Source organism: Streptomyces longhuiensis, assembly GCF_020616555.1.
GTDB classification, from domain to species: Bacteria; Actinomycetota; Actinomycetes; order Streptomycetales; family Streptomycetaceae; genus Streptomyces; species Streptomyces longhuiensis.
In genome coordinates this window covers 4,847,672-4,903,532 of record NZ_CP085173.1, presented here as the reverse complement: position 1 = coordinate 4,903,532, position 55,861 = coordinate 4,847,672, and the positions used below count along the sequence as shown (strand labels likewise).

Genomic DNA, 55,861 nt, shown 5'->3' with positions numbered 1-55,861 from the left:
AGCCCGCGCTGCGGGGGTCCGCCTGGAGTTCGCGGCGCAGGATCCACCAGTACGCGGGGAACGTGAAGGAGCGGCACGGCGGGCGGACCCTCGTCATCGACCGGAACCTGGTGCACGCGCCGGTGGCCCGCATCCGGTGAGCCGCCCCGGTCCGTGGGAGTGGCAGAGTGGAGGGAAGCCCATGGAACGGCCCTCAGGGATGAACCCTCAGGGGTGCGTACCGCGTCCTCCACCTTCAGGAGGTGGGGATACCACCACTCCTACAACCTGAGGCGGACACCGCTTCGGGACCTGCGGCCGATCCGCGAGGGTAGGGGGCGCTCCTAGCGTGGAGCCATGACCGCAACCATGGCGCCTGTCTGCTCCAGCGCATCGGATGCCGCGACGCGCAGCGCGCCGCGAGCCGCTATGACGCCTCACTCTTCCCTCCCGGTGCCGTACGCGCCGGCCGCCCACTCGACGCCGTACGCGCCGCACAAGTCGTACCCGTCGTTCGCGTCGTACGTGCGGGCGCGCCAGCCCGTACTGCTGCGGACCGCCCGGTCGCTGACCGCGAACCCGTGCGACGCCGAGGACCTGCTCCAGACCGCGCTCACCAAGACGTATGTAGCGTGGGACCGCATCGAGGACCACCGGGCGCTCGACGGTTATGTGCGCCGGGCCCTGCTGAACACGCGTACGTCGCAGTGGCGTAAGCGGAAGGTCGACGAATTCGCCTGCGACGAGCTGCCCGAGCCGGAGACCGTGGCGGCGGCCGATCCGGCGGAGCACCAGGCCCTGCACGACGCGATGTGGCGCGCGATCATGAAGCTGCCCGCCCGGCAGCGCGCGATGGTCGTGCTGCGGTACTACGAGGACCTGAGCGAGGTGCAGACGGCCGAGGTGCTCGGGGTGTCCGTCGGCACGGTGAAGAGCGCGGTCTCGCGGGCCCTCGGCAAGCTCCGTGCGGACCCGGAACTGCGCCCGGCCAAGGGCTGACCGGGAGTACTCGCTGATCGATCATTCCCTGGGCTAGTGACATACCGACTGGTATGCGGTGAGAATCGGCGGAACATTACTGCGCCGTAGCGCCCACCGGGAGGACGCCGTGCTGAGCACGATGCAGGACGTACCACTGCTGATCTCGAGGATCCTGACCCATGGGTCGACGATCCACGGCACTTCCCAGGTGACGACCTGGACCGGTGAGAGCGGGCCGCAGCGCCGGAGCTTCGCCGAGATAGGCGACCGCAGCGCCCAGCTCGCGCACGCTCTGCGCGCCGACCTCGGCATCGTGGACGACGACCGCGTCGCGACCCTGATGTGGAACAACGCGGACCACGTCGAGGCCTACTTCGCGATCCCCTCCATGGGCGCCGTACTGCACACCCTGAACCTGCGGCTCCCCGCAGAGCAGCTGGTGTGGATCGTCAACCACGCCGCCGACCGCGTGATCATCGTCAACGGCTCCCTGCTGCCGCTGCTCGCGCCGCTCCTGCCGTCCCTGACGGGTGTCGAGCACATCGTCGTCTCCGGGCCGGGCGACCGTTCGCTCCTCGACGGAGCACGCCCCCAGGTCCACGAGTACGAGGAGCTCATCGCCGGAAAGCCGGTGACGTACGACTGGCCGCAGCTCGACGAGCGCCAGGCCGCCGCGCTCTGCTACACCTCCGGCACCACCGGCGACCCCAAGGGCGTCGTCTACTCGCACCGTTCGATCTACCTGCACTCCATGCAGGTCAACATGACGCAGTCCATGGGCCTGACCGACGAGGACACCTCGCTCGTCGTGGTGCCGCAGTTCCATGTGAACGCGTGGGGACTGCCGCACGCGACGTTCATGACCGGCGTGAACATGCTGATGCCGGACCGCTTCCTGCAGCCCGCGCCGCTCGCCGAGATGATCGAGAGCGAGCGCCCCACACACGCGGCGGCCGTTCCCACCATCTGGCAGGGCCTGCTCGCGGAGCTCACCGCGAAGCCCCGCGAGGTGAGTTCGCTCGGGCAGGTCACCATCGGCGGCTCGGCCTGTCCGCCCTCGCTCATGAAGGCCTTCGACGAGCTCGGCATGCGGGTCTGTCACGCCTGGGGCATGACGGAGACGTCTCCCCTCGGCACGGTCGCCCGGCCGCCGGCCGCGGCGGTCGGCACCGACGAGGAGTTCGCGTACCGCCTCACCCAGGGCCGGTTCCCGGCCGGCGTCGAGGCGCGGCTGTCGGGTCCGGGCGGCGAACTGCTGGCCTGGGACGGCGAGTCGGCCGGTGAGCTGGAGGTCCGCGGGCCGTGGATCGCCGGCGCGTACTACTCGGGCCCCGACAGCGAACCGCTGCGCCCCTCCGACAAGTTCAGCGAGGACGGCTGGCTCAAGACGGGCGACGTCGGCACGATCAGCCCCGACGGCTTCCTCACCCTCACCGACCGGGCCAAGGACGTCATCAAGTCCGGCGGTGAGTGGATCAGCAGCGTCGACCTGGAGAACGCCCTGATGTCCCACCCGGACGTCGCCGAGGCCGCCGTCGTCGCCGTCCCCGACGAGAAGTGGGGCGAGCGCCCGCTCGCCACCGTGGTCCTGAAGGACGGCGCGAGCGCCGACTTCGGGATCCTGCGCGCGTTCCTCGGCGAGAAGATCGCCAAGTGGCAGCTCCCGGAGCGCTGGACGGTGATCACGGCGGTGCCGAAGACGAGCGTCGGCAAGTTCGACAAGAAGGTGCTGCGCAAGCAGTACGCGGACGGGGAGCTGGACATCACGCGGCTCTGATTCCCACGGCACCACTGCTCCGACCCTCGCGGTACCACTGCTCTGGGCCCACGGCGCCACTGCTCCGAGTCCAGAGCTCGGCGGTGGTTTCACGTGAAACAGGGGCGGCCCGAACGGGCCGCCCCTGTTTGGCAGTTGTGGGTTTCGCAGAGACGGCTTTCTCAGTTGGTGCCGATCTTCGCGAGCAGATCCACGATCCGGCCCTGCACCTCGTCGCTCGTCGACCGTTCCGCCAGGAACAGGACGGTCTCGCCCGCGGCCAGACGCGGCAGGTCGGCATCCTCGACGGCTGCGGTGTAGACGACGAGGGGCGTGCGGTTCAACTGGCCGTTCGCGCGCAGCCAGTCGACGATTCCGGCGCGCCTGCGGCGTACCTGGAGCAGGTCCATCACCACCAGGTTCGGCCGCATCTGGGCGGCCAGCGTCACGGCGTCCGCGTCGGAACTCGCCCGCGCCACCTGCATCCCGCGCCGTTCCAGCGTCGCGGTGAGCGCGAGCGCGATCTCCTCGCGCTCCTCGATGAGCAGGACGCGCGACGGGTGCTGCTCGCTGTCCCGCGGCGCGAGGGCCTTCAGCAGGACGGCGGGATCGGCCCCGTACGCCGCCTCGCGCGTCGCCTGTCCGAGCCCGGCCGTCACCAGCACGGGAACCTCGGCGGCCACGGCGGCCTGGCGCAGCGACTGGAGGGCGGTGCGCGTGATCGGTCCGGTCAGCGGGTCGACGAAGAGCGCGGCGGGGAAGGCCGCGATCTGCGCGTCGACCTCCTCGCGGGAGTGCACGGTCACCGGGCGGTAGCCGCGGTCGCTCAGGGCCTGCTGCGTGGTCGCGTCGGGCGCGGGCCAGACCAGGAGACGGCGCGGGTTGTCGAGCGGCTCCGGGGGCAGCTCGTCGTCCATCGGCTGAGGCTGGGGCCGGATCGCCACCTCTACGGCACCACCGGGCCCGTCCAGCGGCTCGGGTCCCTCGTCGGCGTCCTGGTCGGGGGCGCCGATCGCGTACGAACGTCCGCGGCCCTCTGATGACGACGACAGCAGAGACTGCGGCTGACCGGGCTGGGACTGGCCGGACGGCGTCTGGGGCTGAGCCTTCGGCTGTGCCGACGACGACTGCGACGGGGACTGCGGGTGCGGGCGGGCCCCGGTCTCCGGCTGGGTGCCGGCGGGGTCCGGCCGGGTGGACAGCCTGCGGCGACGGCCGGAGCCGCCGAGCGTGTGCTGCGTCTGCTCCTGCGGGGCCGCCGCGGGCTGCGGGACCTGAGGGGGCAGCGGGACCTGGAGCGACGGGGTGCCGCCGGGCGTCTGAACGGGCTGCTGCCCGGTCTTCGGGCCGGAGGGACCGCCCTGCGCGCCGGACGGCTGCTTCGCCTGCGGACCGGGCTGCTTGCCCGTCGCCGGGCCGGCCTGGTTCGGCTGTGCGGGCGCCTGCGGGTTCGCCTGCTGGTTCGGGAGCGCCTGATTTGGCAGCGGCTGGGCCGTGCCGGGGGCCGACGGCTGCGGTCGCGGCGGGCGCTGCTGCTCGGCGATCTGACGTCCGAAGGGAACGCCCTGCCCCAGCGTTCGTACGCTTATGGCGCGGCCCTGAGTCGAGTTGGGGTCAGTAGACGGGGCCTCCGCGGGGAGGGGCTGCGCGGCGCGGGGCCTGGCACCGTTCTCCGGCGGCAGCGCGGCGCGCGCGCCCGGAACCGTCTGGACAGGGTGGGGCTGCGGCGGAGTGTGGTCGTCGGTGTCGTGCCGCTGCGCGGCGTCGTGCCGCTCGCCGTCAGCACCCGCACCCACAGCCGTACCCGTACCCGTAGTCGTCTCTGCGTCGGCGTCCGTGGCGGTGCCCGGCTCAGGCGTCGTCCGGTCGGCCTCCGCGGGCGGCAGCGCGAATACGGTGCGCGCGGCGCCTGCCTGCTGCTCGGTCTCCCGCTCCGGGGCGCTGCCGAGAGCGCGGCGCGCGCGACGCCCGGCGGGGACGTTCTGCCCGGCCTGGGACGCATCGGACGCCCCCGATGCACCCGAAGCAGCCGATGTGTTCGATGCGCCCGAGCCACCGGCAGGCAGCGCGGCCTGCTCGGGGTTGCGCCGCGCCCGGCGCCCCGAGGACGCTCCGACCGGCACGCCCTGCGGCGGCACGGTCTGACCCAGGGCGGGGGATCCAGCCGCGTGTTCGGCAGCGGTCACCACGGAACCCTCGGTGGCACCGGGACCGGCATCGGCTCCCGCCGGAACGGGGACCTCAGCCGGATTGGGCCTCCCGCGTCGACGCCCCGTACCGGTCCCGACCCCCGCGTCACCCGCAGGCGTTCCGCCGGCCGGAGTCTGCGTGGCCTGCGCCGGCAGCTGCCCCTGGGCGCTCCCGGGCGCACCCGCCGCGGACTCCTCGGCCCGCCGCCTGCGCCGCCCGGTCGGAGCGGCAGCCTCCGAGTCACCGCCGCCCTGCCCGGCCTCGTCGGCGCCCGGCACCGCACCCGCGGCCGCCGCGACACCGCTCTCCAGGAACGAGTCCACCGACGCGCCCGAAGCGCGCCGTGCCCGCCGCCGACCGCCGCGCGTACCCGACGCCTGCTCGGGCAGCCCCGCACCAAGCTCAGCAGCGGCCACGGCCTCCGCACGGGGGGCACCAGCCGCCGAAGCGACCTCGACAGCCGTACCGGGAACAGACGTACCAGGACCGGCCACCCCGGCCACACCCGACGGATCGGCGACCGGAACCGCCCCGGCCCCGCCCCCGATCGGCACCTCGAGCACGTACGCGCTGCCGCTCATCCCGGGCACCTCGTGCGTCTGGAGCACACCGCCGTGCGCCCGCACGATGCCGCGCACGATGGGCTCGTGCACCGGGTCGCCGCCCGTGTAGGGCCCGCGTACCTCGATACGGACGCTCTCGCCGCGCAGCGCCGCCGCCACGACGATCGTCGAGTCCACGTATCCGCCGACGCCGCTCGTGGGAACGACGCCCACGCGCGCGTTGCCGGTGGCGTCGATGCCCGCGACGTCCGCGACGAGGTGGGCGAGCGCGGTGGCCAGACGCGCCGCGTCGACCTCGGCCTCGATGGGCGGGGCGTGCACGGCGAACTGCGCGCGCCCGGGCCCGATCAGCTCGACCGCCCCGTCGACGCCCGCGGCGACGACCGCGTCGAGCATCACGTTCGTACGGGTCAGCTGCACGTCGCCGGAGTCGAGGAGCTGATAGCCGAGCACGTTGTCGACGAGCGTGGTCATGCGGCTGTAGCCGGCCGCGAGGTGGTGCAGGATCTGGTTGGCCTCGGGCCACAGCTGGCCCGCGTCGTCCGCGGCCAGGGTGGTGAGCTGGCCGCGCAGTTCGTCGAGAGGGCCGCGCAGCGACTGGCCGAGGACGGCGAGGAGCTGCTCGTGCCGGGCCGCGAGCGCCTCGTAACGGTCCTTCTCGCGCTCGGCGAGAGCGGCGATCCGGTCCTTCTCGGCGGAGAGTTCCTCGGTGTGCCGCTCGGTGATCGTGGCGAGCTCGGCCGCGTGCTCCTCTTCGGCACGCGCGGTCTGCGCTTCGTGCTCCTCGATGGTGCGGGCGAGCGTCTCCGCGTGCTCCGTGGCGGTGCTCTCCGCCTCCTTGTCGCGCCGGTCGATCTCCTCCGCGTGCGCCACGACGAGCTCGTCGTAGGGCCGCCGGTCGGTGAACGTCATCACGGCGCCGACCAGTTGGTCACCGTCGCGCACGGGCGCCGTCGTCATGTCGACGGGCACCTGCGCGCCGCTCTTCGACCACAGGACCTGCCCGCGCACCCGGTGCTTGCGCCCGGAGCGCAGGGTGTCGGCGAGCGGGGACTCCTCGTACGGGAACGGCTCGCCGCCGGCGCGTGAGTGGAGGACGAGCGCGTGCAGTTCCTGCCCGCCCAGGTCGCTGGCGCGGAAGCCGAGGATCTGCGCGGCGGCCGGGTTGACGAGCACGATCCGGCCGTCGGTGTCGGTGCCGACGACGCCCTCGGCGGCGGCGCGCAGGATCATCTCGGTCTGGCGCTGCGAACGCGCGAGTTCGGCCTCGGTGTCGACGGTCCCCGACAGGTCGCGCACGACGAGCATCAGGAGCTCGGAGGCGCCGCTCCCATAGCTCCCGCTTCCGTACGAGCTGTTGCCGTAGCCGTCGACGGCGTCGCGGCCGTCGGCGAGATTGGCGCTGGTGACCTCGACGGGGAACTCGCTGCCGTCGGTGCGGCGGGCCATCATCCGGGTCGGCTTGGTGCGCCCGCGCTCGTCCGTGGTGTCGGGCCTGCGCATCGATCCGGGGATGAGCCGCGAGTCGAACTCGGGCAGCAGATCGAGCAGTCCGCGCCCCACGAGGGCGGTGCCCGGGGCCTCGAAGGCCTCCAGGGCGATGGTGTTCGCGTTGACGACGGTCCCGTTGGCGTTGACCAGCACCAGCGCGTCCGGGAGCGCGTCGAGTATGGCTGCGAGGCGAGCAGCGCCTCGGGATGGCCTGCTGCTCACGACGACGCTTCCTCCCTGATTACCGCACCTTGCCGACCGCGCGAGCCATCTTCCTACGTGGCTCGGGGCATGTCACGGGAGGGAGTCTACGGGCAGAGGTTGCGGTCGCGGCGCCGGATGAGAGGGAGGTCGCACGCGGAAGATGTGCCCGTGGAATGAAGATGCGTGGGGGCGTGACGCCACCCGGCCCCGTGACGGCGCCGCATGCGCGGGCATATGCCTGGTCACAGGGTGTCCGGAGCCGCGCCGCGCCTTGGCACGTTCCCCACACAATGGCCCGCCCTCGTTCACGGACCGGTCGCGGGCAGCACGGGAACGAGCCCCTGCCACCGCGAGATCTCACAGCCGTTGGTCCTCTTGTAGGTCGCGTCGACGGGCCGCCCGTGCCACGTTCCGGTGACGCGGGCCGTCGCGGGACCTCCGTACTGCATCGTGCACTGGGTGTCCGGCGAGAGCGGCGCGAACGGGTCGCGGCCGTTCGCCGACAGCTCGTCGAGCCGCGCGCACGCGTTCGCGGGTTCCGGATGCGTACCGCCCGAGGGCCCGCACTCCAGCTCGTACGTCCCGTCCCTTCCGTCACCCGTGTCGGTGACGGACACCTGTAGCCGGTCCTGGGTGGCGGGCTTGGCGAACAACTGGGGGAGGCCGAGCGGTCCCGGGTCGGCGTGGGCGGTGGCGGGGACCGCGCAGAGCGCGGCGGCGGATGCGGCGGTGAGGGCGATACGGCGCAGCAACATGAGGTGGGCTCCACGAATGAGTGAGAAGAGAAGACGAGGAACCGCACCGTCCCGAGCGGCTCCACCGCGTCTAACGCCGGGCGGCCCGCGATGTTGCGGTGGGCCCGGGAACACGAGGACGAACGGAAGTGCTTTGTCTCTGGCCTGGACGCCTAGTACCGTGGGGGCCGATTGGTGACACGGCGCGCTGCTGTGTCATCATCTGGACGCACCACTCGCGCTCGCGCGGGGGGTCGTGCTGGAGGCGTCGCCTAGTCCGGTCTATGGCGCCGCACTGCTAATGCGGTTTGGGCCTTAAAGCCCATCGAGGGTTCAAATCCCTCCGCCTCCGCTCCAAGATCCGAAGCCCCGGTCCTGACGGACCGGGGCTTCGGCGTTTCGGACCCGCAAGACGGTGTTTGCCCAGCTCACAAGGGGTGCGGCAATCGGATTTCACATGACGGCGGCAGTCATGTAATGTTCTTCCTGTCGCCGGGAACGGGCCGAAGGGGCCGGGACCGAGACAAAAACAGAACAAGCACTCGTAGCTTAACGGATAGAGCATCTGACTACGGATCAGAAGGTTGCAGGTTCGAATCCTGCCGAGTGCACACAGATGAGAGGCCCCCGGAGAGATCCGGGGGCCTCTTGCGTCATGTCATGACGGGCTCTGGCAATCCGGCGGACAAGGACAGCGTCGGATCGGGCCGTGCCGCCGTCAGTGGGCGAAGTCGTACACGGCCCATTCGGTGAGTGGGACGTAGCCGATTCGTTGGTAAAGGGCGTTGCTGGTGGAGTTGGCCGGGTCGGCGTAGAGCGCGACCTCCTTGGCGCCTGCGGCCAGGGCGGCTCGGCTCACCTCGACCGTCACCGCGCCCGCGTAGCCGCGACCGCGGAGGTGGGCCGGGGTGTAGACGGGGTCCACCCGGATCATGCCGCCGACCAGCGCGGTCATGCCCGCCATGGAGACAGGGGTGCCGTCCGGGGTCTCCCAGAACGTGTAGCGCTTGTCGCCGAAGCGGGTGTCGGCCCAGGTGGCGGCGTCGATGGTGACGTCCTCCCCGACGTCGGCGGCGAACTCGCGGTGCCAGCGGAAGAGTTGCTCGCGGTCCTGTTCGCCCACGCGTCGGCCCCGGCCCGCCGGGACCGGCTCCGGTGCGGTGAGCGTGCCGAGACGGTACAGACGGATCCGCGTGCTGAGGGTGGGCGTCGCGCCCGTGTGCCGCTGCCAGGCATCGGCGAAGGCGGTGGCGGTGTCGTGGGCCGCGCTCACGACGGGCAGGACGAGGCCGAGGCCGGCCAGGCGGGCGGCGAGGGATTCGGCGTCCTCGGGGGTGACGGGGGTGAGGCTCAGGGGGCCGTGCCGGGTGCGGCGGTAGAAGATGGCGCGGACCTCGCCCGCTCGCTCCAGGGAGCCGAAGACGGGGGCATCGGCCCTGTACGCCTCCGCGCCGAGCGTGCGCAGTTTCTCGGTCGTCGTCAGCGGTGTGGTGTGCAGGGCGGGGCGTGAGCGCAGGAAGTCTCCGGCTCGGGCCAGAAAGTCGTCGACGTCTTCGGTGAGGTGCCAGTCATCCGGTCGCATGCTTCATGGTTTCCGATGTGCTCCCGCTCCGGCTAGCGCGTCATGAATCAGACGATGATCCCGATCGGTACGAGTGCGCAGGTCAGGCCGGCGGTCAGCGGTACGGCGGCCAGAGCCTTGAAGACTCTCCGGCGCTGGGCCCGGCAGGCGGTGAAGCCCGTGAAGGAGGCGATCGCGAGACATGGCGGAGCGACGAAGAAGAAGCCCGGCGCTGCCACGGTCGCCACCTCTGATCACGTCCCCGAACAGCGGGAACGTACCGCAGCCCCCGGCGATGTCAGAGCCCGGGAGTAGCGTCCTGAGCATGACGTGGTGGTGCACCGGGGTGCGGTGGCGGGTCGGGGGCGGGCCCGCGCTGGGGTGGTACGGGGAGAGGAAGGGGGAGCGCGAGAGTCCCCTCGCCTTCGGGGACGTGCTGGCTTTCCGGGCCGTGGGCGCGCGCAGATGTCTCGGGGTGTGGCGGGGCGGGCGGCGCACGCCGTGTCCGGCGGGTGCGGTGCTGGCCGGGCGGGGGACGCGCGCACAGTGTGCCGAGTGCGCCGGGATCGACCGGGCGCACTCCGTCGCCGCGGACACGATGGCGGACGACCCGAGGCCGTACCACGTGTATCTCGCCTGGTTCGGGAGCGGGATGGTGAAGGTGGGGATCACCGGGGTGGGGCGCGGTTCCGCCCGGCTGCTCGAACAAGGGGCCGTCGCGTTCACGTGGTTGGGGCGCGGGCCGCTCATGGCGGCGCGGCGGGCGGAGGAGCTGCTGCGCAGCGCGCTCGGGGTTCCGGACCGGATTCCGTACGCGCAGAAGCGGGCCGTACGGGCGGCGCTGCCCCCGGCCGGCGAGCGGGCCGCGGAGTTGGCGACGGCGCATGCCACTGCCGTCGCGCTCGCAGGGTGGCCCGAGTCGCTGGAGCGGCTTCCGTGCGAGGTGGTCGATCACGCGGAGGTCTTCGGGATCGAGGGGGGAACAGGGAGCGTGACCGAGGGCGCGACAGCGGGCGCGGCAGAGGTGGGGCGGCTCGGGGGCGTGGGGGTCGTCGTGAGCGAGCTGGTCGAGGGCGGGGTGGTCGTGGGGACGCTGGTCGCCGCCGCGGGGCCGGATCTGCATCTCGTGGAGCGGGGCGGGCGGCGGCTCGTGGTCGACACCCGGCTGCTCGGCGGTTGGCAGCTCGAGGCGTGGGGGGTGGCGGACGGAGCGGCGGCGGACGTGGTGTCCTCCGTGCCGGTGAAACCGGTGAAAGAGGCGTCCGCGCTGCAGGGTGGGCTGTTCTGAGCGGCATCGGCCGTCCCGTTTCTCCAGCCGGGCGGGGAGGGGCGGCAGGCTTCTTCGACCGGATGGTCAAGTCTCGCTTCCCGTAGGGCAATGGGGGTGGACACCGTCCGTCGCCGGGCCGCATCGTGAGGACATGAGTGATCACGGAGTAGCGCCTGTCGGGCCGGAGAGCAGCGCCGGTCCCGCCCGTACCGTCCGGCCCGTGCCCGTCGTCGAACCGCCTTACTACGCCGCCGTGTTCACCTCAGTGCGCACGCCGGGGGACAACGGATACGGGGCGACCGCCGAGCGGATGTCGGAGCTGGTCAGGGAGATACCCGGGTTCCTGGGGGAGGATTTCGCGGCCTCGGAGAGCGGGCTGAGGATCACCGTCGCCTACTTCCGGCACGAGGAAGGGCTCAAGGAGTGGGCCGCGAACGGGGAGCACCGGGCAGCGCAGCGGCGCGGCCGCGCCGAGTGGTACGAGAGCTACTCGCTCCATGTCGCCAAGGTCGAACGGAGTCACGGATTTGAGCGCGGAGAGTAACGCGGAGAGCGGCGCGACGAACGGCGTGGAGGGTTACGCGGAGAGCGGCGCGGCGGGCGGTGGCGAGGCGGAGCGGGTCGCCCGGTTCAGGGAGCGGCACGGCCTCGCCGGGATCGTCGACGTGCACACGCACTTCATGCCCGAGCGGGTCCTGAAGAAGGTGTGGGAGTACTTCGACGCGGCGGGGCCGCTGACCGGGATGGCGTGGCCCATCGCGTACCGGGAGGAAGAGGAGCAACGGCTCGCGCGGCTGCGGGAGTTCGAGGTGCGTGCCTTCACGTCCATGCTCTATCCGCACAAGGCGGGCATGGCCGAGTGGCTCAACGGGTGGGCCGTCGACTTCGCGCGCCGGACCCCCGGCTGTCTGCACACGTCGACGTTCTTCCCCGAGCCGGGCGTCGACCGGTACGTGCGCGAGGCCGTCGAGGCGGGCACGCGCGTCTTCAAGGCGCATGTGCAGGTCGGGGCGTACGACCCGAACGACGAACTGCTCGACCCCGTGTGGGGGATGCTCGCCGAGGCCCGTATCCCCGTGGTCATGCACTGCGGCTCGGGGCCGGCCCCCGGCAAGCACACCGGGCCCGAGCCGGTCGCCCGGCTGCTCGCCCGGCATCCGCGGCTCCCGGTGATCGTGGCCCACATGGGGATGCCCGAGTACACGGACTTCCTCGACCTGGCCGAGCGGTACGAGGAGGTGCGCCTCGACACGACGATGGCGTTCACCGATTTCAGTGAACGTTTTGCCCCGTTCCCCCGCGGCGAGCTGGCCCGGCTCGCCGATCTCGGCGACCGGATCCTGCTCGGCACCGACTTCCCGAACATTCCGTACCCCTACGTCCACCAGCTGGAGGAGCTGGAGCGGCTCGGTCTCGGGGAGGAGTGGCTGCGGGCCGTCTGCCACGGGAACGGGGCACGGCTGTTCGACCTCGATCCCTTGGGCTGACTCTCGGGCTGACGCCCCCCTGAGAGCCTGCTGTGCGTTTCTCAGGGAATTCACAGGTTGCCGAAAGCCGGTTCTCAGAGCGGGCGCGCAAGGTGTGGAACATGACCGCGACCTCGCCCCAGGGGCGTACCGAACTGCTGAGGCCGGACGGGAGCCCCGTCCGGGTCCTCGTCGTGGACGACGAACAGTCGATCACCGAGCTGCTCTCCATGGCCCTGCGCTACGAGGGCTGGCAGATCCGCAGCGCGGCGGACGGGATGGGCGCGGTGCAGACCGCGCGCGAGTTCCGGCCCGACGCCATCGTGCTCGACATGATGCTGCCCGACATGGACGGCCTGTCCGTGCTCGGCCGGCTGCGGCGCGAGCACCAGGACGTCCCGGTGCTGTTCCTGACCGCGAAGGACGCCGTCGAGGACCGGATCGCCGGGCTCACGGCCGGTGGCGACGACTATGTGACCAAGCCGTTCAGCCTGGAGGAGGTCGTCGCCCGGCTGCGCGGGCTCATCCGCCGCTCGGGAGCGACCGACCGGCGCAGCGAGTCCGTGCTCGTCGTGGGTGACCTGACGCTCGACGAGGACAGTCACGAGGTGTCGCGAGGCGGGGACGGCATCCATCTGACCGCCACCGAGTTCGAGCTGCTGCGCTACCTGATGCGCAACCCGCGCCGGGTCCTGAGCAAGGCGCAGATACTGGACCGCGTCTGGAGTTACGACTTCGGCGGCCAGGCCAACGTCGTGGAGCTGTACATCTCGTACCTGCGCCGCAAGATCGACGCCGGGCGCGAGCCGATGATCCACACGCGGCGCGGCGCCGGATACCTCATCAAGCCCGCTGTGCCCGTCGCGTCATGAGCGGGCGGCGGCAGCCGCGCAGCCTGCGCAAACGGCTGGTCATCACGGCTGTCGCGCTGATCGCCCTGGTGTGCGCGGTCATCGGAACGGTGACCACGATCGCGCTGCACACCTATCTGTACGACCAGCTCGACAAGCAGGTGCGCGGCGCCGTCGTCCAGTCCACGGGCGGTCCCGGTCCGGAGCGACAGGCGCAGAACCTGAGCTTTCTCGGCGGTCCGAGCAGGCCGGGCACCATCGGCGCCCTCGTCGGGTCCGACGGAAGCGTCACCGAGGCCGCGAAGAGTGTCGCCGACCGGGACAAGCCGATCGTCCCGCTGACGGACGCGCAGATCACCGCGCTGGAGAACGTGCCGCAGGACGGGGAGACGCACAGCGTCGGCGTGCCCGGGCTCGGCGACTACCGGATCTCCTCGAAGCCGGGCGGGAACACCATGGTCGGCCTGCCCGAGACCGAGGTGCAGGACACGCTCAGCACCCTCGTCGTCGTCGAGGTCAGCGTCACCGCGGCCGGTCTCGTCGCCGCGTCGCTCGCCGGCGCCGCCATGGTCGGCGTGGCCCTGCGGCCCCTGCGCCGCGTCGCGTCCACCGCGACCCGGGTCTCCGAACTCCCCTTGCACAGCGGCGAAGTGGCCCTCCACGAACGGGTCCCCGACACCGAGGCCGACCCGCGCACCGAGGTCGGCCAGGTCGGCGCCGCCCTCAACCGCATGCTCGACCATGTGAACGGAGCGCTGGAGGCCCGCCAGCAGAGCGAGACACGCGTGCGCCAGTTCGTCGCGGACGCCAGCCATGAGCTGCGTACCCCCCTCGCCTCGATCCGCGGATACGCCGAGCTCACCCGGCGCGGCCGTGAGGAGACCGGGCCCGACACCCGGCACGCGCTCGGCCGTATCGAGTCCGAGGCCCACCGCATGACCGGGCTCGTCGAGGACCTGCTGCTGCTCGCGCGGCTCGACTCCGGCCGCCCCCTGTCGTACGAGGCGACCGACCTGTCGCCGCTGGTCGTGGACGCGCTGAGCGATGCCCGCGTGGCCGGCCAGGACCACGCGTGGCGGCTCGAACTGCCGGACGACCCCGCTCTCGTGCTCGCCGACGGGCCGCGCATCCACCAGGTGCTCGTGAACCTCCTGGCCAACGCCCGTACGCACACGCCGCCGGGCACCACCGTGACCGCGCGCGTGCACCGGCACGGGCCGTGGGTCTGCATGGACGTCCAGGACAACGGCCCCGGCATACCGCCCGAGCTGCTCCCGCACGTCTTCGAGCGGTTCGCCCGCGGCGACACCTCCCGCTCCCGGGCCCACGGCTCGACCGGTCTCGGCCTCGCCATCGTGCAGGCCGTCGCGGCGGCGCACGGCGGCGCGGTGACCGTCGACAGCGTGCCCGGCCGGACCGTGTTCACCGTCCATCTGCCGGCGTGTGGCGAACCTGTCAGGCACTCACAGGCAGGCCACAGTCTCACCACACCGGCCTGACAGGGCAGTTGGCGAATGTCGGTGTCATGCGAACCGACTCTTCTCCGGGCACCGACCCCTCCTTGGGGGTGCTGCCGGCACGGGAGCACCTCCCGGCCGGCGTGGGCGATGCACCGGTTCTGGACGTAGTGATCCCGGTCTTCAACGAGGAGCGGGACCTCGGTCCCTGCGTGCGCAGGCTGCACCGGCACCTCGTCGGGACCTTCCCCTACCGCTTCCGCATCACGATCGCGGACAACGCGTCCACCGACGCGACCCCGGACGTCGCCGCCGCCCTGGCGGCCGCGCTCCCCGAGGTGCGAAACGCCCGCCTGGAGCAGAAGGGCCGCGGGCGGGCCCTGCGCACCGTCTGGTCCGCGTCCGACGCGCCCGTCCTCGCCTACATGGACGTCGACCTGTCCACCGACCTCAACGCGCTGCTCCCGCTGGTCGCCCCGCTCATCTCGGGCCACTCGGACCTGGCGATCGGCTCGCGCCTCGCGCGCAGTTCACGTGTCGTGCGCGGGCCGAAGCGCGAGTTCATCTCCCGCGCCTACAACCTGATCCTGCGCGGCTCTCTCCAGGCGCGCTTCTCCGACGCCCAGTGCGGCTTCAAGGCGATCCGGCGCGATGTGGCGCGGGTCCTGCTGCCGCTCGTCGAGGACAGCGGCTGGTTCTTCGACACCGAGATGCTCGTCCTCGCCGAGCGGGCCGGGCTGCGTATCCACGAGGTGCCGGTCGACTGGGTCGACGACCCGGACTCGACGGTGCACATCGTGCAGACGGCCACCGACGACCTCAAGGGTGTGTGGCGCGTGGGCCGGGCGCTCGCGGTCGGCGCGCTCCCCCTCGACCGGCTCGCCCGCCCCTTCGGCGACGACCCGCGCGACCGCCAGGTCCCGGGCGTACCCCGGGGACTGGCCCGCCAGCTGGTCGGCTTCTGCGTCGTCGGCGCCCTGTCGACCCTCGTCTATCTGCTGCTCTACTCCGGATTCCGTACGTTCACGGGGTCGCAGGTCGCCAACGCGCTGGCCCTGCTCGTGTCGGCCGTCGCCAACACGGCCGCCAACCGGCGCCTCACCTTCGGCGTCCGCGGCCGCGACCGGGCCGTCCGCCACCAGGCGCAGGGCCTCGTCGTGTTCGCGATCGGGCTCGCCCTGACCAGCGGCTCGCTCGCCGCGCTCGGCGCCGCCTCCGCGGACCCGGCGCACTCCACGGAACTCGCGGTGCTCGTCGCCGCCAACCTCGCGGCGACGGTGCTGCGCTTCCTGCTCTTCCGGGCCTGGGTGTTCCCCGAGCCGCCCGCCCCCGCGTCGCTGCCCGTGCCCGGTGCGCCGGACGCCTCCCGACCTACGTACGACCACGAACTGAGGACCGGACGATGACCCTGCCCCACCTCCCCGCCGACGCACCCGCGCTGCCACCGCCCCCGGCCGCACCGGCCGTTCAGGGCCAGGGCCACGGCCGCCCGAAGCAGCCCCCGCTCACCCGGGTCTGGCGCGGCCGGTCCGAGGACCCGCGCTGGGCGCGCCCCGCGTTCCTCGGCCTGCTGCTCGTCGTGGCGCTCGCCTACCTGTGGAACCTGAGCGCCTCCGGTTACGCCAACTCCTTCTACTCCGCGGCCGTGCAGGCCGGGAGCCAGAGCTGGAAGGCGATGTTCTTCGGGTCGCTCGACTCGGCCAACGCCATCACCGTCGACAAGCCCCCGGCGTCGCTGTGGCCGATGGCGCTCTCGGTGCGGATCTTCGGCCTCAGCTCCTGGGCGATCCTCGTCCCGCAGGTCCTGATGGGCGTGGCGACGGCGGGCGTCCTGTACGCGGCCGTGCGGCGCCGGTTCAGCGCGGCGGCCGGGCTGCTCACCGTGGCGGCGTTCGCGCTCACGCCCGTCGCCGCCCTGATGTTCCGCTTCAACAACCCGGACGCCCTGCTGGCGCTCCTGATGACCGTCACGGTCTACTGCGTCCTGCGCGGCATGGAGAACGGCCGGACGAAGTGGCTGGTGTGGGCGGGCGTCGCCGTCGGCCTCGCGTTCCTCGCGAAGACCCTCCAGGCGTTCCTGATCCTGCCGCCGCTGGCCGTCCTGTACGCGGTGTTCGCGCCGGGCAGGCCGCTCAAGCGGATCGGACAGCTGCTGCTCTCCGGGCTCGCGATGGTCGTCGCGGGCGGCTGGTGGGTCGCGGTCGTGGAGCTGTGGCCCGCGTCCTCGCGCCCGTACATCGGCGGCTCCCAGAACAACTCGTTCCTCGAGCTGACCTTCGGCTACAACGGGCTCGGCCGGATCAACGGAGAGGAGACCGGCAGCGTCGGCGGCGGCGGTGGCATGGGCGGCGGCAGCCAGTGGGGCGAGACCGGCATCGACCGGATGTTCAACTCCGAGATCGGCAGCCAGATCTCCTGGCTCCTGCCGGCCGCGCTGGTGCTGCTCGTCGCCGGTGTCGTCGTCACCTGGAAGGCGCGGCGCACCGACACGGCACGCGCCGCGTTCCTCGCGTGGGGCGGCTCGCTGGTGATGACCATGGTCGTCTTCAGCTTCATGGCCGGGATCTTCCACCAGTACTACACGGTGGCCCTCGCCCCCTACGCCGCCGCGCTCGTCGGCATGGGCGCGAGCGTGCTGTGGGAGGAGCGGGCCAGGTTCACGGCGTCCGCCGCGCTCGGCGTCACGGTGGCGGTGACGGCGGTGTGGTCGTACGTCCTGCTGAACCGGACGCCCGACTATGTGCCGTGGCTGCGCTGGGTGATCCTCGTCGGCGGCGTCGCGGCGGGCCTCGGTCTCGCCGTCGCGGGCCGGCTGAACCGTCAACTGGCGCTCGGTGCCGCCGGGGTGGGCCTCGTGGCCGCGCTGGCCGGGCCGACCGCGTACACCATCAGCACGCTCGGCACCGGGCACAGCGGGTCGATCGTGACGGCCGGTCCTGCGGGGGCGAGCACGATGGGCGGCCGGGGCGGCTTCCCCGGTGGCCCCGGCGGCGAAGGCGGGATGCGCGGCGGAATGCAGCCGCCCGGCCAGGGCCAGCAGGGCCGGCAGAACGGCCAGGGTCAGCAGGGCCAGCCGCCCGGCCAGGGCGGGCAGGGCCAGCAGGGGGGCGGCACGGGCCTGCCTCCGACCGGCGGCATGCCCGGCCAGGGCAATGGCCAGGGCCAGAACCAGGGCACAGGCAACGGCAAGCAGCAGGGCGGCACCGGCACGATGCCCGGCGGCGCAGGCATGGGTGAACGCGGTGGCGCGGGCGGCGGCGGAATGGGCGGGCTCCTCAACGGCGCCCAGGTCAGCGCCAAGGCCAAGGCCCTCGTGGAGAAGAACGCGGACGACTACACCTGGGCCGCCGCGGCCATCGGCTCGCAGAACGCGGCGAGCTACCAGCTCTCCACCGGCAAGCCCGTCATGGCGATCGGCGGCTTCAACGGGAGCGACCCGTCCCCGACGCTCGCCCAGTTCAAGAGCTACGTCGAGGACGGGAAGATCCACTACTTCCTCGGTGGCGGCATGGGCGGGATGGGCGGCGGCAGCGGCTCCGCCTCCAAGATCCAGTCCTGGGTCGAGAAGAACTACACGAAGGTCACCGTGGGCAGCGCGACCTTCTACGACCTGACGCAGCCGAAGTCCTAGGTCTGCCCTAACTCCTGTTCAGCGACAGATCGGCGACAACCGGGCGGTGGTCCGAGGCGAGAGTCTCGGCCACCGCCGCGTCGCGTACCCGGACGCCCTCGCCCACCGCGACGTAGTCGATCCGCTTGACCGGATCCGCCGCCGGGAAGGTGTACGCCCCCGGGTCGGCCGGTGTCAGCTCCTTCCACAGCGGGGCGAGTTCGGGGGCGCCCGGCTCCGCGTTGAAGTCGCCGAGCAGGATCTGGCGGTCCTTGGGTGACGTACGTTCCCCGGCCATGATCCTGCGGGTGTCGGCGACCTGCGCGGCCCGTACCGACGGGTCGGGCCGGTAGTCGAGGTGCGTCACGAAGACCTGGACCGGCACCCCACGCACCTTCAGCTCGACCTCCCCGAAGCCGGGGGCGGGCGCCGGGACCGGGTTCGGGTCCTGCGTCGACAGGCGGGTGATCTCGTGGTTGACGGCGCCCCGGACCGGATACCGGGACAGGATCGCGACCCCGTACTCGCGGCGCGGCCCCCCGTCCTCGACCGGGTCGAGGCTGTAGATCGGCGCGAACGACACATGCATCCCGAGCCGGTCGGCCAGTTCCTGGGCCAGATCCCGGTTCTGGCTGCGCGCGTCCCAGTGGACGTCGACCTCCTGGAGCCCGATGACGTCGGCGTGCAGGGCGCGCAGCGCCGCCTCCTGGCGGTCGAGATCGAAGACGTTGTCCATGCCGGAACCGGCGTGGATGTTGTACGTGGCGATGCGCAGCGGGACGGGCGGTGGCCCCCCGGCGGCCCGCGCTTGCGGCGCGACGGCGAGTCCCCCCAACAGTCCGGCGGCGAGCAGAACTTGCGGTGTGCGGCGGTGCTTGGACATCCGACCCCTCACTCGTCAGGTTTCAGGCGGGAGAACGCTAGCGGGTGTCCGGCGCCGAAAAGTGACTTGGCCGCCGCACGCAGACGGCTATACGGTGTACGACGCCACTCGACGTACACCGTATAGGGGAATCTGGACATGACGGCGACGACCGCCGAGAACTCAACGGCCGCCACCGGCGGCGGCCACCCGCAGCGCTGGCTGATCCTCGGTGTCATCTGCCTCGCCCAGCTCACCGTGCTGCTCGACAACACCGTTCTGAACGTGGCGATCCCCTCCCTCACCCGGGAGCTGGACGCCTCGACCTCCGACATCCAGTGGATGATCAACGCGTACTCGCTGGTCCAGTCGGGTCTCCTGCTCACCGCGGGCAGCTCGGCCGACCGCTACGGGCGCAAGAAGATGCTCGCGGCCGGGCTCGTCCTGTTCGGCGCCGGATCGCTGGTCGCCGGACTCGCCCAGTCCACCGGACAGTTGATCGCCGCGCGCGCCGGCATGGGGGTCGGCGGCGCGCTCCTGATGACCACCACGCTCGCCGTCGTCGTGCAGATCTTCGACGACGCGGAGCGCGTCCGGGCGATCGGCCTGTGGGCCACCGTGAACTCCCTCGGCTTCGCCGCGGGCCCGCTCATCGGCGGCGTCATGCTCGACCACTTCTGGTGGGGCGCGATCTTCCTGATCAACATCCCGGTCGCGGTGATCGGCCTGATCGCGGTCCTCGCGCTCGTCCCCGAGTCCAAGAACCCGCTCGGCGACCGGCCCGACCTGGTCGGCGCGCTCCTGTCCACGGTCGGTATGACGGGCGTGGTCTACGCGATCATCTCGGGCCCGCAGCACGGCTGGACGTCCGCGCACGTCGGCTTCTCCGCGCTGGTCGGCCTCGTGGTCCTGGCCGCGTTCGTCGTCTGGGAGCTGCGGATCCCGTACCCGATGCTGGACATGCACTTCTTCCGCAACCAGCAGTTCACCGGGGCCGTCGCCGGCGCGATCCTGGTCGCCTTCGGCATGGGCGGCTCGCTCTTCCTGCTCACCCAGCACCTCCAGTTCGTGCTCGGCTACGGTGCCCTGGAGGCCGGTCTGCGTACGGCGCCCATGGCCCTGACGGTCGTGGTCCTCAACCTCACCGGCGTCGGCGCGCGCATCCTGCCGAAGCTCGGCACCCCCGCGACCATCGCCACCGGCATGTCGTGCCTCGCGGCCGGCCTCGCCGCGATCGCCCTGCTCGGCGGGGACTCGTACGGGGGGATGCTGCTCGGCCTCGTCGTGATGGGCGCGGGCATCTCCGTCGCCATGCCCGCCATGGCGAACGCCATCATGAGCGCGATCCCGCCGGAGAAGGCGGGCGTCGGCGCCGGAGTCAACGGCACGCTCGCCGAGTTCGGCAACGGTCTCGGTGTGGCCGTCCTCGGCGCCGTGCTGAACTCCCGGTTCGCCGCGCTCGTATCCGTCTCCGCGGCCTCGCTCCCGGCGGCGCTCGCCGCGGCGAAGTCGGGGGCGGAGCGGGAGCGGATCGCCGACGCGTTCTCCTCGGGCCTGGAGACCAGCCAGCTGGTCGGCGCGGTCGCCGTGCTCGTGGGCGGCCTCCTCGCCGCGGCGTTGCTCAGGAGGGCGGAGCGGGCAGGCTCAGCGGTGAAGGCCGCGGCGTAGCTGCACTTAGCATCGGTGGTGGCGGACCGGGTCGTTCCGGTCCGCTGCCGGAACCGGGCCGGTACGAGGACTTTGGGAAGGTGCGCCATGGCGAAGGCAGCCGACCGTGCGGGGCGTCCGGCGCGGACGAGCGTCTGGCTGGAGGGCAAGACGCCGCGTACCCGCAGGAGCGAGGCGCCCAGCACGCTCGACCGGGAGCGGATCACCGCGGCCACCGTGAGGCTCCTCGACGCCGAGGGCCTCGCCAAGTTCTCGATGCGGCGCCTCGCGGCCGAGCTCGGCGTGACCGCGATGTCCGTCTACTGGTACGTCGACACCAAGGACGACCTCCTGGAACTGGCCCTCGACCGCGTCTTCGGCGAGATGGAGCTGCCCGAGCCCGCGGCACCGGGCGGCGACTGGCGCGCCCCGCTGAGGCAGCTCGCCGGGGTGTACCGCGCGAGCCTGGTGCGCCACCCCTGGACCTCCCCGCTCACGGGCCACTTCCTCAACATCGGCCCCCACTCACTGGCGTTCTCGCGCCAGGTGCAGCGCATCATCGAGGACACCGGCCTCGACCTGCAGGGCCAGCGGGGCGCGATCGCCGCCGTCTTCCAGTTCGTGTACGGGTACGGGACCATCGAGGGCCACTTCGTACAGCGCTGCGCGGACGCCGGGATGACCCAGGACGAGTACTACCACCACGCGATGGGCGCCTTCGGCGAACTGGCCCCGGAGATGGCCGAGGACTACGAGAACGCGCGGGCGCTGATGGCGGGCACCGAGGGCCACAAGGTGGAGGACATCCGCGAGGCCGACTTCCAGGTGGCGCTCGACCTGCTGGTGGCCGGCATCGACACGATGGTCACGGCCCAGCAGCAGCCCCCGCGCTAGAGCGTGCGCCAGGCCGGGCACTCAGGCCAGGTGCGCCGGGAATCCGCCGCCGGCCGTTACTCGCTCGGGGCGAGAGCCGCGGGGAATCCGCCGGTCGCCACGGGTCCCCACCGTTCGGGCGTGATCCGGATGATGGACTTCCCCTGCTTGAGCATCGCCGCGCGGGCCCCCCTTTTTTTGCGCCCCTCGCGCTGCTTCGCAGGCTTCGGGGCGCTGCGTCGGACTCCGTCCGCCGGCCGTTACTCGCTCGGGGCGAGAGCCGCGGGGAATCCGCCGGTCGCCACGGGTCCCCACCGTTCGGGCGTGATCCGGATGATGGACTTCCCCTGCTTGAGCATCGCCGCGCGGGCCCCCTTTTTTTTGCGCCCCTCGCGCTGCTTCGCAGGCTTCGGGGCGCTGCGTCGGACTCCGTCCGCCGGCTGTTACTCGCTCGGGGCGAGAGCCGCGGGGAATCCGCCGGTCGCCACGGGTCCCCACCGTTCGGGCGTGATCCGGATGATGGACTTCCCCTGCTTGAGCATCGCCGCGCGGTACTCGTCCCAGTCCGGGTGTTCGCCCGAGATGTTGCGGAAGTACTCGACCAGCGGCTCGACCGACTCGGGTGAGTCGATGACCTCCGCGGTGCCGTCGATCTGCACCCACGGGCCGTTCCAGTCGTCGCTCAGGACGACCACGCTCACCCGCGGATTCCGCTTGGCGTTACGGGTCTTGGCGCGTTCGGGATAGGTGGAGACGACGATCCGCCCGGAGTCGTCGACCCCGCAGGTCAGGGGGGAGGCCTGCGGGGTTCCGTCGGCGCGGGCGGTCAGCAGGAGCGCGCGGTGGCGCGGGCGGACGAAGTCGAGCAACTCGTCCAGGGAGACACGGGTGTTGGTCGCGATGCTGGGTGCCATGTGCAGCACCCTACGACGGCCGACGGCGCCCGCGCTCGGACCCCCGCTCACACCTGCGGCAGCGCGTCCCCCTGCACGGCCTGGATGTCGAGCTCCACCTTCAGCGTCGTGCCGATCGCGGAGATGCCCGCCTGGACGACCTGGTTGTAGTTCATCGCGAAGTCCTCGCGCTTCAGCTCGGTCGTCGCCCGGAACGCCGCCCGGGTGCCGCCCCACGGGTCCGCGCCCGTGCCGAGGTAGCTGAGGTCCAGGTCCACGGGCCGTACGACGCCGTGCATCGTCAGCTCGCCGTGCACCGTCCAGCGGTCGGACCCGGCCGGCTCCAGGCCGGTCGAGCGGAACGTGATCTCCGGAAACGTCTCGACGTCCAGGAAGTCGGGCGTCTTCAGGTGCCCGTCCCGCATGCCGTTGCCCGTGTCGATGGAGGACGCCTTGATGACCGCCTCCACCCGAGACTTCTCCACGTCCTGGGCGATCTCGATCCGGCCGCCGAACTCCGTGAACCGGCCGCGCACGCTCGAGATGCCGAGGTGCTGCGCGACCGCGCCCACCGAGGAGTGCACCGGGTCGATCGTCCACGGTCCGGGCGGCGGCAGTTCGGCGCCGCCCTGCCGGGCGAGGACCACCGTGCCGACGTCGGCACGGCCGCTCGCCGTCACCATCGCCGTGGACGCCGTCGGCGCGTAACCGACCGCCGTCACGATCACCACGTACGGGCCCGCGGTCAGGGTCACCGCGTCGTGCACGGCCCCCTCGTCGTCGGCCTCGGCCCGCAGCACCTGCGCACCCGTCATGTCGGTCACCGTCACGACGGCGTGCGGCAGAGCCCATCCGTCCTTGGTACGGATCCGCGCGCTCAGTCCCATGCTTCTCCCTTGCGCCGAATACCGGCGCCGCTCTCGCGGGCGTGGTCGCCCGCCGCTGGGGCCCTCGATCGATGCTGGGGCCCCTTGGTCGATGGCCCGTAAACGGGCCGGACCCCGGTCCGGTGGCGGCCGGCCGTCCCCTGCCGTAGTGCCGCCACCGGTTCCGGGGTCCTTTTCCCACTACCGGGCAGGGGGCGTCTCCGCTCGAAGCGCGTCCCTGCCCGGGGTCGTCACTCGCCGGGGTGGGCGAGCGTGATGTCGTGGCCCTCGGCGCCGCCGCCGTTGACCGTCAGACCGGTGGCCACCGGCGGGTAGCCGGTCGCGATGACCGTGTACTCGCCGCTGTCCAGGTCGGTGAAGGCGTACGCGCCGTCGTGACCGGTCGTCGCCGTGGCGACCACGTTGCCCGCCGCGTCGACGAGCGTGACCCGCGCGTCGTTCAGCGGACCGCCCGCGGCACGCACCACACCGGCGACCTGCGCACCGGAGTGCAGCTCGATCTCGACCCGGGTGACCCCGGTGCCGCCGACCTCGACGGGCAGCGCGAACGGACGGTGTCCTGCCGCGGTGACCGCCACGGTGACCGCACCCGGGACCAGCTCGGCGAAGGTGAACTCGCCCTGCTCGCCGGATAGTCCGGTGGCGAGGACGTCACCGCGGACGTCGGTCACGATGACCATGGCGCCGGGAACCGGCAGCTTGCTGTCCACGGACTTCACGACGCCGCTCAGGCCGCTGGTGCCGCTGAGCAGGATGTCGTACGCGACCGGCTCCTCGCCGACGACGACCGTGGAGGCCTGCGGCTGGTAGCCGTCGGCCGAGGCGATCAGGACGTACGAACCCGCGCCGGGGGCGTCGAGGCCGTAGGCGCCGTCGCCCTGGGAGACCGCGCGGCCCAGCTGGCGCCCGCCGAGCGAGATCAGCGTGACCGCTGCCCGCGGGACCGGGGCGCTCTCGGAGCCGCGGACGAAGCCGCGGACCGGGGTGCCGCCACCGGTGGACGCCGTCGCCGGGACGCTGCCCGCCGTCGTGGCGACCGCCTGGAGACGCTGGGTCGCGCCGTCCGAGGAGGGCTCGGAGACCGCGGCCGCCATGGCCGGAACCAGCTCCTCCGCCTGGGGAGCGCCGGCACCCGCGACCGCGGGCACGTCGGCCTCGGCCTCGGCGGCCGGAACAGCCTGGGAGTTCGACGTACGCAGCGGGATCTCCTTGATGAACAGTGTGGCGATGAGCGCGAGGAGCGCGATCGGAGCGGCGATCAGGAACACGTCCGCGATGCCGTGCCCGTACGAGCTCTCCATGATCGTGCGCAGCGGCGCGGGGAGCTTGTCCAGGTCCGGGATGGCGCCGCCGCCGGTGCCGCCGTGGCCCAGGGCAGCGCCCTTGGGGCCGAGGTCGGCGAGGCCGTCCTTGACGTAGTGCGTGATGCGCGTGGCCATGATCGAACCGAGCGCCGAGACACCCATCGCACCACCGAGGGAGCGGAAGAAGGTGACCGTGGAGCTGGCCGAACCGATGTCCTCCGGAGCGACCTGGTTCTGGGTGCAGAGCACGAGGTTCTGCATCATCATGCCGATGCCGAGACCCATGAGCGCCATGAAGATCGCGACGCGCCAGTACGGGGTGTCGTAGCGGATCGTGCCGAGCAGTCCGAGGCCCGCCGTGATGAGCACGCCGCCGGAGACCAGCCACGCCTTCCACTTGCCGGTCTTGGTGATGATCTGGCCCGCGACGGTCGACGAGATGAACAGGCCGCCGATCATCGGGATCGTCATGACACCGGACATCGTCGGCGACTTGCCGCGCGCCAGCTGGAAGTACTGCGAGAAGAACACGGTGCCCGTGAACATCGCGACACCCACGAAGAGCGAGGCGATCGAGGCGAGCGTGATGGTGCGGTTGCGGAAGAGCCGCAGCGGGATGATCGGCTCCGCGGCCTTGGTCTCCACGAAGATGAAGATCAGCGCGAGGACGACGGCGCCGCCCACCATCGCGCCGGTCTGCCAGGAGAGCCAGTCGTACTTGTCGTCGGCGAAGGTCACCCACAGGAGCAGGGTGCAGACCGCGGCGGTGATGAAGAAGGCACCGGCCCAGTCGACCTTCACGTTGTCCCGCTTGACCACGGGGAGCTTCAGCGTCTTCTGCAGAACGATGAGCGCGATGATCGCGAACGGCACACCGACGTAGAAGCACCAGCGCCAGCCGAGCCACGAGGTGTCGGTGATGACACCGCCGAGCAGCGGGCCGCCGACGGTGGCGACGGCGAAGGTCGCACCGAGGTAGCCGGAGTAACGGCCCCGCTCACGCGGGGAGATCATCGCGGCCATGACGATCTGCGCGAGGGCGGACAGGCCGCCGACGCCGATGCCCTGCACCACGCGGCAGGCGATCAGCATGGTCGGGCTCTGCGAGAGGCCGGCCACGACCGAGCCGCCCACGTAGACGATCAGGGCTATCTGGACGAGCGCCTTCTTGCTGAAGATGTCGGCGAGCTTGCCCCACAGGGGCGTCGTCGCGGTCATCGCGAGCAGCGAGGCGGTGACGACCCAGGTGTAGGCGGACTGGCCGCCGCCCAGGTCGCCGACGATCTCGGGAAGCGCGTTGGTGACGATCGTCGACGACAGGATCGCGACGAACATGCCGAGCAGCAGCCCGGACAGCGCCTCCATGATCTGCTTGTGTGTCATCGGAGAACCGCTGCCGGGGGCTGCGCCTCCATGCTTGGCGTGGCTGCCCCGCACACCTGCCGGTGTGGTTGTTGCCATGGGGTTCCTTTACTTAAGCGGGTGTACGGGTGGTCTCTTCGGTGGCATCCGGAAGTGCCTGCGCGAGTCGCGGCGTGTATCGGCAGTCGCCGAAGCTGTCGCGGAGCCGGCTCATCATCGCGATCAGCTGCCCGACCTCGTCGTCGGACCAGTCGCTCAACCGGTAGGCGAGCAGTTCGGTCGACCGCTCGGAGAGCAGTTCGATCTGCTTCACGCCCTGTTCGGTGAGGCTGAGGATGCGGGAGCGCTTGTCCGCGGGGTCGGGCGACCGGTCGATCCAGCCGCGTTCGGCGACGTGCGCCACGTGGCGGCTGGTCACGGACATGTCTACGGCGAGCAGTTCCGCCAGGCGGCTCATCCGCATCTCGCCGTACTGGCCGAGAAGCATGAGGACCGCGGCCGAACCGGCCGGACAGTCGTGCGGCAGGGACCGCGCGAGGTCTCGTTTGACGGCACCGAAGGCACTGAACTGTCGGGCGAGCTGTTCGTACTGACTCTGCTCGGCCACGGCACCTCCTACGTTCGTTGCTTAGGGCAACCATAGAGACAGTTGGTTGCCGCAGGCAAACGAAAAGGGGTGTACGAGCCTAAAAACCAAGTAAAGGGGAGGGGTTGCACATGTAAAGTCGCAGCTCAGCATGGGTGTGGCGTCGTCCCCGCGTATTCGCTAGGGTCCTTCCCCATGGCACACAACCCCCAGGGCCCGGCCCCCGAAGGCAACTACGACCCCGCGGGGAGCACCCAGATGTTCCGCGCCTTCGTCGACGAACCGGCCTCGCAGTCGCGCCAGCAGGCCGCCCCGGCGAAGTCGGGACCCGGCGCGGGTCTGATCATCGGCATCGTGCTCGCCGTCGTCATCGTGGCCGGCGTGGCCTGGCTGGCCCTCAAGTAGGTCGCTGCGGCTCTCGGCGGAGAGCCGCCCACTTCCTTGCACCGGAGAGCCGCTCGCTTCCCTTTCCCGGAGAGCGGTTCACTTCCATGTGACGGAGACGTCCCGCGTCTCCACGTGCATGCCGAGCGGCACCCGCCAGGCGTCGACACACACCGTCCAGGTCTTCTTCTTCCGCTTCCCCGCGTCGATCGGCACGGGGAGGTCCTGGGTGGACTCGACGGTGGCCCAGTCGATGCCGAGGGCGCCGATGATGTGCGTCCCGAACGTCACCGTGCCCGAACGCACCGCGGCACCACCGGTGTTGACCATGTTCAGGGTCACGTCCTCGCACCACCGCTTGTCCGTGGCCTTGCGCTCCGGGTCCCCGACCTTCAAGGCGGCGGGCCCGCTCGGAGTGCCGGTGCCGGTGCCGGGGGCGGACGGCGTGGTCGTCGCCCCGCCGCCGGAGCCGCCGCCGCTGGAGCCGCTGCCGCCGGACCCGCCCGCGCCGGTGGACGGCTGCCCGGACCCGTCGGGTCCTGAAGCGTCGGGTGTCCCGGAGCCACTGCCCGTACGCGCTCCTGCGCCAGGTCTGGCGCCCGCATCCCCCGAACCGCCGCCGCCACCGGGGGACTTGTCGCCGCCACCGCCACCTTCGCCGCTGCCCGACCCCGTCGTCCCGGAGTCCGACGGGCCCGGCGGATCCGAGTCGGCCCCGTCCAGCGGCACCAGCTCCACATCGCCGGTCGGCGCCACCGTGCGTCCCGGTGTCCGGTCGGGTGTGGCACCGGCCGCGCCGACCGCCACATAGCCGTCCCCACCGCCGGAACTCCCGCACGCCGCAAGGAGACCGCCCAGGCAGACCACGGCCGCCGTCGCGCCCGTGAGGGCGCCTCGGCGGCCGCGTATCGATCCTCGTCGCATCGCGCCAGTGTGTCTGACGGTCCGTCAATTCGGAACCCCGTCAACGGCACCGGCGCCGCGCGCGAAGCCTCAGTCGGCGATCAGGCCTTCCCTGAGCTGCGACAGGGTCCGCGTGAGCAGGCGCGACACGTGCATCTGTGAGATGCCGACCTCCTCGCCGATCTGCGACTGCGTCATGTTCGCGAAGAAGCGCAGCATGATGATGCGGCGCTCGCGCGGCGGGAGCTTGGCGAGCAGCGGCTTGAGCGACTCGCGGTACTCCACGCCCTCCAGGGCCGTGTCCTCGTAGCCGAGGCGGTCCGCGAGGGAGCCCTCGCCGCCGTCGTCCTCGGGCGCCGGGGAGTCGAGGGAGGAGGCGGTGTAGGCGTTGCCCACCGCGAGTCCGTCGACCACGTCGTCCTCGGAGACGCCGAGCACCGCGGCCAGCTCGGGTACGGTCGGCGAGCGGTCCAGCTTCTGGGCCAGCTCGTCGCTCGCCTTGGTCAGCGCGAGCCGCAGCTCCTGGAGCCGGCGCGGCACCCGCACCGACCAGGACGTGTCGCGGAAGAAGCGCTTGATCTCGCCGACGACGGTCGGCATCGCGAACGTCGGGAATTCCACGCCGCGTTCGCAGTCGAACCGGTCGATCGCCTTGATCAGGCCGATCGTGCCGACCTGGACGATGTCCTCCATCGGTTCGTTACGGCTGCGGAAGCGCGCCGCCGCGTACCGGACCAGCGGGAGGTTCAGCTCGATGAGGGTGTCCCGCACGTAGGCACGCTCGGGGCTGTTCTCGTCGAGTGCGGCGAGCCGCAGGAAGAGGGAGCGGGACAGGGTGCGGGTGTCGATGGCTTCGGAAGCCCCGGATACAGGCGAGCTGTGAAGCACGTCGGGCGCGGATGCGCTCTTGCTGAGCGTGAGCACCTTCGAGCTGCCCTGGTCTGCGGACATGCCACCCCCTTGAGGTCGCGGACGGACGCGGCGGGCGCTCCCGTCTGGAAGGAACGCAGCCTCCACCTGAATACCGGAGGCGGGGCTGCGGCAAACGCGGTTCCAGCAGAATGTCACATGTCGGCAACACGCTGTAGTGACATGTCGACATGGATGGGGTGAATCGGTGCAGGAAAAGGGGGGTGTGGCGGGGAACTGACGTATTTCGGCGGGGAAGTGCCGGAAAAGGCACTCCACTCGTTCCGGTTACGCTTCGATCCTGTTTGCGGATCTGAGCCGCGCGAAGCTTCTGGCCAGCAGTCTTGACACATGCATCTGGGAAACGCCCAATTCCGCGCTGATCTGCGACTGCGTCAGATTGCTGTAGTAGCGCAGCAGCAGGATCCGTTGCTCACGCTCGGGCAGCTGAACGAGCAGATGCCGTACGAGATCGCGGTGTTCGACGCCGTCGAGCTCCGGGTCCTCGTAGCCGAGCCGGTCGAGCAGACCAGGCATCCCGTCGCCCTCCTGGGCCGCCTCCAGCGAGGTCGCGTGGTACGAGCGCCCGGCCTCGATGCAGGCCAGGACCTCGTCCTCGGCGATGCGCAGGCGCTCGGCGATCTCGGCGGTGGTGGGGGTGCGGCCGAACGCCGTGGTGAGGTCCTCGGTCGCGCCGGTCACCTGCACCCACAACTCGTGGAGCCGGCGCGGCACGTGGACCGTGCGCACGTTGTCGCGGAAGTAGCGCTTGATCTCGCCGACGACGGTCGGCATCGCGAACGTCGGGAACTGCACGCCCCGCTCGGGGTCGAAGCGGTCGATCGCGTTGATGAGCCCGATCGTGCCGACCTGGACGACGTCCTCCATCGGCTCGTTGCGGCTGCGGAAACGGGCCGCCGCGTACCGCACGAGCGGGAGGTTGGCCTCGATGAGGGCGGCGCGCACCCTGGTGTGCTCGGGAGTCCCCGGCAGCAGGTCCTTGAGCTGGGCGAAGAGGACCTGGGTGAGCGCACGGGTGTCGGCTCCCCGGCTCTTCGCGGGCGGTGCTTGAGGCGCTGTACTGGCCGGCACGGTCAACGCCACCTCTGTCTCCGTCAGCTCGTCCGTCAACTCATCCGTCAAAAGCGGTCATAGCATCACAAGACAGGTGCACTGTGTGCAAGCACCGCATAAGTACGTGTTGAAGGGCAAGTTGGGCCATAAGACACAGAAAGGCCCTTCACCGTTCCGGTGAAGGGCCGCTTTGCCGTGCGATTCGCTCAGAACTCGTAGTCCGCGATCACCCACGTGGCGAACTCGCGCCACTGCGCGACGCCCGCCTGGTGCGCCGGGTGCTCGATGTACCGCTTGAGCGCATCGGTGTCCTCGACCGCCGAGTTGATGGCGAAGTCGTACGCGATGGGGCGGTCGGTGATGTTCCAGTCGCACTCCCAGAACGTCAGCTCCGGGATCTGCCCGCCGAGTGCGCGGAAGGCCTTGACGCCCTCGACGACGCGAGGCTCGTCGCGCTCGACGCCCTCGTTGAGCTTGAAGAGGACCAGATGGCGGATCACGGGCACTCCTTGCAGACGCTTACGAGGTCGCTCAGTTCCCGCCGCCGTTGACGACCCAGGTCATGAAGTCGCCGATGCTCTGAGCAGCGGTAGAGACGCCCTCGAAGCCTATCTGGACGTAGTCCGCGGCCTTGGCCGGGTCGGTGATGATCACGTAGAGGACGAACACGACGACGACGAAGAGACCTATTTTTTTCGTCTGCACCACGCTCTGGCCTCCCCGTGCCCGTGTCCCGTGTGACCCCTGTTGCCGGGCGTGAGTGTATCCCGGACGTCTGTTCAGCCGGTTATCCGGTTTTTCCCGCCAACGGCCCGGCGGGCAGGGCGTTTTGCCCGATCGGTCTGCGTGCGGCTGGACATGGCCGGACATGCAGAACGCCCCTCTTCTCCGGTGACCCGGGGAAGAGGGGCGTTGTCAGCGGTAGCGGAGGGATTTGAACCCTCGGTGAGTTTCCCCACACTCGCTTTCGAGGCGAGCTCCTTCGGCCGCTCGGACACGCTACCGAGAGAGATCCTAGCCCAAGTTGGGCCGTGGTCTGAAATCCATATCCGGGAGACCCCTCACAGACCCGCTCCCAGGGCGTTCCGGGGGCCCGGTCAGCGGTCCCGGAAGAAGGACGTGAGCTCCTGGGCGCACTCGTCCGCGAGCACGCCCCCGATCACTTCGGGGCGGTGGTTGAGGCGCCGGTCGCGGACGACGTCCCACAGGGACCCGGCCGCCCCGGCCTTCTCGTCGCGCGCCCCGTAGACGACCCGGTCGACCCGGGACTGCACGAGGGCACCCGCGCACATCGTGCACGGCTCCAGGGTCACGACGAGCGTGCACCCCGTGAGCCGCCACTCCCCGAGCGCCGCGGCCGCCCGTCGGATCGCGAGCACCTCCGCGTGTGCGGTCGGGTCCCCGGTCGCCTCGCGCTCGTTGTGTCCCGAGGCGAGCACGGTCGTGCCGTCCGGAGCGAGCACGACGGCCCCCACGGGGACGTCACCGCCCTCGGCGGCGAGCCGCGCCTCCCGGACGGCGAGGCGCATGGCCTGCCGCCAGGGGGCGCGTACGGGGTCCGGTGCCTGCTCTGTGGTGCTCACGGGCGGAATGTAGCCGACCGCGGCCGGCACCGGCATCGTCGTGGAGGAATGGACAGATGATGGACGGGCGGGACCTATCGGACCGTTTCGAGGACCTCCGCCGCTCCCAGGACCTCGGCGATCTCGCTGAGGGCGTCGTTGGTGTCGAGGGCGAGGAGCTCCTTCTCGGAGACTCCGAGGTCGGCGAGGATCAGCCGGTCCCCGATCGGGCCCGGGGGCACGGCCTCGGCGGCGGCGCCCGCCGCGTCGTCGTCCCCGTCCTCGTCCTCGTCGGCCGGGTCGGGCTCGCCGTCCTCGGTCCCGTCGAGGTCCAGGGCGTCCAGCTCGTCCTGGTCGGGATCCTTTCCGAGCAGTTCGTCGGTGAGCAGGATCTCGCCGTACGAACTCCGGGCGGCCGCGGCCGCGTCGGAGACGTAGATACGAGGATCCTCCTCGCCGTCCACACGGACGACGCCGAACCAGGCGTCCTCCTGTTCGATGAAGACGAGCACTGTGTCGTCCTCGGCAGCGCCGGCCGAGGCTTCACGGGCCAGGTCGGTCAGATCCGACAGGGCCTCCACGTCGTCGAGCTCTGTATCGCTCGCTTCCCACCCGTCTTCGGTGCGCGCGAGCAGTGCGGCGAAGTACACCGTGACTCTCCCACTGGTCTCAGGTGTGCCGGTTGGAGTTCCCCCCGGCGGACTCGGGAGGCGGGGTGTGCAGTTCCGAGCCCCGCCCAATCGGAATCGTGGCAGAAACCATCGCTTCAGGAGAGGTCTTCCGCCCGCTGTGTTCGCGCGGCGTCACCAGCGGAACGTGCGCATGCGCATCTGCTGCCGCATTCGTGCCGCCCTGGCACGGCGTGGGCGGACCCGGTCACGCAGCTCGCGTGCCTCCCGGAGTTCCCGCAGGAACTGGGCGCGGCGCCGCAGGCGCTCGTCCTCGGTCCCCTCCCGCTCCGGGTCCTGTCCCCGGTCGTTCTGTCCCTCGTCCGGCATAGGCACACCACCCCAGTCCGCGATTTCCACGTTCCCTCCGATGGCGGGTTTGATGCCAGCACGGGGGCGGCCCGGACCCGGTTACTGTTGAGGACATGCGGATCCACGTCGTCGACCACCCGCTGGTGGCGCACAAACTCACCACGCTGCGCGACAAGCGCACCGACTCCCCGACCTTCCGGCGCCTCGCCGACGAGCTGGTCACCCTGCTCGCGTACGAGGCCACCAGGGACGTGCGCACCGAGCAGGTCGACATCGAGACCCCGGTCTCGCGCACGACCGGCGTGAAGCTCTCCTACCCGCGGCCCCTGGTCGTGCCGATCCTGCGGGCCGGTCTCGGCATGCTCGACGGCATGGTGCGGCTGCTGCCGACCGCCGAGGTGGGCTTCCTCGGCATGGTGCGCGACGAGGAGACGCTCCAGGCGTCCACGTACGCGACGCGCATGCCGGACGACCTGTCCGGGCGCCAGGTCTACGTCCTCGACCCGATGCTGGCCACCGGCGGCACGCTCGTCGCGGCGATCCAGGAGCTGATCAAGCGCGGCGCGGACGACGTGACGGCCGTGGTGCTGCTCGCCGCCCCCGAGGGCGTGGAGATCATGGAGCGCGAGCTCGCCGGCACGCCGGTGACGGTCGTGACGGCCTCGGTCGACGAGCGGCTCAACGAGAACGGGTACATCGTCCCGGGCCTCGGCGACGCGGGCGACCGGATGTACGGGGCGGCCGAGTAGCCACCCCGCACGGGACCCTCACGGGATCTCGGCCGTTCGATCCAGCAGTTCGGTTCAGCAGTTCAGCAGTGCTTCTTCGACGTGGCGGACGCCGGTGAGGGCTTGGCCAGCGCGGCCAGGGCCTTGTCGGCGTCCGCCTTCGTCGTGAGCTGCTTGAACGCGGTGCCGATGATCAGGTCGACCTCGGCCGGCTTGGCCCGGGTGTCGGTCTTCAGCTCGGCGCCGGAGAGCTGCGTGCCGAGGACCGGCAGCGCGGCGTCGGTGGCGTCCTTGGCGCCGAGCAGCAGCCCGGGGCCCTTGACCTTCTTGTCGTAGGCCTTCGTCGCGTTGCCCACGTCGCCGATGGTGAAGCCACGTTTCTTCAGTTCGTCCGCCGTCTGCTTGGCGAGACCGCTGCGGGGCGTGGCGTTGAAGACGTTGACCGTGACCTGGCCGGGCTTCGGCAGGATCTTCGGGCTCGCGGAGGGCGACGCGGAGGTCTTCGTCCGGCAGTCGCCGGTGGCGCCCGCGGCCGAGGCCCTGTCGCCGCCGCCGGTGAAGACGTCGATCAGCTGCAGAGTGCCCCAGCCGATCAGGCCGACCGCCACGACGGAGGCGACGACGGCGAGCACGATCCTGCTGCGCCCGCGGCTCCGGCGCATACGCGGATATTTGTCTCCCGTGATGCGGTACTTGCCGCCCATGCCGGGGGGAGTGAGCATGCTCATGGGCGCAGCGTAGTGCGCTGCGGCGGTGATTCCTACTAAATGATCATTGGCCCGCGCCAGGTACTACCCGAACGGGTCAACGCGAGCCCGCGGCCCGCCGCTCAGCCCAGTTCCAGGACGCGGGCGTGCAGCACCTGGCGCTGCTGGAGCGCGGCGCGCACGGCGCGGTGCAGGCCGTCCTCGAGGTAGAGATCGCCCTGCCACTTCACGACGTGCGCGAAGAGGTCGCCGTAGAACGTCGAGTCCTCGGCGAGGAGCGTCTCGAGGTCGAGCTGGCCCTTGGTCGTCACGAGCTGATCGAGGCGGACCGGGCGCGGCGCGACGTCCGCCCACTGCCGGGTGCTTTCCCGGCCGTGGTCGGGGTACGGCCGGCCGTTTCCGATGCGCTTGAAGATCACACGGAAAGCCTACCGGGCCCGGCTCTCCGGGCGCAGCCATGGAGACGGAGTGCGAGCCTGGGAAATGACGTCCTAAACAGGGGCAAACCGGGAACACTCAATCCGGGGACAGGGGCCAGAAATGAGTGACAGTGAGCCGATCCCGGCTGCGCCGGCGAATGCGGGGCCTTCTTCAGGGGTAGACGCGGGCGCCGGGTTGACGCCCGGAACCACCGCTCCCGAAACCGTCTCGACCGCCGCCGCCCTTCCCGCCCCCGCCCTGGAGATCGCCTCCGGGTACGCCTTCACCGGGCCCGCGCTCGATCTCGGCGCCCTCGTGTGGGACGGGCAGTGCCTGCCGGACGCGCAGATCCGGATTCCGCTGGGGATGCTCAACCGGCACGGCCTCGTCGCGGGCGCCACCGGCACCGGCAAGACCAAGACGCTCCAGCTCATCGCCGAGCAGCTGGCCGCGCAGGGCGTCCCCGTCTTCCTCGCCGACATCAAAGGCGATGTCTCCGGCATCTCCGCCCCGGGCGAGCCGGGCCACAGGGTGACGCAGCGGTCGGCCGAGGTCGGTCAGGAGTGGCGGGCGACCGGCTGTCCGAGCGAGTTCTACGCGCTCGGTGGCATCGGCCCCGGCATCCCTCTGCGGGCCACCATCACCGGCTTCGGCCCGGTCCTGCTCTCCAAGTGCCTCCAGCTCAACCAGACGCAGGAGCAGTCGCTCGGCCTGATCTTCCACTACGCGGACCAGAAGGGCCTCGAACTCGTCGACCTCAAGGACCTGCGCGCGGTCGTCACCTTCCTCACCTCCGACGAGGGCAAGCAGGAGCTGAAGACCATCGGTGGGCTCTCCACCACGACGGCGGGGGTGATCCTGCGCGCGCTGACCGCGTTCGAGCAGCAGGGCATGGGCGACTTCTTCGGCGAGCCCGAGTTCGACAGCAGTGAGCTGCTGCGCACGGCCCCGGACGGACGCGGCCTGGTCTCCGTACTCGAACTGCCCGCCGTGCAGGACAAGCCGCACCTTTTCTCGACGTTCCTGATGTGGCTGCTCGCGGATCTCTTCCAGGACCTTCCCGAGGTCGGCGATGTGGAGAAGCCGAAGCTGGTCTTCTTCTTCGACGAGGCGCATCTGCTCTTCAGCGGCGCGTCCAAGGCGTTCCTGGAGGCGATCACGCAGACGGTGCGGCTGATCCGGTCCAAGGGCGTGGGCGTGTTCTTCGTGACGCAGACGCCGAAGGACGTGCCGTCCGACGTCCTCGCCCAGCTCGGCAACCGCGTCCAGCACGCGCTGCGCGCCTTCACACCCGACGACCAGAAGGCGCTGAAGGCGACGGTCAGAACGTTCCCCCACTCGGCTTACGACCTGGAGGAGTTGCTGACCTCGCTCGGTACGGGCGAGGCCGTGGTCACCGTGCTGAGCGAGAAGGGCGCGCCGACGCCGGTCGCCGCGACCCGGCTGCGGGCGCCCGAGTCGCTGATGGGGCCCATCGACGCGGCCGCGCTCGACCGGGCGGTGAAGGAGTCGGTCCTCTACCCGCGCTACGCGAACGCCGTCGACCGTGAGTCCGCGTACGAGAAGCTGACGGCCCAGGAGGCCGAGACGCGGGCGCGCAAGGACGCCGAGGCCCAGGCCGCTCAGGCGGCGAAGGCCGAGAAGGCGGCGGCGCGGGGGGCCGGGGGACGCGGGAAGTCCAAGGAGGACGAGTCGGTCGTGGAACAGGTGGTGGGCAGCGGGATCTTCAAGTCGCTCGCCCGGTCGGTCGGTACGCAGCTGGGGCGGGAGATCTCGCGCTCGCTCTTCGGGACGCGGCGGAGGTAGGGGCCTCACGCCTCACGGATGGTCCCGGACCCGCGGGTGCGGGGCCGGGACCATCGCCGTGAGAGGTCAGGCGCGGTCCTGGGGGTCCGTGTCCTGGGCCTTGTCGTCGGTCGGTTGCTCGGGGTTCGGGGTCTCGTGCGGGGGATGCACGGCGTGTCCGTCGCGTACCGCTTCGGCGCGCAGGAGGGCGCGCAGGACCGCGTAAGGGTCGATGGGCATGAAGATGTCGTCCTTGTCGTGCGTGGGGGGTGAGCAGGCTCGGTCCGCCGGGAGGGCGGAGCCGTGCTGTCAGCAGCGCAGGACGACGCAGCGCAGGACGTTCAGGGAGTTGAGGGTGGCGCGGGGCGCGCGGGGGCGCGCGGGTGGCGCGGAAGGGCGCGCGCGGGGCACGGGGGTGGCGCGTTCGGCGGGGAGTCGCGTCGCGTGCGCCGTCGGCAGGCGCAGCGCGGTGTCGGGGGCGTCCTGGTGGAGCTCGCCGGGTTCGGTGGGGGTGGACGCGGCGTGCGCGGGCGCGGCCGCGGCGCACGGGACGGCGGACGCGGACGCCATGCCGAGGAGCGCGACGAGGACGAGCAGCGCCCGGGCCCACGCGGGCCGGCGCGCGGTGCGGCGGCCCGCGCCCGTGGGGGAGGCGTGCGTGCTCATCGACGTCAATGTCCCCCGGCGGCGCCCCGGAAACGATCAATGCAGACGAGATCCGCCCTCATGGGCTACGGGACGCGGCGTGTGCTGACGCGTCGCGGGTCCTACTTCCCTGCGGCCTTGGCCGCCTTCGCCGCCGCCTTCATCTCCTGCTTGTGCGCCCGCACCTTCGTGAGCGAGTCGGGTCCCGTGATGTCCGCGACCGACCGGAAGGACTTCGCCTCGCCGTACGCGCCCGCGGCCTCGCGCCAGCCCTTGGGGCGCACCCCGAGCTGCTTGCCGAGCAGGGCCAGGAAGATCTGGGCCTTCTGCGTGCCGAACCCGGGCAGGTCGTTGAGGCGCTTGAGCAGTTCCCTGCCGTCCTTGACGCCTTCCCAGACGGCGCTCGCGTCCCCGTCGTAGTGCTCGACGAGGTACTGGCACAGCTGCTGGATCCGCTTGGCCATGGAGCCGGGGTAGCGGTGCACGGCCGGCTTCGTGGACAGCAGCTCGGCGAAGGCCTCGGGGTCGTACGAGGCGATCTCGTGCGCGTCGAGATCGTCGGCGCCGAGGCGCTGGGCGATCGTGTGCGGGCCCGCGAACGCCCACTCCATGGGGACCTGCTGGTCGAGCAGCATGCCGACGAGCGCGGCCAGCGGGCTCCGGCCGAGGAGTGCGTCGGCGTCCGGCTCCTGGGCGAGGTGAAGAGTGACGTCCATGTGTCGATGATCGCGCGGCGTGGGCCCCGGCGCACCCCTTTCCGACTTAGGTTAGGCTGCCCTAATCTGGAAGGTACGTGAAGGTGGGGCGGGGAGAGCGTGAGCGTCGAGGTCTACCGGGACGAGTGGGGCATACCCCACCTCCGTGCCGACAGCGTGCGGGAGCTGGCCCACGCCCAGGGGCGCAACGCCGCCGCCGACCGGGCCTGGCAGATCGAGGTCGAGCGGCACCGCTCACAGGGCACGTCCGCCGCCTTCCTCGGCCAGGAGGCCGCCGGCTGGGACCGGTTCGCCCGGCAGGCCCGTATCGACGACACGGCCCGGCGCTGCTACCACGCGCTCGACGAGGAGACGCGCGGCTGGCTCGACGCGTACGTGGCCGGGGTCGACGCCGGACTGCGGGAAGTCGGCGGCGCCGCGCCGGAGTTCGTCCGCGCCGGCCTCGAACCGGGCCGCTGGCAGCCCTGGACGCCCCTCGGTGTCTGGCTCTCCACGCACATCCTCTTCGCCGGTTTCCCCGGCAAGCTGTGGCGCGACGAGGTCGTACGCCGCATCGGTCCCGGAGCCGTCGGCCTCTTCGCCACGGACGGCCCCGGCACCTCCGGCAGCAACGGCTGGCTCGTCACCGGCGACCGCACCGCCACCGGCGGCCCCCTGATCGCGGGCGACCCGCACCGCTACATCGAGGACCCGGGCGTCTACCAGCAGATACGGCTCGCCTGCCCGGAGTACGACGTCGTGGGCCTCGCCGTCCCCGGCGTGCCCGGCATCGGCCACTTCGGCCACACCGGCACCGTGGCCTGGGCGATCACCAACGCGATGGCGGACTACCAGGACCTGTACCGGGAGCGGCTGCGGCGGCTCCCGGACGGCGGCGTGGAGGCGCTCGGGCCCGACGGGTGGCGGCCCGCGTTCCGCAGCGTGGAGACCTTCGAGGTGGCGGGCGCGCGGCCGCAGGAGGTCGAGGTCGTCGAGACCGAGCGCGGGACGGTCGTCATCGGCGGTCCCGACGAGGGCGAGGGCATCGCGCTGCGCCAGCCGCCGCGCGTACGCGAGGACTTGGGGTTCGCCGCGCTGCCCGCCCTGCTCCGCGCGCGCACCGTCGCCGACGTGGACCGGGCCTTCGACCGCTGGGCCGAGCCCGTCAACGTCGTCCAGGCCGCCGACACCGAGGGCGGTCTCCTGCACCGGGTCGCGGGCGCCGTGCCCGAGCGCGACCCCGAGAACCTGCTGCGCGTCGTCCCCGCCCACGAGCCCCGGCACGCCTGGCGCGGCCTGCGCGAGCTGCCCCGCGAGCCGGTCGGCACCGTCGCGGTCATGGCGAACCAGCGGGGCCTGGCCGCGCCCCTCGGCATCGAGTTCGCGCCGCCGCACCGGGCGGACCGCATACGGGAGCTGCTCGACGCGCGGGACGTGTGGACGGCGCCCGGCATGGCCGCCGTCCACACCGACACCCGCCTCGCCTCCGCCCGTCCGCTGCTCGACCTCGTGGCCCGCCTCGACGGCCTCGGCCCCGATGCCGGGGCGCTGAGGAAGAGACTGCTCGCCTGGGACCGGCACATGGACGCGGGCAGCGTGGACGCCGCCGCGTACGCGCGAGTGCGGTCGGCGGTCGTACGCAAGCTGGCCGCGCACCCGGCGTTCGCGCCGCTCACGGGGATGGGGGAGGCGTACCCGGAGGTCTTCCGGCCGTGGCTGGCCCTCGCGCCGCGCATCGCGTACGCGCTGGAGACCTTGCTGACGACCGATCAATTCCCGGATGTCGACCGGGAGACGGTCGTCCGCGAGGCGGTCGAGGAAGTCGCCGGTGCCGCGGCGACCGGGGAGACCTGGGGCGACCGGCACCGGCTCGCCGCCTGGCGGGCGCTGCCCGACGGCGACGAGGTCTCTCCGGGCCTGCCCGGCGACCACGACTGCGTCCTGTCCACGTCGAGCGTCCCCGGCGTCACCGACCTCAGCGCCCGCGGCCCGGCCGCCCGCTACGTGTGGGACGTCGCCGACCGTGCGAACAGCCGGTGGGTCGTTCCGCTCGGCGCCTCCGGAATCCCCGGCTCCCCGCACCGCCGCGACCAGCTCCCCCTGTGGCTGCGGGGCGGCCTGGCCCCCGTGATCACCGACTGGAACCGCCTCACCAAGGAGACCCCGATGCGCGAGAGCGCCGTGTACGAGCAGACCGTCGAAGGGTTCGGCACCGTCCGCGTCGGCCCGGTCGACCCCGCCGCCGACCTCGACGTGATCCATGGCTGGGTGCGCGAGGAACGCGCCCGGTTCTGGGGCATGGAGGGCGCGAGCCGCGAGCAGGTGCGCGAGACGTACGAGCACCTCGACTCGCTCACCACACACCACGCCCACCTCGTCCGCCTCGACGGCGAACCCGTCGCGCTCTTCCAGACGTACGAGCCCGAGGCCGACCGGGTCAGCGAGTGCTACGAGGTCGAGGACGGCGACATCGGCGTGCACTTCCTGATCGCCCCGGCCGCCGGCGGAGCCGTCCGCGGCTTCACCGGAGCGCTCATGACCGTCCTCGTCGCGTACGCGCTCGAAGGGCACGGCAAGCGGCGGATCGTGGTCGAGCCCGACGCGCGCAACACGAAGGCGGTCGCGCTCCTGGAGCGCGCGGGCTTCGAACTCGGCCCCGAGATCGTGCTCCCGGAGATCGACCTGCCGGAGGTGTTCCTCCCGGAGAAGCGGGCCCGGATCGCGTTCCTCGAGCGCTGACGGTCCGGTCCGCAGGCTCAGCCCCGTACGAGCAGGATCACCGAGGCGGTGACGCCGACCACGACGATCACCGCGCGAAGGACCGCCGGGGGCAGCCTGCGGCCGAACTTCGCGCCGGTCAGGCCGCCCAGCGTGGAGCCGACGGCGATCACCGCGGCCGCCACCCAGTCGACGTCGGCGACGGCGATGAAGATGACCGCCGCGACCCCGTTCACGATCGAGGCCAGGACGTTCTTCGCCGCGTTGAGGCGCTGGAGGTCGTCCTGGAGGAAGCTGCCGAACATGCCCATGAGCAGCACGCCCTGCGCGGCGCCGAAGTAGCCGCCGTAGACGCCCGTCCCCAGCACCCCCAGCCACATGGGCACGCCGCCGTCGGTGCGCGTCGCCGTGGCCTGGCGCTCCTTCGACCAGCGGCTGAGCCGGGGCTGGAGCACGACGAGGACACAGGCGGCCAGGATGAGGACGGGCACCACCGAGGTGAACGCGTCGGCGGGCAGCTTCAGCAGCAGGAGCGCGCCCGTGAGCCCGCCGATCAGCGAGGCCGCACCGAAGCGGATCAGCCGCTTCCGCTGCCCCTTCAGCTCGCGCCGATAGCCGTACGCGGCGCTGAGCACGCCCGGTACGAGGCCGATGTTGTTCGACACGTTGGCGAGCACCGGCGGATAGCCGAACGCGAGGAGCGTAGGGAAGGTGATGAGCGTTCCGGAGCCGACCACCGCGTTGATCGCGCCGGCGGCGACACCGGCCGCTCCGACGGCCACTGCTTCAAGTGCATCCACGTCCGAGATCGTTTCGGAGCCCAAGACCCAAGTCAATCCTCGCCATTACTTGGCAAGACCCAAGCTCTGGCTTGGAAGGGCCCGCATGGCTACGTTGGCGCCGTGACCCTCGACGATCTCCGTGTCTACGTCGCCGTGTGCGCGGCGGGCAGCCTCAGCGCCGTCGCCCGCGACCTCTCCTGCACACAGTCGGCGGTGAGTCAGCACATCCGCCGCCTCGAACGGGAGGTGGGCGTCAGCCTCCTCGAACGGCACGCGCGCGGTGTCCTGCCGACCCCGGCGGGGCGCATCCTGCAGACCGCGGCCGCCGAGGGCATCGGCGGCATCGACGTCGCGCTGCGCCGCCTGCGCGACCTGGCCCGCGGCGAGAGCGGCGCGGTGCGCGTCACCACGGGCGCGACGACCGTGCGCCACTTCATGTCCGAGGCCATCGTCGGCTTCCGGCGCCGCCACCCCCAGGCGAGCCTGGAGTTCCAGACGGTCAGCTCCAGCCACAGCGCCTACGAGGCGCTCGCCGCGCACGACCTCGACCTCGCGTGGGTCACCATCGGAGCGCCGGAACGCGGCGTCGAGCAGCGCCCCGTCGTCGAACTCCCCTGGGTCCTCGCGGTGCGCCCCGACGATCCGCTGGCCGGCCGGACCCGGATCGGCCCCGACGACCTGGCCGCCGCCCACCTCATCAGGCCGCCCGAACAGTCCACGTCGCGCTCCCATCTCGACCGGCACCTCAGCGGGCTCGGGATCACCGGGTCGGCCGGGTCCGACGCGGGCGTCGCCGACTGGGCCACCGCCGTGCACCTCGCCGAACTGGGCCTCGGCCACGCCCTCGTCCCCGAACTGCCCGGCTGGCGCGACCCGGACCGCGCCGGCGGCCCGGTCCTCGTCCCCGTACCGGACCTGCCGCCCCTCGCCGTCGGCTGGGCGGTCCGGCGCTGGGCCACGCTCACCCCGCTGGCGAGGGCCTTCGCCGACCTGGTCGCGGAGCACTGCGGGAGGTAGGGGGGCTCCGCGCGCCTGTGGCGAGGGGCCGGTCCCCGGGAGACGCTGGAAGCATGACCACGACGTACGACCTGAACGCTCTCGCCGACAAGCACGTCGCCGCAGCCCGGACCTCCCCCCACGGCCGCAGCGCGCATCTCCTGCTCCGCGAGGAGACCCTCCGCCAGAGCGTGATCGCCCTGACGGCGGGCGAGGTCCTGGAGGAGCACAACGCGCCGCCCGCCGCGACGCTCCAGATCCTGCGGGGCGAGGTCGTGCTGACGGCGGACTCGGGCGATGTGACGCTCACGGAGGGGCGGCTCCACGCACTGCCGCAGGAACGGCACGGCCTGCGCGCGGTCACGGACGCGGCGGTGCTGCTGACGGCGGTCAACGACTGAGGGGCGCCCGCAGCCCCCGGACGGTTCGGCCGGCGCCGAACCGTTCCACGCCTAGCGTGGGCCGCATGGACTTCAAAGCCCTGCACCACGACGCCGACGGCCCTCTCCTCCTCCCCAATGCCTGGGACCACGCCTCCGCCGCCGCGCTCGCCGGGCAGGGGTTCGCCGCGATCGGTACGACGAGCCTCGGCGTGGCCGCCGCGGCCGGGCTCCCCGACGGCCACGCCGCCACCCGCGAGGAGACCCTGCGCCTGGCCCGCCGCCTGGGCGGGGGAGCGTTCCTGCTGTCCGTGGACGCGGAGGGCGGCTTCAGCGACGACCCGGCCGAGGTCGCCGGCCTCGCCCGTGAGCTGGCGCAGGCGGGTGCGGTGGGGATCAACCTGGAGGACGGCAGGGCCGACGGCACCCTCACCCCGGCCCCCGTCCACGCGGCGAAGGTCGCCGCGGTCAAGGCGGCCGTACCGGACCTGTTCGTCAACGCCCGCACGGACACGTACTGGCTCCCGGACCCGCGGATCGCGCCGGAGCCGGAGACCCGGCACCGGCTCGACGCCTACCGGCAGGCGGGCGCCGACGGCGTCTTCGTACCCGGCCTGACCGACCCGGCCGCGATCCGAGAACTCGTGGCGTACCTGCGCCCGTCCGGCATCCCCCTCAACATCCTCTACTCCCCCACAGGCCCCACCGTCCCCGAGCTCGCCGCCCTGGGCGTCCGCCGGGTCAGCCTCGGTTCGCTCCTGTTCCGCGTGGCACTCGGCGCCGCGGTCGCGGCGGCGCTCGACGTCCGGGCGGGCCGGTACGTCGCAGCCCCCGCGGCGCCGACGTACGGCGAGGTCCAGGAGCTGAGCGGCGGTGGGGACGCCGCGGAAATATGATGAATCCGGGGTTTTCCGTATCCGGAGCGGTCCATGACGCAGCGTCGTCCCAGCCAGTCCGAGAGCGCCGACGACCTGCTGACCAGGCTCGGCCGCCTTGCCGCACAGGCACGCGCCGGGGCGGAACTCCAGCACGCGCGGGTCGAACTGGCTGAAGCCCTCCAGCGCGAGCTGCTCCCCGCCTCCCTGCCCGCCCTGCCCGGACTGCGGACCGCCGCCGGATACTCGCCGGCCCGCCACGGACTGGACATCGGCGGGGACTGGTACGACGCCTTCGCCACCCCCGACGGCGCCCTCGGGTTCTCCATCGGGGACGTACAGGGCCACGACGTCGAGGCCGCCGCCTTCATGGGGCAGATCCGTATCGCCCTGCGTGCGGTGGCCGCCTTCGCCCCGGACCCCGGCGAGGCGCTCGCCCAGGCCAACGACCTGCTGCTGTCGATGCACCGCGATCTCTTCGCGACCTGCAGCTTTCTCCGCTTCGACCCGACGACCTGGGTGCTGGAGTCCGCCCGCGCGGGCCACGTCCCCGCCATCTGGGCCACGGTCGACGGCCGGTACGGCATCGCGGAGGACGAAGGCGGGCTGCCGCTGGGCATGCTGCCCGGGGCCGGTTACCCGGTCACCCGGCACCGCCTCTCGACGGCGGGCGCGTACGTCTTGGTCACCGACGGCGTGGTCGAAGGTCCCTCGTTCCCGATCGAGGCGGGCCTGGAGCGGGTGGCCCGGGTCGTCGCGGCCGGGGCGGGCGCCGAACCCGCGGACCTGGCCGCCGCGGTGATGAAGGTCGCCGACTGCACCGGCCACCAGGACGACTCCGCGGTCCTCGTCCTGCGCCACGACCCCCCACCGGACCCGCCACCGGCGGTCCTGCCCGGGTGACAGCAGGCCCCCGGCGGCGCGTGTCACGCTCCGCCACCGGAAGGTGGTGATTATGTGATCCAGTGGTGCGCACCGAGGAACTCCGACGCCTCTCCGAGGCCCTGCTGAGGGTCCTCGCCGTCGCCGCCGCCTACTACGCGACCGGACGGCTCGGCCTGTGGCAGCGGATCGTCCTCGAAGGCGCGGTCGTCACCCCGCTCTGGCTCCCGACGGGAGTCGCCGTCACCTGCCTGCTCTGGATGGGCCTGCGGATCTGGCCGGGCATCGCGCTCGGCGCCTTCCTGCTCATCCAGTCGATCGGCTCCTTCAGCCTGTCCGACCTCGGGATCGTCGCCGCGAACACCCTCGCTCCGGTGTGCGCCTACCTGCTGCTGCGCAAGGTCGGCTTCCGTATCGCGCTGGACCGGCTCCGGGACGGGGTCGCCCTGGTCTTCCTGGGCGCACTGCTGCCGATACTGCTCAGCGCCACCGTCGGTGCGTGCGTGCTGGCGCTGAGCGGCAAGCTGGCGTGGAGCGCGTTCTGGCCGGTGTGGGCGGCGTGGTGGGCCGGCGACGCGATGGGCGTACTCGTCGGCACCCCGCTGCTGATCGCGCTGAGCAGAGTCCGGCTCCCGTTGAACACCCACCGGTGGCCGGAGGTCGCGGCCCTGGTGGCCGCCGCCGTCGTCATCACACCCCTGGCCACGAGAAGCCCGCTGGCCCTTCTCTTCCTCGTCTTCCCGCTGCTCATGTGGGCTGCGCTGCGCTTCCAGCTCGCGGGGGCGGCGCCGTGCGTGCTGTTCGTGTCCGTACTGGGGATCTCGGCGGCCACCGACCACGTCGGCCCGTTCGCCAGCCACACCCTCTTCGAGGTCATGGTCAACCTCCAGGCACTCAACGGCTCGGCCGCGCTCAGCGCGCTCCTGCTCGCGGCGATGGTCACCGAGCAGAAGAGCGTCCGCCAGAAGATCGAGCAGGCGGTCAGCGACCTGACGGAAGTGGTGGAACACCTGGCGGCGCCACGGCGGGAGGAATGACGCAACCGGTCGGCCCGGGGCGACCGGGGTCGGCCGGGGTCAGCGGGGGTCGGCCGGGCCGGAGCGGTCTTCGGGGACCCGCCGGTGGTGCCTGCGGCTCCGTCTGCCGACTCCCGGCATGGGATCGCTGAAGGTGTGCGAGGCGATGCGCGCGTCGTGCCGGGCGTTGATCCGGTGGATGAGGCGCATGCCCAAGAGGGTCAGGAGAACGATGGCGCCGATGAGGATGATCGCCTCCATGGCCGTCACCTCCCGCTTTCCAGTGCTTCAACCGTAACTCCGGCCGCCGCCGGTCGTGGCCCGTGGCGACGCGCGTGGGCGCGGCTCCCGGGGTTACCGTGAAGCTACGACGGCATCGCGCCGGTCGACGCCCGCCCCGTCATCGGTACGGCCACACGGTGGGTGTCGGCCGTACGACCGAGGCGGGCGAACCACGATGGCTGAAACCGACACCCCCCACCAGCCCCCACTGCTTCTGCCGGACGCGGCCCAACAAGAGGCGAAACCCGCAACGGCCCCGCTGCGGCTGGAGACCACCCAGTCCCGCGAAGCGCTCCTCGACGGCGCATGGTGGCCCCGGTCCCACAACATCGAGGCCGAGCTGCCCACCCTGGTCACGGAGTTGACCTCACGTCTCGGCCCCATCGCACGGGTCGGACTCGACTCCGCCGCCTGGGAGGAACTCCCGACCCGGCTGATCATCGACGACCGAGTCGTACATCTCGACGCCCACGAGGTCGGCGACGGCACCGCCCTCGTCACCCGCGGCGACGGGGACTACTTCGTCCTGCTGGTCGTGCCTCCCGAGTCGGACCCCGCCGCGGCCCGCGCCGCGATGGCCCGCGCGGTCCGCGACGACAACATCACCGAGGCCGCACAACTCCTCGTCGCCGACCCCGACGAACCCTGACCGGGAAACGCCGTGCGCGCCCCGGTCAGGGGTGACGGGTCCCAAGGACGCAGAACTCGTTCCCCTCCGGGTCGGCGAGTGGGACCCAGCTCACATCGCCCTGCCCGACGTCGACGTGCCGGGCACCCAGGTCGAGCAGGCGGCGGACCTCTTCGTCCTGCTCCCTGTCGGTCGGGTTGACGTCGATGTGAAGCCTGTTCTTGACGCTCTTGCCCTCGGGCACGCGCGCGAAGGTCAACGCCGGCGGCACCGGGCCGGGGCGGTCCTTGCCTTCGGACCCCGCGGGCGGGCCGATGGTGACGACTCCGTCCTCCTCGTCGTGCACCTCGTAGCCCAGGACCGAGCACCAGAACCGTGCGAGGGCGGCGGGATCGGCACAGTCGATCGCAAGCTCGGTGAATTTACTGGTCATGCCAGGACCTCCCAGTCGGGTGTCCGGCTACGCAACCACAGAACGTCGAAGGGCCCCACCGTGAGGTGGGGCCCTTCGACGTATTGCCCGGTGAGAGCAATGGCGGAGGATACGAGATTCGAACTCGTGAGGGGTTGCCCCCAACACGCTTTCCAAGCGTGCGCCCTAGGCCACTAGGCGAATCCTCCGCCGCAAACAATACAAGACGTTGGGGGGTGCTCGCGAACATGATCCGGGGGCGGTGATCGGGCCGGGGACCGGGCTCGTGATTCGGGCCGGGCATCCGCTACTGTGGAGCCCAGCCCCTCACGTGGCGCTATCTGACTGAACTCCCCCAGGGCCGGAAGGCAGCAAGGGTAGGTCGGCTCTGGCGGGTGCGTGAGGGGCGTCTTGCGTTCCGGGGCGGTTCGCCCTCGGCGGCCGTGGTTGTCAGTGGGCGCCTATAACCTCGTATACGTGTCGTCTCTCGCGCTCTACCGCCGCTATCGCCCGGAGTCGTTCGCCGAGGTCATCGGGCAGGAACATGTGACCGACCCGCTGCAGCAGGCGCTGCGGAACAACCGGGTCAATCACGCGTACCTGTTCAGTGGCCCGCGCGGCTGCGGCAAGACGACGAGCGCGCGCATCCTCGCGCGGTGTCTGAACTGCGAGCAGGGGCCCACGCCGACGCCGTGCGGCGAGTGCCAGTCGTGCCGCGACCTGGCGAGGAACGGTCCGGGTTCGATCGACGTCATCGAGATCGACGCGGCTTCGCACGGTGGTGTCGACGACGCCCGTGACCTGCGCGAAAAGGCCTTCTTCGGGCCCGCGAGCAGCCGCTACAAGATCTACATCATCGACGAGGCCCACATGGTCACGTCGGCGGGGTTCAACGCCCTTCTGAAGGTCGTCGAGGAGCCCCCGGAGCACCTCAAGTTCATCTTCGCCACCACCGAGCCCGAGAAGGTCATCGGGACGATCCGGTCGCGTACGCACCACTACCCCTTCCGCCTCGTGCCGCCCGGGACGCTCCGGGACTACCTCGGAGAGGTCTGCGGCAAGGAGGACATCCCCGTCGCGGAGGGTGTGCTGCCGCTGGTGGTGCGCGCCGGCGCCGGTTCCGTGCGTGACTCCATGTCCGTCATGGACCAGCTGCTCGCCGCCGCGGCCGAGGACGGTGTGACGTATGCCATGGCGACGTCCCTCCTCGGCTACACGGACGGTTCGCTCCTCGACTCCGTCGTGGAGGCCTTCGCCTCGGGTGACGGCGCGGCCGCCTTCGAGGTCGTCGACCGCGTCATCGAGGGGGGCAACGACCCGCGCCGGTTCGTCGCCGACCTCCTGGAGCGGCTGCGGGACCTGGTGATCCTGGCCGCCGTCCCGGACGCGGCCGAGAAGGGCCTCATCGACGCCCCCGTGGACGTCGTCGAGCGGATGCAGGCCCAGGCCGGAGTCTTCGGCGGCGCCGAACTCAGCCGCGCCGCCGACCTGGTCAACGAGGGGCTCACGGAGATGCGGGGCGCCACCTCGCCCCGCCTCCAGCTCGAGCTGATCTGCGCGCGCGTGCTGCTGCCCGCCGCGTACGACGACGCCCGCTCCGTGATGGCCAGGCTCGACCGCCTGGAGCGCGGCGGCCACTTCGTACCCGCGGGACAGGGCTCCGGTCCTGCCATGGGGTACGTGCCCGCGCCCGACGCCCACCCCGGTGCGGCCGCGCAGGTCCCCGCGGGCGGCGGTCCCGCCGCTGCCAGGGCGGCGGTGCGAGGGCCCGGACCGGGCGGTGAGAGCGCGCCCGCGCCTGCTGCTCCGGCGCCCACTCCCGCTCCGGCGCCCACTCCTGCCCCGGCTCCCGCCGCTCAGGCCGCGCCCGCTCCGCAGGTGTCCGCGCCGCCCGCCGTTCCCGCCGAACCCGCGCCCGCGGCGCCGCCCGCCGGGGCCGCACCCGGCGCATGGCCCACCGCCGCCCCGGCCGGTGGCGGCAGGCGCCCCGGCGGGTGGCCCACGGCCGCGCCCAGCGGCGGAGGCGCTGGTGGAGGCGCCGGCGGAGGCCAGCCCTCCGCCGCGGCGCCCACGCCGCCTCCCGCCCAGCCCCAGCCGCAGGCACCCGCTCAGCCCCCCGCCGCGGCACCGCCCGCCGCCGGTGGGCTCGACCCGCGCAGCCTGTGGCCGAACATCCTCGAAGTGGTCAAGAACAAGCGCCGTTTCACCTGGATCCTGCTCAGCCAGAACGCGCAGGTGACCGGCTTCGACGGCACGACGCTCCAGCTCGGGTTCCTGAACGCCGGAGCCCGGGACAACTTCGCGAGCAGCGGCAGTGAAGACGTCCTGCGGACGGCGCTGGCCGAGCAGTTCGGCGTCCACTGGAAGGTCGAGGCGGTCGTCGACCCCTCGGGCGGCGGCGGTGGTGGCGGCCAGGCACCGCCTCCCGCCCCGGGCGGCGGCTATCCGGGCCACGGCGGCGGTGGCGCTCCCGCGGCCCCGGCCTCTCCGCGCCCGCCGGCCCCGCAGGCCCAGGCCCCGGCCGCGCCGAGACCCCCGGACCGGTCCGCGCCGCAGGCGTCCGCCCCGGCTCCGGCCCCCGCGCCGAGACCGGCCGCTCAGGAGCCGCCCCCGGTCTCCATCGAGGACGACATCCCGGCGGACGACGACCCCGACCTCGACGAGTCGGTCCTGTCCGGCCACGACCTGATCGTCCGCGAGCTCGGCGCGACGGTCGTCGAGGAGTTCACGAACGAGTAGGCGGCGGCAGCAGGGGCCGGGCGGCCATGCCTACGCAGAGCAGATGCGCACCCACTGAGCCGGGCCCTCCCGCGCCCGGAAGCCGCCGGAAAGCCGCTGACCAGGGCCCGCACGCCGTCTCATGGAGAAACGCACGAACCCCCGCCGCCCCCGCGCTCGGCGGCCCGTACAAGAGCACACCGGCCCGCCGCCTATGCTGGCTGGCGTGAAGGTCCTTGTCATCGGCAGCGGCGCCCGCGAACACGCCCTGTGCCGCTCACTGTCCCTCGACCCCGACGTCACCGCGCTGCACTGCGCGCCCGGCAACGCAGGAATCGCCGAGGTCGCCGAGCTGCACCCGGTCGACGCCCTCGACGGCGCCGCCGTGGCCCGGCTGGCCGGTGAGCTGGCCGCGGACCTCGTCGTGGTCGGCCCGGAGGCACCCCTTGTCGCAGGGGTCGCCGACGCCGTACGCGCCGCGGGCATCCCCTGCTTCGGCCCCTCCGGGGAAGCCGCACAGCTGGAGGGTTCCAAGGCGTTCGCCAAGGACGTGATGGCGGGGGCCGGCGTGCCGACCGCCCGCTCGTACGTCTGCACCACCCCGGACGAGGTCGACGAGGCGCTCGACGCCTTCGGCGCCCCGTACGTGGTCAAGGACGACGGGCTCGCGGCCGGCAAGGGCGTCGTCGTGACCGACGACCTCGAGGCCGCCCGCGCGCACGCCAACGCCTGTGACCGCGTCGTCATCGAGGAGTTCCTCGACGGCCCCGAGGTCTCGCTCTTCGCGATCACCGACGGCGTGACCGTCGTCCCGCTCAAGCCCGCGCAGGACTTCAAGCGCGCGCTCGACGGCGACGCGGGCCCCAACACCGGCGGAATGGGTGCCTATTCGCCGCTGCCGTGGGCCGACCCCAAGCTCGTCGACGAGGTCATGGAGACGGTCCTCCAGCCGACCGTCGACGAACTGCGCCGCCGTGGCACGGCCTTCTCGGGTCTGCTGTACGCGGGGCTCGCGATCACCTCGCGCGGCGTACGGGTCATCGAGTTCAACGCACGGTTCGGCGACCCGGAGACCCAGGTCGTCCTGGCCCGCCTCAAGACCCCGCTCGCGGGCGTCCTCCTCGCCTCGGCCAACGGCACGCTCGCTGACCTGCCGCCCCTGCGCTGGAGCGACGAGGCGGCCGTGACCGTGGTCGTGGCCTCCCACAACTACCCGGAGACGCCGCGCACCGGCGACCCGATCACCGGGCTCGCCGACGTGGCCGCGCAGGATGCGCCCCACGCGTACGTCCTGCACGCCGGGACGAAGCGGGACGGGGACGCCGTCGTCAGCGCCGGCGGCCGCGTGCTCTCGGTGACCGCGACCGGCTCGGACCTCACGCAGGCCCGCGAACGCGCGTACGCGGCGCTGTCGCGCATCGGCCTCGACGGCTCGCAGCACCGCACCGACATCGCGGCGAAGGCGGCCGCGGAGGCCTGACCGGAAGCCTCACCTGTGTGAACCTCAGGCCCTTGATCCGAAGCGGATCAGGGGCCTGAATGTCATCCACCTCTACCCAAAGCCATTCCATCGAGTGACCGCTCGTCCATCCGGCTGACGATGCCTTGCGCCCCAACTAGGGTGCGGCGCATGCGTTCCGGCACTTGGCCCACCGGCATTGCGATGTCAGTGACGGGTGCCACAGTGGGGGAGTGGACAACGCCATGGGTGCAGGCAACATAGGCAGCAGGGGGTGACGTCGGTCGTGTCCGGTATGGGTGCGGAGATGGGCGCGCAGGCCGCGCGCTCCCGGGCTCTCGCGGTGCTGCGCATCCGCGGCAGGGCGCTGGCCGTGGCCCTGCTGCCCGCGGCCGTCGCGGTCGTGCTGGCCGCGGGCGCCGCCACCGGGCACACGGCCGGCGACGGCTGGCGGACGGCGCGGTGGATCGTCACGGTCGTCGCCGTGGTCGTCCTGGCCGCGGCGGCGGGCATCGCCCTCGTGGTGGCCCGCGCCCGCCCGGCGGTCAGCCCGACGGTGCCGATCGCCGAGGAGCGGGCTCCCGATCTCTACCGCCTGGTGCGCGATCTGGCCGACCGGCTCGACGTACCGGCCCCCTCGGCCATAGCGCTCACCCCGGACTGCGACAGCTGGCTGGAGGACCGTACGCATCCCGCGCACGGACCGCCCAAGCCCAAGGACGACGAGGGCCCGATCCCGCGTGACGCCGACGACCCGGGGATCCGGGGCGGCGCAGGCAGAAGTCGGGTGCCCGCCGCGCCCGTCCTGGTCATCGGCTCCCCCTTCCTGTGGTGGATGCGTGTGGGCGAGCTGCGTGCTGTGCTCGCCCCGGTCGTCGCCGGTACGGGGCCGTCGGCGCACCCGGACATAGCGGCCGCGCGTCGCTTCGTGCGCGGCCTGGACGCGGCGGTCGCCGTCGCCGCGGTGCCCGGTCGCGGGCCTCTGGGGCGGGCGGTCCTCGGTTGCGTCGGCTGGGTCGTGCGCCTGCTCCTTCGCAGCTGCCGGGGCCACGCGGGCGAGATGGAGCGCGGGGTCGCCGCGGCCGCCGCCGAGCGCGCACAGACGGTGGACTACGGCGTGCGGATCGTCGCCCAGGAGCAGGTGGGCCTGGCGTACGCGGGCTGGGACCGGCTCCTCACCCGGGTCGCGCTGCCCGCCTGGCGCATGGGGCGCTGGCCCTCTCGGCTGGACGTGGGCGTCGTCGCCGCCCTCACCGAGCTGTCCCGGCGCGACCGTCTCGCCGAGGGCTTCGCCTCCCGGCTCGGGGAGCGGCCCGCCTGCGATCTGCTGGAGGAGCCGGGCACGGTGGACGAGGCGGCGTCGCTGCTCGCGGCCCGGCTGTTCCACGGAGGCCCCGCCGAGCCGGGCCCCGACTGGGCGCCGGTCGACTGGCAGGAGTATCCGGACGAGGTCGTGGACCGCAAGTGGCGCATGGACGCGGCACGCCTCCACCGCGTCCTCGACGCACTGGGCGTACGCGGCTCCGTGGACCCCGCGTCCCCCGACCCGGAGGGCCCGACACTCGCCCGGGTGATGGACCACCTCGCCACGGCGACGCGCGCCGGGGGATCCGTGGCCCCAGCAGACCCCGTAGCCCCCGTAGACCCGGAAGATCCCACCGTCCCCGCCGAGGACCCCACCGTCGCCGCCGACACCGACCCCACCGTCTCCCCCGACGACGACTCCGCCGCCCCCGAGGATCTCGAAGACGCCGCGGACCTCGAAGATGCCGAGGACCGCGAGGACACCCCCACCGCTCTGCTCGCCGCCGGCCTGAGTGCCGAGTCGGCCCGCGAGGAGAGTGAGCGGCCGGCCCCGCCCGTGCCCGCCGCCGGGCAGGGGCCCGACGGTGCGCTGTGGGACGAGGGCATGCTCCCGCTCTTCCCGCTCCAACCGCCACGTACGGGACGTGAGTTGGTGGCCGACCACGTCACGGCGATGGTGTGCTGCGCCGCCGTGGACACGGCCGGAGCCGCCCCCGGACTCGACTGGCTGGACGGCCCCTCGCTCCTGGTCGACGGCGAGCGCGCCAAGGACCTGACCCCGCGGGTCCTGAGCCTCGTGGAAGAGGGAGACCCGGAGCCCCTGCGCGCCTGGCTCACCCGCCTCGGCATCCGCCCCGAGAAGCCGGTCCGACTGGTGTAGGCAGGTGTGGGCCCCGACAGCAGTCGCGGCACACCCGCACCCCGCGCCCCTCGCGCCCGTACCGCCCGACCCCGAACCTCCGGAGGTCCACGTTCCGTTCACGTCAATTCGCGACGAACGGTGACGGAGTGCGTGCGTAATGTGATGTGCTGGGGCCGGTCGCTGACAGACGGAGCGCAACGAGGGCTCGGGGGAGCGAGGGAGGGAAGCGGGCATGGGGCCGGAACGGGAGGGGCCGAAGGCCGGACGGCCGGAACGCGCGGGGTCGCCGCGCACCATCCGCCGCTGGGAGTCCGGCGCGCTCGCCCACGCCGTGAGCGATCCCTTCGGCCAGGGCCCCCTGCCGTGGCTGCGCGGCAGCGAGCACTACTTCGACGACACGGGCCAGGTGGTCCCCTGGTACGTCGACCACGTCCCCCAGCCCGGTGCGAGCAACATCGCGACCAGCATCCCGAGCCCCCGCACCGGCGGCCCCCGCATGGCCGACGACGTGCACCGCCAGATCAAGGGCTTCACGTCGACCGGAGCGGCCGCGCCCGGCGAGGCGATCGACTTCCACATCACGGTGGACCCGCCCCAGCAGTTCAGCGTCGACATCTACCGCATCGGCCACTACGGCGGCGACGGCGCCAGCAAGATCATCACCAGCCCGCGGCTCTCCGGCATCGTCCAGCCGCCCCCGCTCACCGCGGACCGCACGGTCTCCTGCCACCACTGGTGGCTGTCCTGGCGCCTGCAGATCCCGTCGTTCTGGAACGTGGGGGCGTACGTGGCCGTCCTCACCACCGTCGACGGCTACCGCTCGCACGTCCCCTTCACGGTCCGCGACAGCCGCCCCGCCGACCTCCTCCTGCTCCTGCCGGACGTGACCTGGCAGGCGTACAACCTGTACCCCGAGGACGGGCACACGGGCGCGAGTCTCTACCACGCGTGGGACGAGGAAGGGCGGCTGCTCGGCGAGGGCGACGCCGCGACGACGGTCTCCTTCGACCGCCCGTACGCCGGGGCGGGCCTCCCCCTGCACGTCGGCCACGCCTACGACTTCATCCGCTGGGCCGAGCGATACGGCTACGACCTCGCGTACGCCGACGCCCGCGACCTGCACGCGGGCCGCGTCGACCCGACCCGCTACCGGGGCCTCGTCTTCCCCGGCCACGACGAGTACTGGTCGACGCCGATGCGCCGTACCACCGAAGTGGCCCGCGAGCACGGCACCTCGCTCGTGTTCCTCTCCGCCAACACCATGTACTGGCAGGTGGAGTTGGGACCGTCCCCGTCCGGTGTGCCGGACCGGCTGCTCACCTGCCACAAGCGCAGGGCACCGGGGAAGTCCGCCCTGTGGCGCGAGATCGACCGTCCCGAGCAGCAGCTCATGGGCATCCAGTACGCGGGCCGGGTCCCCGAGCCGCACCCCCTCGTCGTGCGGAACGCGGACCACTGGCTGTGGGAGGCCTCCGGGGCGCACGAGGGCGACGAGATCGACGGCTTGGTCGCGGGCGAGGCCGACCGCTACTTCCCGCGCACGGCGCTGCCCGAGCACGAGGACCGCATCCTGCTCGCCCACTCGCCCTACCGTGACAGCGAGCGCGCACAGCGCCACCAGGAGACGTCGCTGTACCGGGCGCCGTCCGGATCGCTGGTCTTCGCGTCCGGCACGTTCGCCTGGTCCCCGGCGCTCGACCGCCCCGGCCACGTCGACCCGAGGATCCAGCGCGCGACGGCCAACCTCCTCGACCGGATCTGCAAACGCGACTGACCCGTCGCTGCCGCACCCGCCGGACCCGTGGCCAAAACTCATCCCCGAATGAGCGAGAATCAGGTGCACTCGTACATATCCACGGGGAGGAACCGTGTCCGGATTCGTCGAAAAGCCCGAACCCCAGCAGGTGCCGGGCCTGGTACACCTCCACACCGGCAAGGTGCGGGACCTGTACCGGAACGAGGCGGGCGACCTCGTGATGGTCGCCTCCGACCGCATGTCCGCCTATGACTGGGTGCTGCCCACCCCCATCCCCGACAAGGGCCGCGTGCTCACGCAGCTGTCGCTGTGGTGGTTCGACCAGCTCTCCGACCTGGTCCCCAACCACGTCCTGTCGACCGAGCTGCCGCCCGGCGCCCCCGCCGACTGGCAGGGCCGCACCCTCATCTGCAAGTCGCTGCGCATGGTCCCCGTCGAGTGCGTGGCCCGCGGCTATCTCACGGGCTCCGGCCTCGTCGAGTACGACGACTCGCGCACGGTCTGCGGCCTCGCCCTGCCCGAGGGCCTGACCGACGGCTCCGAGCTGCCCGCCCCGATCTTCACGCCCGCCACGAAGGCCGAGGTCGGCGAGCACGACGAGAACGTGTCGTACGAGGAGGTGGCCCACCAGGTCGGCGCGGAGACCGCAGCCGAGCTGCGCCGGATGACGCTCGCCGTCTACGGCCGGGCCCGGGACATCGCGCGTGAGCGCGGCGTGATCCTCGCGGACACCAAGTTCGAGTTCGGCTTCGACGGCGAGACGCTGATCCTCGGCGACGAGGTCCTCACCCCGGACTCGTCCCGCTTCTGGCCCGCGGCCGAGTGGGAGCCGGGTCACGCGCAGCCGTCGTTCGACAAGCAGTACGTGCGGAACTGGCTGACGGGCCCCGACTCGGGCTGGGACCGCAAGAGCGAGCAGCCGCCGCCCGCGCTGCCGCAGCAGATCGTGGACGCGACGCGCGCCAAGTACATCGAGGCGTACGAGCGCCTGACCGGCGTCAGCTGGTAGCGACGGCGCGCACGACACGCGAAAGCCCCCGGCACCTGAGGTGCCGGGGGCTTTCTGTGGAGCGAACGACGAGGTTCGAACTCGCGACCTCAACCTTGGCAAGGTTGCGCTCTACCAACTGAGCTACGTTCGCACTGCGCCGTGGCGCGAGAGCAACTATACCCAACCTCGCTCCCGCGCGAGCCGCACCGCCGAGTGACGGTTCTCGGCGCCGAGCTTCGAGACGGCGGACGACAGATAGTTCCGTACGGTCCCCTGCGAGAGCGCGGCGCGCTCGGCGATCTCCGCGACGGGCGCCCCGTCGGCGGCGAATTCGAGCACCTCGGCCTCGCGCGCGGTCAGCGGGGAGTCGCCCGCGGCGATCGCGTCGGCCGCCAACTCCGGGTCCACATAACGGTTTCCCGCGTGCACGGTCCGAATGATCTCGGCGAGCCGCTGGGCGCTCACGGTCTTCGGCACGAA

Annotated in this window: 53 protein-coding genes, 5 tRNA genes, 1 other RNA gene and 1 pseudogene (2 of these 60 cut by a window edge); 30 read left to right on the top strand and 30 right to left on the bottom strand. The window is 72.0% G+C overall.

Annotated elements, in window-relative coordinates; genetic code table 11:
* The 3 genes from LGI35_RS22745 to LGI35_RS22735 all read left to right on the top strand — a co-directional run.
* A protein-coding gene (locus LGI35_RS22745) for a glycoside hydrolase domain-containing protein (RefSeq protein WP_227295906.1) crosses the window boundary here: on the top strand, nt 1–140 show its 3' end. The gene continues 988 nt to the left of window position 1, outside the view; the window shows 140 of its 1,128 coding nt (coding positions 989–1,128); its start codon lies off the left edge, out of view; its stop codon occupies nt 138–140.
* Between the two features lie 196 nt (nt 141–336).
* Nucleotides 337–978, top strand: a complete 642-nt coding sequence (locus LGI35_RS22740) for a SigE family RNA polymerase sigma factor (RefSeq protein WP_227295905.1) — start codon at nt 337–339, stop codon at nt 976–978.
* Nucleotides 979–1,087: 109 nt separating this feature from the next.
* Nucleotides 1,088–2,737 carry a long-chain fatty acid--CoA ligase gene (locus LGI35_RS22735; RefSeq protein WP_227295904.1) on the top strand — a complete coding sequence of 550 codons (1,650 nt, stop codon included), beginning with the start codon at nt 1,088–1,090 and terminating at the stop codon, nt 2,735–2,737.
* A gap of 161 nt (nt 2,738–2,898) precedes the next feature.
* Here the strand turns inward: LGI35_RS22735 and LGI35_RS22730 are convergent, their stop codons facing one another.
* Both LGI35_RS22730 and LGI35_RS22725 read right to left on the bottom strand, forming a co-directional pair.
* Nucleotides 2,899–7,182: a PAS domain-containing protein gene (locus LGI35_RS22730; RefSeq protein ID WP_227295902.1), complete on the bottom strand. Its 4,284-nt coding sequence runs from the start codon at nt 7,180–7,182 to the stop codon at nt 2,899–2,901.
* A 287-nt stretch (nt 7,183–7,469) separates the two neighbouring features.
* Nucleotides 7,470–7,916: an SSI family serine proteinase inhibitor gene (locus LGI35_RS22725; protein ID WP_227300441.1), complete on the bottom strand. Its 447-nt coding sequence runs from the start codon at nt 7,914–7,916 to the stop codon at nt 7,470–7,472.
* 243 nt (nt 7,917–8,159) lie between these two features.
* Here LGI35_RS22725 and LGI35_RS22720 point away from each other — a divergent pair.
* Together LGI35_RS22720 and LGI35_RS22715 are read left to right on the top strand one after the other, a co-directional pair.
* Nucleotides 8,160–8,250, top strand: a tRNA-Ser gene (locus tag LGI35_RS22720).
* 186 nt (nt 8,251–8,436) lie between these two features.
* Nucleotides 8,437–8,509: transfer RNA gene (locus LGI35_RS22715), tRNA-Arg, on the top strand.
* A gap of 107 nt (nt 8,510–8,616) precedes the next feature.
* Here the strand turns inward: LGI35_RS22715 and LGI35_RS22710 are convergent.
* The gene (locus LGI35_RS22710; protein ID WP_227295900.1) at nt 8,617–9,480 is read right to left on the bottom strand and encodes a GNAT family N-acetyltransferase; all 864 of its coding nucleotides are present in this window, start codon (nt 9,478–9,480) and stop codon (nt 8,617–8,619) included.
* 47 nt (nt 9,481–9,527) lie between these two features.
* Entirely contained in the window at nt 9,528–9,698 is a 171-nt protein-coding gene (locus LGI35_RS22705) for a hypothetical protein (protein WP_227295898.1), read from the bottom strand.
* Between the two features lie 86 nt (nt 9,699–9,784).
* Between LGI35_RS22705 and LGI35_RS22700 the strand changes: the two genes are divergently transcribed.
* From LGI35_RS22700 to LGI35_RS22670, 7 genes are all read left to right on the top strand, one after another.
* Nucleotides 9,785–10,747 carry a DUF2797 domain-containing protein gene (locus tag LGI35_RS22700; protein WP_227295896.1) on the top strand — a complete coding sequence of 321 codons (963 nt, stop codon included), beginning with the start codon at nt 9,785–9,787 and terminating at the stop codon, nt 10,745–10,747.
* 202 nt (nt 10,748–10,949) lie between these two features.
* A complete protein-coding gene (locus tag LGI35_RS22695; protein WP_323182823.1) occupies nt 10,950–11,273 on the top strand; it encodes an antibiotic biosynthesis monooxygenase family protein in 324 nt (107 codons plus the stop codon).
* Nucleotides 11,257–12,216, top strand: a complete 960-nt coding sequence (locus tag LGI35_RS22690; RefSeq protein WP_423835712.1) for an amidohydrolase family protein — start codon at nt 11,257–11,259, stop codon at nt 12,214–12,216. The genes LGI35_RS22695 and LGI35_RS22690 overlap by 17 nt, the downstream gene beginning before the upstream one ends.
* Nucleotides 12,217–12,317: 101 nt before the next feature.
* Nucleotides 12,318–13,067: a response regulator transcription factor gene (locus LGI35_RS22685; protein WP_227295892.1), complete on the top strand. Its 750-nt coding sequence runs from the start codon at nt 12,318–12,320 to the stop codon at nt 13,065–13,067.
* On the top strand, nt 13,064–14,545 hold the full coding sequence (locus tag LGI35_RS22680) for a sensor histidine kinase (RefSeq protein ID WP_227295890.1): 1,482 nt from the start codon (nt 13,064–13,066) through the stop codon (nt 14,543–14,545). Before LGI35_RS22685 ends, LGI35_RS22680 begins: the two co-directional genes overlap by 4 nt.
* Before the next feature lie 26 nt (nt 14,546–14,571).
* On the top strand, nt 14,572–15,909 hold the full coding sequence (locus LGI35_RS22675) for a bifunctional glycosyltransferase family 2/GtrA family protein (protein WP_227295888.1): 1,338 nt from the start codon (nt 14,572–14,574) through the stop codon (nt 15,907–15,909).
* On the top strand, nt 15,906–18,134 hold the full coding sequence (locus LGI35_RS22670; protein ID WP_227295880.1) for an ArnT family glycosyltransferase: 2,229 nt from the start codon (nt 15,906–15,908) through the stop codon (nt 18,132–18,134). The genes LGI35_RS22675 and LGI35_RS22670 overlap by 4 nt, the downstream gene beginning before the upstream one ends.
* 7 nt (nt 18,135–18,141) lie before the next feature.
* Here LGI35_RS22670 and LGI35_RS22665 read toward each other — a convergent pair whose 3' ends face one another.
* The gene (locus LGI35_RS22665) at nt 18,142–18,996 is read right to left on the bottom strand and encodes an endonuclease/exonuclease/phosphatase family protein (RefSeq protein ID WP_227295878.1); all 855 of its coding nucleotides are present in this window, start codon (nt 18,994–18,996) and stop codon (nt 18,142–18,144) included.
* A gap of 138 nt (nt 18,997–19,134) precedes the next feature.
* Here LGI35_RS22665 and LGI35_RS22660 point away from each other — a divergent pair, with 138 nt between their 5' ends.
* Together LGI35_RS22660 and LGI35_RS22655 are read left to right on the top strand one after the other, a co-directional pair.
* Nucleotides 19,135–20,643, top strand: a complete 1,509-nt coding sequence (locus tag LGI35_RS22660; RefSeq protein ID WP_227295876.1) for an MFS transporter — start codon at nt 19,135–19,137, stop codon at nt 20,641–20,643.
* 87 nt (nt 20,644–20,730) lie between these two features.
* Nucleotides 20,731–21,516 carry a TetR/AcrR family transcriptional regulator gene (locus LGI35_RS22655; RefSeq protein WP_227295874.1) on the top strand — a complete coding sequence of 262 codons (786 nt, stop codon included), beginning with the start codon at nt 20,731–20,733 and terminating at the stop codon, nt 21,514–21,516.
* A gap of 239 nt (nt 21,517–21,755) precedes the next feature.
* Here the strand turns inward: LGI35_RS22655 and LGI35_RS22645 are convergent.
* From LGI35_RS22645 to LGI35_RS22625, 5 genes and pseudogenes are all read right to left on the bottom strand, one after another.
* Nucleotides 21,756–21,863, bottom strand: a pseudogene (locus LGI35_RS22645) (PPOX class F420-dependent oxidoreductase); the annotation flags it as partial.
* A gap of 75 nt (nt 21,864–21,938) precedes the next feature.
* On the bottom strand, nt 21,939–22,409 hold the full coding sequence (locus LGI35_RS22640) for a PPOX class F420-dependent oxidoreductase (protein WP_227295872.1): 471 nt from the start codon (nt 22,407–22,409) through the stop codon (nt 21,939–21,941).
* 47 nt (nt 22,410–22,456) lie between these two features.
* The gene (locus tag LGI35_RS22635; RefSeq protein ID WP_227295870.1) at nt 22,457–23,275 is read right to left on the bottom strand and encodes a YceI family protein; all 819 of its coding nucleotides are present in this window, start codon (nt 23,273–23,275) and stop codon (nt 22,457–22,459) included.
* Between the two features lie 230 nt (nt 23,276–23,505).
* Nucleotides 23,506–25,962: an MFS transporter gene (locus LGI35_RS22630; protein ID WP_481006573.1), complete on the bottom strand. Its 2,457-nt coding sequence runs from the start codon at nt 25,960–25,962 to the stop codon at nt 23,506–23,508.
* Nucleotides 25,963–26,053: 91 nt separating this feature from the next.
* On the bottom strand, nt 26,054–26,548 hold the full coding sequence (locus LGI35_RS22625; RefSeq protein ID WP_116512175.1) for a MarR family winged helix-turn-helix transcriptional regulator: 495 nt from the start codon (nt 26,546–26,548) through the stop codon (nt 26,054–26,056).
* A gap of 174 nt (nt 26,549–26,722) precedes the next feature.
* On the opposite strand from LGI35_RS22625, the gene LGI35_RS22620 reads away from it, so the two are divergent.
* Nucleotides 26,723–26,932 carry a hypothetical protein gene (locus tag LGI35_RS22620; protein WP_116512176.1) on the top strand — a complete coding sequence of 70 codons (210 nt, stop codon included), beginning with the start codon at nt 26,723–26,725 and terminating at the stop codon, nt 26,930–26,932.
* Nucleotides 26,933–27,010: 78 nt separating this feature from the next.
* On the opposite strand, the gene LGI35_RS22615 is transcribed toward LGI35_RS22620, so the two are convergent.
* The 9 genes from LGI35_RS22615 to LGI35_RS22575 all read right to left on the bottom strand — a co-directional run bounded on the left by LGI35_RS22615 (nt 27,011) and on the right by LGI35_RS22575 (nt 32,357).
* Nucleotides 27,011–27,835, bottom strand: coding sequence for a hypothetical protein (locus LGI35_RS22615; RefSeq protein WP_227295865.1), 825 nt, complete (start codon nt 27,833–27,835; stop codon nt 27,011–27,013).
* A gap of 69 nt (nt 27,836–27,904) precedes the next feature.
* Nucleotides 27,905–28,765, bottom strand: a complete 861-nt coding sequence (locus LGI35_RS22610; RefSeq protein WP_227295863.1) for an RNA polymerase sigma factor SigF — start codon at nt 28,763–28,765, stop codon at nt 27,905–27,907.
* A gap of 246 nt (nt 28,766–29,011) precedes the next feature.
* Nucleotides 29,012–29,827 carry an RNA polymerase sigma factor SigF gene (locus LGI35_RS22605; RefSeq protein ID WP_116513552.1) on the bottom strand — a complete coding sequence of 272 codons (816 nt, stop codon included), beginning with the start codon at nt 29,825–29,827 and terminating at the stop codon, nt 29,012–29,014.
* 176 nt (nt 29,828–30,003) lie between these two features.
* Nucleotides 30,004–30,297 (bottom strand): Dabb family protein, encoded by a 294-nt coding sequence (locus LGI35_RS22600; protein ID WP_116512179.1) that lies wholly within the window; start codon nt 30,295–30,297, stop codon nt 30,004–30,006.
* A gap of 31 nt (nt 30,298–30,328) precedes the next feature.
* Nucleotides 30,329–30,505, bottom strand: coding sequence for a hypothetical protein (locus LGI35_RS22595; RefSeq protein ID WP_116512180.1), 177 nt, complete (start codon nt 30,503–30,505; stop codon nt 30,329–30,331).
* 211 nt (nt 30,506–30,716) lie between these two features.
* Nucleotides 30,717–30,801 (bottom strand) — tRNA-Ser (locus tag LGI35_RS22590).
* 93 nt (nt 30,802–30,894) lie between these two features.
* Nucleotides 30,895–31,416, bottom strand: coding sequence for a tRNA adenosine(34) deaminase TadA (gene tadA / locus LGI35_RS22585; RefSeq protein ID WP_227295861.1), 522 nt, complete (start codon nt 31,414–31,416; stop codon nt 30,895–30,897).
* Nucleotides 31,417–31,454: 38 nt separating this feature from the next.
* Nucleotides 31,455–32,009, bottom strand: coding sequence for a tRNA adenosine deaminase-associated protein (locus LGI35_RS22580; protein ID WP_227295860.1), 555 nt, complete (start codon nt 32,007–32,009; stop codon nt 31,455–31,457).
* A 153-nt stretch (nt 32,010–32,162) separates the two neighbouring features.
* Entirely contained in the window at nt 32,163–32,357 is a 195-nt protein-coding gene (locus LGI35_RS22575; RefSeq protein ID WP_227295859.1) for a hypothetical protein, read from the bottom strand.
* Nucleotides 32,358–32,452: 95 nt separating this feature from the next.
* On the opposite strand from LGI35_RS22575, the gene upp reads away from it, so the two are divergent.
* Nucleotides 32,453–33,088 carry a uracil phosphoribosyltransferase gene (gene upp, locus LGI35_RS22570; protein WP_227295858.1) on the top strand — a complete coding sequence of 212 codons (636 nt, stop codon included), beginning with the start codon at nt 32,453–32,455 and terminating at the stop codon, nt 33,086–33,088.
* A 62-nt stretch (nt 33,089–33,150) separates the two neighbouring features.
* On the opposite strand, the gene LGI35_RS22565 is transcribed toward upp, so the two are convergent.
* The gene (locus LGI35_RS22565) at nt 33,151–33,795 is read right to left on the bottom strand and encodes a LytR C-terminal domain-containing protein (protein WP_227295857.1); all 645 of its coding nucleotides are present in this window, start codon (nt 33,793–33,795) and stop codon (nt 33,151–33,153) included.
* Between the two features lie 101 nt (nt 33,796–33,896).
* Complete coding sequence (locus LGI35_RS22560) at nt 33,897–34,193, bottom strand: type II toxin-antitoxin system VapB family antitoxin (protein WP_003955420.1); 297 nt, start codon at nt 34,191–34,193, stop codon at nt 33,897–33,899.
* 121 nt (nt 34,194–34,314) lie between these two features.
* On the opposite strand from LGI35_RS22560, the gene LGI35_RS22555 reads away from it, so the two are divergent.
* A complete protein-coding gene (locus LGI35_RS22555; RefSeq protein WP_227295856.1) occupies nt 34,315–36,000 on the top strand; it encodes a helicase HerA-like domain-containing protein in 1,686 nt (561 codons plus the stop codon).
* Nucleotides 36,001–36,066: 66 nt separating this feature from the next.
* On the opposite strand, the gene LGI35_RS22550 is transcribed toward LGI35_RS22555, so the two are convergent.
* From LGI35_RS22550 to LGI35_RS22540, 3 genes are all read right to left on the bottom strand, one after another.
* Entirely contained in the window at nt 36,067–36,219 is a 153-nt protein-coding gene (locus LGI35_RS22550; RefSeq protein ID WP_227295855.1) for a hypothetical protein, read from the bottom strand.
* A 69-nt stretch (nt 36,220–36,288) separates the two neighbouring features.
* On the bottom strand, nt 36,289–36,645 hold the full coding sequence (locus LGI35_RS22545; protein ID WP_227295854.1) for a hypothetical protein: 357 nt from the start codon (nt 36,643–36,645) through the stop codon (nt 36,289–36,291).
* Nucleotides 36,646–36,746: 101 nt separating this feature from the next.
* Nucleotides 36,747–37,340, bottom strand: coding sequence for an HhH-GPD-type base excision DNA repair protein (locus LGI35_RS22540; protein ID WP_227295853.1), 594 nt, complete (start codon nt 37,338–37,340; stop codon nt 36,747–36,749).
* 99 nt (nt 37,341–37,439) lie between these two features.
* Between LGI35_RS22540 and LGI35_RS22535 the strand changes: the two genes are divergently transcribed.
* A complete protein-coding gene (locus LGI35_RS22535; RefSeq protein WP_227295852.1) occupies nt 37,440–40,058 on the top strand; it encodes a GNAT family N-acetyltransferase in 2,619 nt (872 codons plus the stop codon).
* Between the two features lie 17 nt (nt 40,059–40,075).
* Here the strand turns inward: LGI35_RS22535 and LGI35_RS22530 are convergent, their stop codons facing one another.
* Nucleotides 40,076–40,837 (bottom strand): sulfite exporter TauE/SafE family protein, encoded by a 762-nt coding sequence (locus tag LGI35_RS22530; protein ID WP_227295851.1) that lies wholly within the window; start codon nt 40,835–40,837, stop codon nt 40,076–40,078.
* 102 nt (nt 40,838–40,939) lie between these two features.
* On the opposite strand from LGI35_RS22530, the gene LGI35_RS22525 reads away from it, so the two are divergent.
* From LGI35_RS22525 to LGI35_RS22505, 5 genes are all read left to right on the top strand, one after another.
* Nucleotides 40,940–41,836 carry a LysR family transcriptional regulator gene (locus tag LGI35_RS22525; protein WP_227295849.1) on the top strand — a complete coding sequence of 299 codons (897 nt, stop codon included), beginning with the start codon at nt 40,940–40,942 and terminating at the stop codon, nt 41,834–41,836.
* Nucleotides 41,837–41,889: 53 nt separating this feature from the next.
* Complete coding sequence (locus tag LGI35_RS22520) at nt 41,890–42,216, top strand: cupin domain-containing protein (RefSeq protein ID WP_227295847.1); 327 nt, start codon at nt 41,890–41,892, stop codon at nt 42,214–42,216.
* 65 nt (nt 42,217–42,281) lie between these two features.
* On the top strand, nt 42,282–43,091 hold the full coding sequence (locus LGI35_RS22515; protein ID WP_227295845.1) for an isocitrate lyase/PEP mutase family protein: 810 nt from the start codon (nt 42,282–42,284) through the stop codon (nt 43,089–43,091).
* Nucleotides 43,092–43,124: 33 nt separating this feature from the next.
* Nucleotides 43,125–43,973, top strand: a complete 849-nt coding sequence (locus tag LGI35_RS22510; RefSeq protein ID WP_227295843.1) for a PP2C family protein-serine/threonine phosphatase — start codon at nt 43,125–43,127, stop codon at nt 43,971–43,973.
* 62 nt (nt 43,974–44,035) lie between these two features.
* Nucleotides 44,036–44,989 carry an MASE1 domain-containing protein gene (locus tag LGI35_RS22505; protein WP_227295842.1) on the top strand — a complete coding sequence of 318 codons (954 nt, stop codon included), beginning with the start codon at nt 44,036–44,038 and terminating at the stop codon, nt 44,987–44,989.
* 39 nt (nt 44,990–45,028) lie between these two features.
* Here LGI35_RS22505 and LGI35_RS22500 read toward each other — a convergent pair whose 3' ends face one another.
* A complete protein-coding gene (locus LGI35_RS22500) occupies nt 45,029–45,229 on the bottom strand; it encodes a hypothetical protein (protein WP_227295840.1) in 201 nt (66 codons plus the stop codon).
* A 196-nt stretch (nt 45,230–45,425) separates the two neighbouring features.
* On the opposite strand from LGI35_RS22500, the gene LGI35_RS22495 reads away from it, so the two are divergent.
* Entirely contained in the window at nt 45,426–45,899 is a 474-nt protein-coding gene (locus LGI35_RS22495; protein ID WP_227295838.1) for a DUF5994 family protein, read from the top strand.
* Nucleotides 45,900–45,924: 25 nt separating this feature from the next.
* Here the strand turns inward: LGI35_RS22495 and LGI35_RS22490 are convergent, their stop codons facing one another.
* Nucleotides 45,925–46,311, bottom strand: coding sequence for a VOC family protein (locus tag LGI35_RS22490; protein WP_227295837.1), 387 nt, complete (start codon nt 46,309–46,311; stop codon nt 45,925–45,927).
* 100 nt (nt 46,312–46,411) lie between these two features.
* Nucleotides 46,412–46,499 (bottom strand) — tRNA-Ser (locus LGI35_RS22485).
* Nucleotides 46,500–46,609: 110 nt separating this feature from the next.
* Here LGI35_RS22485 and ffs point away from each other — a divergent pair.
* From ffs to LGI35_RS22455, 6 genes are all read left to right on the top strand, one after another.
* Nucleotides 46,610–46,704, top strand: an RNA gene (gene ffs / locus LGI35_RS22480) — signal recognition particle sRNA small type.
* A gap of 63 nt (nt 46,705–46,767) precedes the next feature.
* The gene (locus tag LGI35_RS22475) at nt 46,768–49,029 is read left to right on the top strand and encodes a DNA polymerase III subunit gamma and tau (protein WP_227295834.1); all 2,262 of its coding nucleotides are present in this window, start codon (nt 46,768–46,770) and stop codon (nt 49,027–49,029) included.
* Nucleotides 49,030–49,234: 205 nt separating this feature from the next.
* The gene (purD, locus tag LGI35_RS22470) at nt 49,235–50,488 is read left to right on the top strand and encodes a phosphoribosylamine--glycine ligase (RefSeq protein ID WP_227295832.1); all 1,254 of its coding nucleotides are present in this window, start codon (nt 49,235–49,237) and stop codon (nt 50,486–50,488) included.
* A gap of 274 nt (nt 50,489–50,762) precedes the next feature.
* Complete coding sequence (locus LGI35_RS22465) at nt 50,763–52,652, top strand: hypothetical protein (protein ID WP_227300438.1); 1,890 nt, start codon at nt 50,763–50,765, stop codon at nt 52,650–52,652.
* A gap of 214 nt (nt 52,653–52,866) precedes the next feature.
* On the top strand, nt 52,867–54,408 hold the full coding sequence (locus LGI35_RS22460; protein WP_227295830.1) for a N,N-dimethylformamidase beta subunit family domain-containing protein: 1,542 nt from the start codon (nt 52,867–52,869) through the stop codon (nt 54,406–54,408).
* A gap of 94 nt (nt 54,409–54,502) precedes the next feature.
* Nucleotides 54,503–55,399, top strand: a complete 897-nt coding sequence (locus LGI35_RS22455) for a phosphoribosylaminoimidazolesuccinocarboxamide synthase (protein WP_227295828.1) — start codon at nt 54,503–54,505, stop codon at nt 55,397–55,399.
* A gap of 57 nt (nt 55,400–55,456) precedes the next feature.
* Here the strand turns inward: LGI35_RS22455 and LGI35_RS22450 are convergent.
* Nucleotides 55,457–55,532, bottom strand: a tRNA-Gly gene (locus LGI35_RS22450).
* A 23-nt stretch (nt 55,533–55,555) separates the two neighbouring features.
* On the bottom strand, nt 55,556–55,861 hold the 3' portion of the coding sequence (locus LGI35_RS22445; RefSeq protein ID WP_227295825.1) for a response regulator transcription factor. The gene runs 303 nt beyond the window's last position; the window shows 306 of its 609 coding nt (coding positions 304–609); its start codon lies beyond the right edge, outside the window; its stop codon occupies nt 55,556–55,558.

Excerpts from the sequence above, each read along its gene's own strand:
- LGI35_RS22740 (WP_227295905.1), top strand. The coding sequence starts at position 337 with ATGACCGCAACCATGGCGCCTGTCTGCTCCAGCGCATCGGATGCCGCG.
- LGI35_RS22710 (WP_227295900.1), bottom strand. The coding sequence starts at position 9,480 with ATGCGACCGGATGACTGGCACCTCACCGAAGACGTCGACGACTTTCTG.
- LGI35_RS22700 (WP_227295896.1), top strand. The coding sequence starts at position 9,785 with ATGACGTGGTGGTGCACCGGGGTGCGGTGGCGGGTCGGGGGCGGGCCC.
- LGI35_RS22685 (WP_227295892.1), top strand. The coding sequence starts at position 12,318 with ATGACCGCGACCTCGCCCCAGGGGCGTACCGAACTGCTGAGGCCGGAC.
- LGI35_RS22680 (WP_227295890.1), top strand. The coding sequence starts at position 13,064 with ATGAGCGGGCGGCGGCAGCCGCGCAGCCTGCGCAAACGGCTGGTCATC.
- LGI35_RS22675 (WP_227295888.1), top strand. The coding sequence starts at position 14,572 with ATGCGAACCGACTCTTCTCCGGGCACCGACCCCTCCTTGGGGGTGCTG.
- LGI35_RS22670 (WP_227295880.1), top strand. The coding sequence starts at position 15,906 with ATGACCCTGCCCCACCTCCCCGCCGACGCACCCGCGCTGCCACCGCCC.
- LGI35_RS22665 (WP_227295878.1), bottom strand. The coding sequence starts at position 18,996 with ATGTCCAAGCACCGCCGCACACCGCAAGTTCTGCTCGCCGCCGGACTG.
- LGI35_RS22660 (WP_227295876.1), top strand. The coding sequence starts at position 19,135 with ATGACGGCGACGACCGCCGAGAACTCAACGGCCGCCACCGGCGGCGGC.
- LGI35_RS22655 (WP_227295874.1), top strand. The coding sequence starts at position 20,731 with ATGGCGAAGGCAGCCGACCGTGCGGGGCGTCCGGCGCGGACGAGCGTC.
- LGI35_RS22640 (WP_227295872.1), bottom strand. The coding sequence starts at position 22,409 with ATGGCACCCAGCATCGCGACCAACACCCGTGTCTCCCTGGACGAGTTG.
- LGI35_RS22635 (WP_227295870.1), bottom strand. The coding sequence starts at position 23,275 with ATGGGACTGAGCGCGCGGATCCGTACCAAGGACGGATGGGCTCTGCCG.
- LGI35_RS22630 (WP_481006573.1), bottom strand. The coding sequence starts at position 25,962 with ATGACACACAAGCAGATCATGGAGGCGCTGTCCGGGCTGCTGCTCGGC.
- LGI35_RS22620 (WP_116512176.1), top strand. The coding sequence starts at position 26,723 with ATGGCACACAACCCCCAGGGCCCGGCCCCCGAAGGCAACTACGACCCC.
- LGI35_RS22615 (WP_227295865.1), bottom strand. The coding sequence starts at position 27,835 with ATGCGACGAGGATCGATACGCGGCCGCCGAGGCGCCCTCACGGGCGCG.
- LGI35_RS22610 (WP_227295863.1), bottom strand. The coding sequence starts at position 28,765 with ATGTCCGCAGACCAGGGCAGCTCGAAGGTGCTCACGCTCAGCAAGAGC.
- tadA (WP_227295861.1), bottom strand. The coding sequence starts at position 31,416 with ATGCCGGTGCCGGCCGCGGTCGGCTACATTCCGCCCGTGAGCACCACA.
- LGI35_RS22575 (WP_227295859.1), bottom strand. The coding sequence starts at position 32,357 with ATGCCGGACGAGGGACAGAACGACCGGGGACAGGACCCGGAGCGGGAG.
- upp (WP_227295858.1), top strand. The coding sequence starts at position 32,453 with ATGCGGATCCACGTCGTCGACCACCCGCTGGTGGCGCACAAACTCACC.
- LGI35_RS22565 (WP_227295857.1), bottom strand. The coding sequence starts at position 33,795 with ATGAGCATGCTCACTCCCCCCGGCATGGGCGGCAAGTACCGCATCACG.
- LGI35_RS22555 (WP_227295856.1), top strand. The coding sequence starts at position 34,315 with ATGAGTGACAGTGAGCCGATCCCGGCTGCGCCGGCGAATGCGGGGCCT.
- LGI35_RS22550 (WP_227295855.1), bottom strand. The coding sequence starts at position 36,219 with ATGCCCATCGACCCTTACGCGGTCCTGCGCGCCCTCCTGCGCGCCGAA.
- LGI35_RS22545 (WP_227295854.1), bottom strand. The coding sequence starts at position 36,645 with ATGAGCACGCACGCCTCCCCCACGGGCGCGGGCCGCCGCACCGCGCGC.
- LGI35_RS22540 (WP_227295853.1), bottom strand. The coding sequence starts at position 37,340 with ATGGACGTCACTCTTCACCTCGCCCAGGAGCCGGACGCCGACGCACTC.
- LGI35_RS22520 (WP_227295847.1), top strand. The coding sequence starts at position 41,890 with ATGACCACGACGTACGACCTGAACGCTCTCGCCGACAAGCACGTCGCC.
- LGI35_RS22515 (WP_227295845.1), top strand. The coding sequence starts at position 42,282 with ATGGACTTCAAAGCCCTGCACCACGACGCCGACGGCCCTCTCCTCCTC.
- LGI35_RS22510 (WP_227295843.1), top strand. The coding sequence starts at position 43,125 with ATGACGCAGCGTCGTCCCAGCCAGTCCGAGAGCGCCGACGACCTGCTG.
- LGI35_RS22500 (WP_227295840.1), bottom strand. The coding sequence starts at position 45,229 with ATGGAGGCGATCATCCTCATCGGCGCCATCGTTCTCCTGACCCTCTTG.
- LGI35_RS22495 (WP_227295838.1), top strand. The coding sequence starts at position 45,426 with ATGGCTGAAACCGACACCCCCCACCAGCCCCCACTGCTTCTGCCGGAC.
- LGI35_RS22490 (WP_227295837.1), bottom strand. The coding sequence starts at position 46,311 with ATGACCAGTAAATTCACCGAGCTTGCGATCGACTGTGCCGATCCCGCC.
- LGI35_RS22465 (WP_227300438.1), top strand. The coding sequence starts at position 50,763 with ATGGGTGCGGAGATGGGCGCGCAGGCCGCGCGCTCCCGGGCTCTCGCG.
- LGI35_RS22460 (WP_227295830.1), top strand. The coding sequence starts at position 52,867 with ATGGGGCCGGAACGGGAGGGGCCGAAGGCCGGACGGCCGGAACGCGCG.